Genomic DNA, 57,671 nt, shown 5'->3' with positions numbered 1-57,671 from the left:
GTCATATCTTTTTTTATTAATTATTTAGAACCAAAATAGTATGTTTTCTGTTCGTCGGTCATGTTTGCTGCTAATTTTAAAAATATATCGCACTTTAAAACTCCATTTTTATCATCATCTATCTGTTGTTGATGACCTGCATCAGTATTAAAGAAACAATCTTTTTGCTCTTTTATTCTTAAATTTAAAATATTCTGTAGAGCCTCTTTTCGTTTTATTACAGTTTCTGGTATAACATGTTTCCCATTACCTTTGAGTTTTTCTCCTTTCTGAATTGATGAAATTGCTTTAGTTACTTCCGAACCTTTAACAGGAGTTAATTTTAACGCTTGTTTTAATATTTCTTTTTCATTTTGTATTTGTTCTAAATACGCATTAGAACACTTCTGGTTCTCTCCGTACTTTTTAACTTCAGTTTCTTCGATGTTAACAGCAGTTTCATCCCCATCTTTATCAGGATTTACCTTCCCGTAAATATGAACCAAGTCATTACCTACTTCTTGGTGTTTATCAATAACTAGTTTTAATTCTACTAATTGATATTTGCTTTTTATTTGTTTTAGCTTTTCATCAACTTCATTTTTCTTATGACGTTTTTTACTTTTTAAATACCTTGTTCCTTCTTTAACACCTTCATCCAGATCTTTTTGCTTTTCTTCAATAGTACGTAAATCCTCTCCCTTATACCCCTTCTTATCTTTCCTGCTACCAATACCAATTTTCCCAAGCAACCCTTTAGCCTTACCTTTCACAAAGTTCCAGAACTTGACAATTGCATTTTCAATACGCTGACGTATTTTTCGGATAACACCCAATACTTTATCTGCTAATCCTCCAATTCCTAGTAATGAAGCTAAAAAGCCAATCAGTACAGGAACAGCTCTGCCTAATGCATTTTCTATTGATTTGGCCACTGCTCCTACATTTCCACTGGCAATTGCTTTTATACTATCGGTAAAGGCTTTTACCAGTTCCATAATTTGTGCTGCCCGCTGGATAAAGAATTTCACCACATCTATAATCGCCATGGCGGCTTTTATAAATGCTCCTACCGGAGTAAGCAATCCCATCACCCATTTAATACCAGCTTGAATCACCTGAGTCTGGATAATGTCCATAATAGCATCCATTACCGTAGTTTTAAGATCAGCAAACTGATCTTTCAGATATCCCCAAAGTCCAGCAGCACCTTCTTTACGGACGATCTGTACTATTTCAAGCCCTTTTTCAGAAGCGGTCTCCAGGACTTTCATTACAGGTTCACCGATCACTCTGGATCCAATCGCTCTGATTCCGCTCCATGTTAAACCAAGCACCTGCGTGGTAATGGAGAAAACGCCTTTCAATGAGAATACATCTTCCGGCATCGTCAAAGAAATCCCTTTCATTGCTCCGGTCAGCCATCCGAAGAAACCAGTTTTAAGGTGATTCCAGATGTTAGTTCCGAAGTTAGTAAATCCTTGCGAAACTCCGGCAATAAGATTTTTAAAGAATCCTATCGGATCCATGATGATAGCCTGAATGGCACTCATAACACCGGACAATAAATTGGTAAGGGTATTTTTAATTTCAATAATAATGGCAAACACACTGGTTCTAAGAGCATCAAGAGCCTGATTCACCCATCCGCTATTTTGTGTTTTTAAGTCTGCAATTCTGGCATCAATGCTTGTTATATTGTCTGCGTATTTTTTAGCCAACACATCAATTAATGCATCCTTTTTGCTATTTACGCTGTCTTCCAATGCATTGAATTTGCTTTGGATCTCTGCAATAGCATCTTTTCCTATTTTTCTTAAACTTGGCGATAAACTGTTGACATAAGTCTGTACCTCTTTTTTGCCTTTAGCAATTCTGGTTTTGGCTGCATTAAGCTGCGTGGTAACATGGGTTGCGATTTGGTCAATAAATTTATCCATGACTTTAATGTACAAGTCCTTACCACTGTCAAAAAATTTGTTGACCTCTTTAGGTAGACCTGTAGCTTTGTCCCATAACCATTTCCCTGCTGCCACCAAGGCTCCGTATTTTGCATAGGCATCCCCATAACGTTTCTTTTTATAAGCCTTCATTTCTTTATCGACATGAGCTTCAAATGCTTTTTTAGCTTCTTTGCTGCCATTATCAAATTTTTCGGCCACCGATTTGTCCAGGTTATTTAAAATACCATCCACATCGGTTTTGGAAGTAAGGTAAATACCATTAATATGATCGGCAATTTCTTTTCGTTTTTGACTGTCTTTGCCTGAGGTTTGCTTTTGTTCACCATGTACATTGCCTAGTCCGCCTTTTCTCGCACCATGCATGCCACTAATATGATGCTCCGCCTGGGCTTGGGCTTCGTTACGGGTTTTAGACAGCTCTTTATTTTCGTTGGTTCTGAACTGTTGAGTTGCTGCAACACTTTGGGTTTTGGCTTTGTTCTTTTGGGCCAAAGCATCTGTAAATGTAGGCTCATTAGATTTTGCCAACATCGTATCGGTGACTCCATTGGCTTTCATTTCACTGTCGATACTTGCTGTTTGCTCCTTAATAGGCTGTTCTACGCTTGCTGCATTTCTTTTCACCGGCATCGCTTTCGCTGCATTTGGCGTACCCGGAGCATTCCCTACATTTTGTGTTGGCATTTTTGCAACGGCACGAACAGGTTGTGCAGCTGTATTAGGTTGTGCAGCTGTTGCAGAAGCAATATCATTAGAGGCTACATTCTTCTCTTTTTTAACATCACCTACTGCCTTTTGATTGACTTCCTGTATATTATTATGTTTCTCAAACTCATCTGCCTGCTCTTCATTTTTCGGAAGCTTGATATTATGTATTTTTTCACTTAGCAAAGCTTTAAAATCTTCTTTCTTGAACAGCCCGGTTTTTTGTTCATCCATGGTGTTCACTTGGCTTGCTTGCGCCATACTCTGACGTTCGTTGGCAGGCGATGGTGCTGCAGCTTGTGCATCATTGGTCGCTTTGCCTGATGGTTCGTGTTGTTTCTGTAACTTAGCTGTGGTACTGATCCGTCCGCTCAATTCTATAAATCCGGGATTGTCTGTGGCATTTGCAGAGGTTTTAGTTTCCGCATCAGCCTCCACCGTTTTATCTTCAGTAACTGATTGTGGTTTTTCTACAGCAGCAATTTCCGGTTTCTTGGAAGCTGCTTTTCCTGCCGTCTTTGTATCCGGTTTTGCTTCCTGAATGCTCTTGCTTTCCTGATACACTACAGCTTGTTCTTGTACTGTTTTGGGAAGATAGGTTCCGGATTTGAGTTTATGATAATCTTGTATTTGATTATCATTCAAAGTAGACATATAACCTTTTTCCATTTTCCTGGTGTCGGGATGGTTGATATCTCCGGTTTTCGCCAGACTCTCCTGGAGTTTTCCATAATTTTTTTCTGATCCCTGGCCATAAATGTCTTGTGAATCATGAACACCCGCAATAGTACCATTGAGGTTGAGCAGGCTATCACTGGGACTTCCTGATCCCGCAGTAATACCCCTATTTCCGGATTTTTGTGTTTGTATACTGACCCTATCTACCTCAGCCATAGGCACAACTGCCGGATCTTTCGGCTTTTGCTTTTTGCTCTGGTTTTTATGGGCCTTATTGTCTTTTTCTACAGGTTTTGCTGCTTTCATTGACTTAGTTTTTTAATTTCATATTGTTTTAAAAGACCTATAGGCACAACTAAGATATTGTGCCTTATAGGGTGCCTGCCGGGTTGGAAAAATCATACCGGGTGAGGTAGATTCTTTAAGAATGTAAGTAAATAGAAATGGTATTTGACTTTGAGAAACAGGCAACACTGAACCATTTCCTTGTTTGTTCTCTTGCTTTTAAATTTTCAGGTTTTTTAAGTTTTAAATCCACTCTTTTCCGGGAGAATATCTCCTTTGGAGTGATTGATTCTGTCATTACAGTAAAGACTGTTTCAGAATCTTTTTATGATTTCATATCATCTTTTTTTTCTTCTTCCTCATCAGATGGTCTGTTTGTATTGACACCACATCTGTTTTCAATAAAAAGATTCACTGCTTTATCAATCCAGTTAGGCAGATTATTAGTGATCATTTTCAGGAATTTATCATAACCATATCCCAATACAAACAATACTCCTGTTGAATACCATTTGTCATGCAATTCGGCTCTGTTCATTAAATAACTCATCGTAAAGCCTACGATTACTACGATTACCAATGTGATAAAATGCTCCCATGGCTGTTTTTTCTCTTTATTTTGTATGGAGACCAGTACCCTCAGTAATCCTCCTGAAAATGCTATTGCAGTTCCGATTAACAGGGCTTTTATACTATCCAAATTCATTCTTTTTCTTCTCTATTATTTATTAAAAATTTTAATTTTCAAACCACTTTCAGATGTTTAATTATTCCTGAGACAGGATGTACATATCATCTAAAAACTTTCTGATTTTCCGGATATTTTCGCTCTCATCCGCATACGCTAACTCGTCAATAATATCACTGATATCTCTCCCTGGTTTCTTCAGTTTTTCCTTATCTTTTTTCTTTTTTTTCTTTTCTTTTTTTTTCATGGCTATTAGAATTTTATTAAATGAATAATTGATTTTTTAGTTTTTTTTAATTGATTTCTCTTCCAATACACTAAGGCCAAACGGTTTCTTTTTACCATTCATGTTTCATTAAAACAACAGAACGACCAAGCAAAAACCGTTTTTCACCTTAATATTTTACCTATAATTTAAATTTGAGAAAGATATCAGAGCCGCCTTTTAATCTCATGTTTGGGGCTGTTGAGGATTTAGCAATAACTTTGAATCCTTTTTTATCTTTTTAGAATGAATAATTTCAAGACATGAATTATGAATACACACTATCTACAAACACTATCTTACTGATATTCACATTACAACATTATATTAAATGGTAAGGATTGAGCTTTCTTCCGTGACCATATCTATGGCTGAAGAATGATGTTATAGATTGTTCTTTCAGACAAAAACAACATTTCCATCAGCTCGTTGACAATCACTTTCATCTGTTTATCCTGATTACGTTTTACATAATCAATGACAAAATCTTTTCTTTTTTCGACTAATTCTTTACTACGTTTCATATTCTATGGTTAAAAGTTTTTTTTGGTTAAATAGTTTTTTCCGAATCAGACAGGCTTCCTCTTCTTACCTGTTGACCGTTTGATAAAGTCATTAGAATCCCTAAAGACGAATATTCCGCCTTCTAAAAGATGTCTAATTCAATTAATTTTGTTTTTTAGAAGCCGGTACCGGGTATTTCCCAATAAAAATCTTACCCTGACTTCTTTATTTTACATTTCATTTGCCCTTTCAGGATGTATTATCAACTTTACTGACAACTATAATTAATCGATATTTTATATGTTGGACAGTAGTGTTATTCTACATTTTGGGTTTGTTTTTTATTTTCAGGAAAAACAAAGAGCAAAATGATTGCTTTATTCAGATATTTATCAAAAATAAACGCATTTTTATCATCAATAAAACAATACAAAAACGAACAAAATTCAAACAAATAAATATAAAAAACGCACTTTTTACATTTTACAAACGATTTAAAATTTTCCTAATTCCTACTTGCTCCGGACAAAACAAAAAAAGAAAACATCTGTATTTTAAATATATTATCTATAAAATAAATTTTCAACTCACTTATTTACATTTAATTACAAACAAAAAGTAACATTTTAAAATATTAAAAAAATATTAAATTTTAAATATAATTTTGTACATTTGTACTGTTCCATCTTAATGACGAAACAAATATACGAACATTGTTCGTTTTTCAAAATAAAAACGAACATTTTGTTCATTTTTTTTTACAAATAACTATAAACATATCAAAATGAACTATTTAGAATTCAAAGAAATTAGAAAGAAACTAAACATGAAGCAGGCTGATATAGCAAAATCTATAGGAGTAGGCACCAGAGCCGTGCAATATTGGGAAAAAGGCGAACGAAAAATACCGGAAACAACAGCTTACTTTGTCACCAATTTACTATTAAAACAACAGGAACTCAATGATGACAGTGCGTCTCCAGTGGTTTTTTCAGATTTAAAGATCATGCACGTTCCATTGGCGAATCAATATGCACAAGCGGGATATCTGAGTAATTTTGCTGATGAAGAATATATAGAAAGCTTACCCACTATTCCTTTTACGGACGATATAGAGCACAGAGGCGAATATATGTGTTTTGAAGTGAAAGGAGACAGTATGGATAACGGATCATACGAAAGCTATCTGGAAGGCGATATTATCTTATGCAGAAACATCAGACAGGATTACTGGATGAGTAAACTGCATTATGATAAGTGGGATTTTGTAATCGTTCACAAAGAGAAAGGAATTTTGGTAAAGCGAATTGTTAACCATGATGTTGAGAAAGGCATTATCACCCTTCATTCTCTGAATGAATATTATGAGGATTTCGAGATCCATCTGAAGGATGTTGCCAAACTTTTCAATATTATAAGTACAAGACGTAAAAACAACAGAAGATAATTGCCCAGGGAAATAAAATCCTCAGTTTCTTGAGGATTTTATTGGGGTATTTTAGTGATTTTTTTTAACAGGTAAGGCCTGAAATACCTTCTATCCTTGCTGTGTTGGAATTTACTTCATACACCACACTCATATCAAAATCCGGAAATCTTATCCACCTAATCCCATTCTTATTAAATCCAATAAAAGGATCCATATCAAACTCTTCCAGATTTCCCGGAACTGCCAAGGTTATACCATCCTTTAAATAAATTAAACTTCCTATTTTGGGTTCAGGGGTATTCAACATTACATACCTTTTCCAATCATCCTCTCTTTTACAAATAATTTCATTATCTCTACCATAGTTATCTGGTATACAAAAGGCTTGTACTGTTTTTTGAATAGTCCATTCTCCAGCTTCAAACACAGATACATCCGACCAATCTGAGACTCCGGTTTCAGACCCAGCTGAACAATATTTTCTTACTCTCATATAATAAATGCCTTTAAGAATCTTTGCCCTATTCATATCTATATATTCAGGAGAGTAGTAATTAACACCCCTTTGTGAATAAATAATATCTGTAAATTCAGCATCCGTTGCTATTTGATATTCTACTGCAACAAAATTTGAATAATTATCCAGTATATATGACATTACTAACTGACCATCATTCTCTGCGGCGACTTTATTAATAGAGGGTTTTTCACAAGAAGCACACATGCCTATTTTAAAAAAACTTTTATTTTCGGCACTGACATTCCCTGATAATAATTCTATTCTCAAGTCGTAAGTACCAGGAGCCTGAATGATGGGAAGTTTTACCAATTCACCACTCGCAGGCACTGGATTTAACTCTTGCTTTACATCTTGCTGCCCTGGTCCCTGCTTTTTATAGTACGCAAATGCATAATCTACAGATAAGGAAGATGTATAATCGATATTAAATGAAATTTTGCAATCTTCTGCTGCTTCCATTATTTTATGTTTTAATTGTTATTATTATGTTTTCATTTATATTTAAGAGGGTGGTTTGAGTCTAAAGAACCGCATGAACACCCTCTTATAGTATAGTGTAATACATAAAATCTATATCTTGAACTCTTCGTTTATGATCAGATACAGAAGTCTGATTATTACGCCAGATTTACATTCACGTCTTTGAAATCAAATGCATTACTGTTTGCATCAAAAACCATAAATCGGAATTTATAGTCCCCAGCGACTAAATTAGTAACCTTCAGGAATGGTTTTTCAATATCATAGGTAAGTATAGCTACGGATGGGCCACTTACCTGAAACCAGGAATAAAGAAGCATTGATAATTCACCAGCATTTGCGGCTCCTTCCAATATAAAAAATCTATCTTTCACAAGGGCTTTTGTATCGCGTGGTTCAACGATAACAATAGGCTTAATGCTTTCACAGCACTGTACATGTTCTCCTTTTGAGAAGTCGATATTGTTTATTACAACAGATGCAGGCTTGTACCAATTGGTTAACCTCATGGTCTGAGTACATTCTCCGTTACTCACCGTCACCATTATGGTCGGATTTCCTTCCGGATTCAGATTATACAATCTATGAATTGTAATTCCATTGATATCCGGTTTAGGAAGCGGGCTACCATCAGCACTGTAGGTATAGTCTCCAAAATTTGGTCCGGTAACTTCAAGGTATACTTTTGTCTCATTTGAACCACCCGTAGGATAATCAACAGATTTAACAGATATTGCAATATTCGGCTGCTTAATAACCTTGATACTGCAATTGGTTTGTTTTCCGTTCATCGTAAAAGTAATGGTCTGACCATGGAATGCAGGATCCACTAATTGCGGATTGAAGGAACCAGATACAACACCCCCAACAGAAACACTACCAACATACGCCTTTATAGATCCATTCTGAGGGATTACATCAACAAAATCTATAGGTTTGGCTTCAGAGCAAATAACATTTTGCAGCAAACGTAATGAGGTATACCAATCTCTTACAGATATACTTTGAAAACATCCGCCGCCAGTCACTTTCACCCCTATTACCGGAATATTATTTGGATTCAGATTGGTGTATTTGTAACTTATCTTACCATTTATAGGTTGTGGTTGAGTATACTGTCCATTCCCCAGGAAATCCCATTCGTACATATAGTCTGTAAAGTAAGGTCCGGAAACGTCAATGTTTATTATGGTTTCTGTTGAACCATTTGCTGGATAATCAACAGTATAATTAACGTTCACTTTAGGTGGTGGAATAACTTTAATACGGCAACTAGTTGCTTTATCATCCAAAGTAAAGGTAATATATTGCCCATACAAAGCTGAACCCACCTGACCTGGATCGAAGGAATACCCGTTACCCGAGGATACAATAACATACTTAACTTCCTCAGCACCCACATAAGCCCTAATAATACCATTCTCAGGGAACATTGTAAAAGGTATAGAATCGGCTCTAGAGCAAATAACAGTACTTGGCAGACTTAACGAAACCGGCCCATTATACCAATCTCCTATCGCTATGTTTTCAGTACAACCGTGACCGCTCACCTCCACTTTTATCAATGGAATATTTTTAGGATCCAGATTATAGAACTCATAGCGTACATTTCCGTTTTCATCCGGTTGCTTGTTAATGACATGTCCATTATTCAGGAAATCCCAATTATAAGTGTAGTCTGCAAAGTCTGGTCCTGAAACTTTAAAGTTTACCTCCGTTATGATAGACTCACCTTCCGGATAGAAGACATCGCCAACCGCTATACTTATTTCCGGCTGTGAAATAACTTTGATACTGCAGTTCGTAGGTTTCCCATTCACTGTAAAAGTAATTTCCTGACCGTGGAACTCTTCACCTACTGACTTCGGATCAAAGATATACTGTCCATTGCCGGATTGTTTTACTCCACCGCCAACACTCGCTTTTACAACTCCGTTCAAAGGGAATACTGTAAAAGGTATAGGACTGGCTTCAGCACAAATAACAGCAGTAGGCAAACTTAATTTAACAATTGCTTTTGGCGTACAACAGATGTATGGAAGTGAAAAATCTGCGATAACTTTTGGATTTTTTATGGAATCGTAAACCATTATAAAAGTCCCTCTTCTTTCAACGCCCCGTTTGTGTTCTAACCCTGAGTTCTTTTCTATATATTCATTGAAATAAGCTTTTGACAGATCTTTATTGCCTACCAATTCTTCTAAAGACAAAAGCATAATATCAAATCCCAGCTGCTGCTTATCCCTGATTTCTTTTATCTGTTCAAAAGCTATTCGGTGATCCATCCCCTGATGGCCTTCTATATTATAAAACGAATAGTTATCTATATTGAGATTTAAAGGGTTTTCTTTTTCAAACAGCCCTACTGGCACCCACTCCGTATCAAATGTCAAATTATTTCCAGATGAACGGTTGCTGGTCTTATCAAAATTCCATGTTTTTAAAAATTCTTCTGTAGCCTTGTAGTAAAAAGGAACCGCTTTATTGCTTAGAGGATTTAATTTTTGCGACGGGGTAATTTTAACCCGCACTTTATTTTTAATAATATTATCAGGATCAAAATTTCCCGCTTGTTGATTAAAACGATTGATTAAGGTTTTAACTTTTTGGGTCGCTTTTTCATCGTCTAAAGCAGGCGAATTATAAAACTGATGTCTTGAGGAATCCAGCTGGACATCTGTTATTAGTTTCCCAAGCATGATGTGTTTAGGAAAAGAGGCAAAATCGGGAAGACATTTGGTAAATGCTTTAGGAAGTAATTCTATGATTTCAGAATAGGTATCCATCAAATCCTTTATCACATCATAAGTATACTGAAAGCCTGTTTCCTGATTAATAACTCTGTCTAGTGATACTTTGAAAGATTCATAGCTGGCACCTGGAATTCTTAAAATTTTAGCGATTGCTGCGATTTTTTCAAAAATACTCTTCCCATAATCAGCTTTATCTACGGCTTTGATATACATCTTTTTTAAATCAGAGACTTCCATCTTGTTTGTTGAAACAAAACGTTCTAAAATAATACGGTTTTGTTTTACAGGCTCCATGATATCTTCTATAAACAAAGGATGAGGCTGAAGACGATCTTTTCTTTTGGGTGTAACGACACCTGTTATGGGATCGGGCAGAGAAAAACCTTCTTCTCCAAGAATATGAGTAATACCACTTGCTGTAGTAACTAATACCTTAAGGTTTCTGATTTGTTGTATTCCATGATTATCACAGTCAACACCTCTACAAGGTTTAACTTCTTTTTCATAATCCTCCAAATACAGCAGCAGGTATTTGTCTTCTAAATTTGTAAGGTTATTGATAGACTGAAAATCAGTTCTTGCTTCCTGAGCTGTTGCCAATTCCCATAATTCTATCTGCTCGCTTCCTTCATAAAAGGACGGATATTTTACTTTAAAATTATCATATACTTTAAAGTGGGTAAATTTTTTATTTTCCAGATCTACCGTTTTCAGGTCACTCATGTACAGATCTTCACTCGTCTTGCTGGTAGTATTCAGGGTGAGTAAATCTCCGTCGGTGGTAATTGCCGCTCCCTGTGAAAGCTGTATGCTGTTCAGCAGCCTGTTTTTATAAATAAGTGTTGGTTTGAGGCCGCATACAATACCTACTCCCTGCAGCAGCACTCTGGACAAACGGTCCTGATCTTCAAAAAAATCCAGAAACTCATTGAACTGATCCGGATCTTCTATATACTGTCCTTTACTGAATTTTCGATATTGAACTGATATATTACTTAATTGATTCTTCATTGTAATTCATTTTTTATGATTGTATTAAGCTGGTAAATAACTTCTCAGGCAGAAACCCGCCTAAGAAGTTATTGTTATTATTAAGGAATGTTATAACCCAGCTCTTGAAGCGCACCAACAACTTTACTCAAGTAGTTTTCAGGAGTATCTCCATCAGGAATATTATATTTGAATTTTACTTTTCCTGCTGCCACTTCGGATTGAAGGTTGAATTGTGAAGGATAAGAAGCATTAGAACCATTTTCTACTGCTTTCATAAGCTCCTGGAATCTGGCATCTCCATCTACCTGGAACACTATTCCTCGATAATAATTAGGATTATTTGTACCAAAATTGTTTGCAATTCTGGTTTTTAAAGCCTGAATATCATTTGAGAAACCATTTGTTCTAGGAGTAATAGACTGATAGCTGTGATAGATAGAGTCTGCTTCATCCTGGAAGACCATAACAATTACATTACCTACCGCTGCCTGTCCACCTTCCATATTCAGGAAGTCGAATGTTCTTTCTGAACTTCTGGATACCACCTGTACTTTCTCATCGTATGCTACAGAATCATTTCCATATAAAGGCAACAATCTGTTTTTAAGTAAGGTTGCTTTCATCGTTTCCAATGGTCTTAAAGTTGAGTTCATAGAACCTGAAGAATCGAAATAAATAAATATTCTGGTATTTTTGTTAATCACCAGTTTTAACGTAACCGGAGTAATGGTAAATGTTGTGCTACATCCATTCGGATTTTTGACCGTTAAGGTAGGCCTGAAAATATCTTCCTGATTGGCTACTCCTAATGAATAGGTATGAGTAACATTCCCATTGGTATCCGGCACCTGGCTTCCTGATGAATTATCACCAAAATTCCAGTTATAAGAATATCCTGCCTGATGACCGCTCACATTAAATGTAACGGTTGCTTTTGGATCATTAACATCTTCACCATAGACAACTTCTCCGACAGTAACGCTAATAACAGGTTCTGCGTACACCACCATCGTAGATTCTACAGGTTCATCATTAACGGTAAACGTGATTGTCTGCCCAAAATAAGTGGGGCTAACCAAACCTGGATCAAATAATTTCTGACCTCCGGACTGTGTAACGGCAGGAATCTGAGTACCATTTACAAATGCTTTTACCTGAGCGTCTAGCGGAACGAGTGTAAGCGCAACAGGATTATCTCTTTGACATAGCTTGTTCGCAGGCAATACCAAAAATACAGGCTCTTTTTTAGAGCAGCATAAGTAAGGTAATGAAAAATCCGCAAGAACCTGGTTATCAGATTCTGAGTTATAAATCAAAGCAAAGGTTCCACCCGGTTCTACACCCGCCATATGTTCAAGACCTGGTTTTCGCTCTACGAATTCGCTTAAAAGCTCGCTTACAACATCTTTTTTAGGATCTTGTTTTACAACGGTAATTCCTTCAGGTGATCCTTCTTTTGAGAATTCAGCCTGGTTCAGTAATCTTAACTGTTCATCAAGTTTAGAAATGTTCAGTAAAGTATTCTGTGAATTGCCGGTTCTGTTGCTGACATCAGTGGAAATGGATACCAACTGCTTTCTAAGTTCTTCTATAGATACTGTTTTCTCTCTGACTGGCGGCTCGCTGCCAGGTTTTTCACCTTTATCCAAGACCAATGCAATGACATCAAAGGCTAACCCGTATTGTGTTTTAAGATCATTGATGTTTTGTAATGCTGTCTTATAAGGCATTCCGATGTGACCTTCAATTCTGTAGAAGTCATTATTGTCAATGTTATAATTCAGCGGATTCTGAATAAAGTCTTCTCCTGCTAAATTGGCCGTATGATAACTTAGGTTATAAGCTGACCTATCGGTTTTTGTTTTTTCAAAGTTCCATTGAGTCAATAAAGATTTATCTACATTATAGTAATACGGGATTGCTTTATGACCCAATCTTACATTCAGATTGGAAGGTGTGATTTTAATACGTCCGATATAGGATTGAAATCCATTAACTTTCTGCACAAAACGATTGGCAAGCATGATGACTCTTTCATAATTCTCATCATCATGGGTAGTAACCGGTGAATTATAAAAACCGTGACGGAAAGGAGTATATTCTCCTAATTCCTGCTTTGCTCCCACATGTCCTAACAAAAGGTGTTTAGGGAATGAAGCAATATCCGGACAGCATTCAACATTCAGATGCAGGATCAAACCTTTTATTTCATTGTAGGTATCCATCAGATCCTTTAGTAAATCATATCGGTATTGATAATCTTCTAAACCTGGAGAAGTGCCTGACAGTAAAGGGTTCAGTTTGTCAAATAATGTCTGACCTCCCAGATTCATATTGATATTAAAAGTTCCCGCAATAGAAGTAAATCCTTCACTTAATTCTGCAACCGTACTTATGGCTCCTTTAAATTTTGTTTTCAGCTGCGGTGCTGTTTTAACAAGCGTATCCAGAATAACTCTTTTGGCTTCAATATTGGGTAAACTGTCAAAAAGCTTTTCATAAACATCATGCTGTTTATAGATGGTATCTTTTGCATCTCCCCTGGCAATAAGCTCTGAAACAGATGCTGAATCTGCCAGAAGCACTTTAAGATCAGACACTTGCTCTGCACCGTTATTGTCACAATCTGCATCCTTACATGGGGTTTCGTCATTAGAATAACTTTCCAGATACAGAATTACAATTTTATCACTTAATGAACTACGAATATCTACTACCTTTTTAAAATCTCCGGCATTAGCCCCTTCTCTCAATAACTGTTTATACTCTTGTGTTGTAAATAATTCTAAAAGAGGGATTTGCTGTCCTCCGATACGAAAATGCTCATATCCTACGACATCAACATAATTTCTATAGTATCTGTAATTTTTAGCCTGAAAATCTATGACAGCTTCTGATTTTTTGTCTTCTACCTGACGCAGTGTTATTAAGTCTCCATCCGTAGTTACCCCGGCTCCTTGTGTAATGGCAATGGTATCAAAAGGAATCTCAAGATCTCTATCTACGGATCCGGCTGTTTTTTCTGCTAAAGTAGGTAAGATTTCAAGCTCTATGTATTCCGATTGAAAACCACACACTACTCCCACACCACTCAGACGGGTTCTTGATAGCCTGTCCTGATCTTCAAAATAGTCTATAAATTCGTTTAATTGCCCTTCTGTTAACGCCTGATTGTCGTTGAACTTTCTATATTGGGTTGTTACATTGTCTAATTTAGTGTTCATTATTTTTCATTTTTTTTGATAAGTTCGATTGTCCTAATATGATTTTTCCGTCCAGACTGTCGTTATCATTGGCATCGCAGTCTAAAAGCCTTCCTGGTCGATAAATATTGTTTAAATGGCTGAGAGCAGTCAATAAATCTGTAATGCTGTTTCCAAGATTCATAATATTATTCCTCGATTTATCTGAGAGGTATTTTTTAAATGCTACTTCAAATTCAGCCAAATCATTCTGAGCGGTTTGTTTTTCACTCAAACGATCTCCCACCCAGCAAATTTTTGCTAAAATATGAGCAGGAATTTCCTGCCTGATCACGGTTTCCGCATAACGTCTGAAATCCGGATCCTGGAAACGATAAGCAAAGCCGGGAAGAACAACACTCACCCTATAAGAATAAGGGTCAAAAACATCCGCTTCGCAACCTTCTTCACACGAAGACATAAAGGCTTCCGAATATTCTATCGGATCTGTTGTAGGGTTTTCTTCCTGCAGGTCATACATTATTTTGAAAGTACCTCCGATAGACATACAGCCAATACCTCCCATAAGCTTATAATCTTTAGTGGTTGGCTTTAATAATAAATGCTCAACAAGGAAAATTCCCTCTTCTGTAAATTCATATTTGAAATACTTCACCGTATCTTCAATTCCTTTTTTCAATTCTATCAAATCTGAATAAGGATTGGTTTTTTTGTGAACAGCAATGACATTTTTCTGGTCATCCAGAATTTCAAAATAATAATTACCTCCTAATGAAACACGGATTTTTATATTTCCAATTATACAGTAATCCTTTTCACAATTTTTCAGTTTTTCTAATGTAACTTCAGGGTGTTTCTCATCTAATTTGGCTAATGCATTTTCAAGATCTTCCTGATCAATCTGAATGGTTTGATAAATGGCTTCATTCAGATTTTTGATTGCAATATGCTCAGTCGTATAGCTGTTCACAGAGGATAAGATAATATTGCCGCCGGCATCTTTTATTTTCCAGGTATACGTATTTTTACCGGCATTATCTGTTGTTTCAATAATGGATACCGGTGACTGAGATAAGTTTCTCTGGGTATAATCTTTAATCCCCAGCAAACGGGCAATTCTTTTCTGAACACCGGAAATATTGCTGGTATTCCAAAGATCTGAATCTCCGATTAAGGTATAATTATATCCCAACCCTCTGTCTTTACTTAGTGATGAATATTCTTTTAAGAAATTTTCTTTGTTGTATAAGACAATTTCATCGGTAGATTTCCCATACAATGATTTCATTAAGAAGGTATAGTCACTAAATGTTTCCGCAAAACGGGAGATCAGATGGTCCAATACTTCGTTTCGGCGTTCCACACTGTTATCCAGCTCTTCATATAACGAATCTGTAAGTTGATCATCACTTTCGGTATCATAGTCAGAAACCAATTCATCAAAGCCTTTAATATTCTTAAGAGTCTGTGTAAAAAAGGTTCTTTTTAACTTACCATTAATGCTTAATACTTCTTTTACTTTTTCAAGGTGTTTGAAATAACCGGCAAGGATTTGATCAAAAAATAACAAATACCCTTTCATTTGTTTGGCTAGCGCTTCTCTCTCCGGGGATGAATTCCCAATAATTCCAGATTCTCCTACTCCATAGGTATCCGGAAATTCATTCAGAATCGTAGCATAGTCTGCAATATCATATGGAGTTCCCTGAGGCAATACCAACTCTTTATTCTGTCTTGCATCGTCTCTAAGTACTTCTTCTTCCCTTTTAAGAGTTTCTAGGTAATCCTTAACTTTTTTGTTATTGATATTTAACGGAAGAGATCCTTTACTGTAACTGAATGAACTCAGTTCACACAGTTCCGGTTTTCTGCCTTTTTCAATGCAGATCAGCCAATCATTATTTTGTTTGATCACACTATCACAACCTGCAATAGACACGTCATGAATTTCTTTAACACCATCAACTTTCATGATTTCACTGATGATATCAGAAAGACGAACTTCTCTTCTTAACTGGCTGTTTTTAAGCTCTTCCGTATCGATAAAGCCATTATCCAGAAGCGGACCTTCAAAAATCTGATCTGTAGTCAGACCTTTATCCAGCATTTGTTTCAGTGAATAAAAATGAACCTCCGGAGACAGATAATTATTGATTGTTCTGATGACTTTAGCATGCACCAGTTCTTCGTCTGCTTTACTGACAAGTCCGATACGGGCACACACTGCAACTTTCTGAATTTCAACTTCTTTAATTTCTGCCAGATCTTCGCAAAGTCCTCTGTTGGCATGGTAACTGTCTAATATTTTGATATTGACATTAGATCTTTCACATCCGATACCATCCCCATCAATATCTTCGGCATAATCTACATAAAGGTCGTACAATCCTTTTACGTTAAAATGTTCTGTCTTTTCTCCGATCGGTTTAAAGTCTATATCTCCGGTTTTACAATCGACATATAATGTTTCATTTTTAGGAACTAACCAACAGTTACGGATCGGTCTTTTAAGGCTTCCAGTCGTGTTGATGTCTATAAACAACTTTCTGTAATCCAGTTCATTTAAAGGTCTTGAAGGTAAAATTTCTGCAGCCTTTAAAAACTGGGTATGAATGTCTTTATTTACCTCATCAGATGCTAAGATATCTTCCATATTCAGGTTCATCCTCATCCCAAGATCCGTGATGGCATAGCTTAACACTTCCAGCGTGGTGATCCCAGGATCATGAGAGTTATAATCGGTCCAGAGTTTTCCTCCTAACTTTTCTATGTATTCAATCCCTGTTTTGCGTAGAAAATGAAAATCTGTCTGATCTCCGGTTTCTATATTTTTTGATATACTAATATGTTTATTTTCTGACATGATTATGTTTCTTCTTGTTTATTATTAAATACATACCTGTTCTGTAATAGTGACATTGTGCTGCTTGGCAGATACCAGAATTGATTTTGGATCTACTTCAATTAAAGACTGCCTTTGCGGGATATTGTTCACCAGTATTTTAATATCATCAATGTAGTCTACATAATACAGCTGCTCCAGATAGTTAACCAACTGATTCACATTCAGCTCTACATTAAAATCAATATTTTCAGAGTCTGTAAAAGCCCATGGCGATATGTACTTTTTAATATCTTCGTCCAGCTGTTTGGTATAAAATGTTTCATCATACTGCTCAAAGAACTTTACTTTTGTTTCTACTTTTGCTTCTTTATAATTAGGATTGATTACCTGAGCTTTCACGTGCATTGTATTTAATTCATTTACATAATTCTGAATTTTATTCAAAGAGGCTCTGCTTACTCTCGGCTGATAGACATCAAAAGCATTTTTATTTTTAATATTCGGAACTACCATCAGGGTAACGTGTCCAGGATCCATATAGGATTTTTCGGAAGTATGATTTAAACATTTTACTTTAAAAACTTCCGGGAATTCCTGTAATACCAAATGTTCGTAATCCCATTGTGTGATGGCTCTGTGCTTATGTCTTAATCGTTCACTTACACGTCTGTAAAACTCGGTATCTGTTTCTTTGTATTTGCCATCAAACGAGTTATAAGGCTGGCTGACAGATTTTACCTGAGGAACTCTGGAGATCAGTTTAGCAATGGTTTTTGCTTCCAGTCCGTTATTGAGATGAGACAGGTCATTATCCTGATTCTGGAATGTTGCTAAAACCGCCTGAGTATAGATTCCCTGGATTTTACATACGGCATCATAGCTTCTTTGTGATTTGGCTCTGATCCAGACTAATCCGTCGGTAAATCTTGTGTGGCTTTTGTCGACATCTTTAGGCACTTTAAACTTGACAATCCCTGATTCCAGGAACTTTCTGGTCTCGTTCTGCAGCATATAATCCGACAAACTCATCCATGAATTGTTTGAAAGGATATGCCATTCTATAAATTCTTTTTCCAGGAAAGGATCTGCTAAAGGATTTTCACTTCCTTCCAGCATTTGAATTAATAGTGATACTGTAGTCTGAGGCATTGCTTCCAGGCCAATGTACAATTCACCTCCATTTTGGTGTACCGGTACAATGCTGTTGGTTTCTACTTCTTTTTCGTATTGACCGAATACGTCTTCATGATACAGCTGTACTTCTTTATTTTTTGAAACTTCTCCGGCAGATTCTCTTTCCAGGTACGAATACACATTTTCTTTCGCACTGTAATTCAGCTCTATATCTTCAGCAAAAGGAATATACGGCTCGTTGGGAATAAGCTTTTTAAAGGTCGGATTACTTGATAATGCCAATGTATACAGTTTAGGATACACATCCTGTAATGACGACTGATTCAGTGTTACCCTGATGGTCTCGCTTGTTCCAGCCTTATTACTTGCATTATTTACAGAAAACTGAATGTTATAAGCGTCCTTTCCTTTCGTGAATACATCAATATCATTGGCCTTTTCGTACCAGATTTCCTTATCCAGCAAGGCAACATCCGCTTTGAAGTAAGCATCAGAACCTACGATTGAAGAATTTTTTAAGCCCTCAAAATCGGTTAAACTTATATTTTGATTAGGCTGAATAACATATCCGCTGTATAAATCTTTTATAGAATCCGGAGCATTCTTCCAGTTGATCGTAATGTCTGCATTCTGCCATTTTTTGGAAAACATTTCAGGACATTTGATATAGAAATTAGATCCTTTAACAGGTTGTGCGGTGAAAGGATAATAAGGCTTTTCTGAATTTAAGGCCCCATTGTCATTTTCTATCTGAATTGATTTTACTCCTTTTACATCAACCGCTATTTCGATGTTCTTGATTGATTTTTCTGAAAGAGCTTCATATAGATCATAGTATTTTTCTCCTTCGATCATCAATCTTACCACAGGGAAACTGGTTTGAAATGTTTCTGCCAGCACTTCTTTATTGTATTTTACAACAGCCGGGAACTCTTTTTGTAATGTAATAGAAAGTTCTAATCTTTCTTCTTCGTTTTTAATACATGTTAAAACAGCACCTGACAACCATTCTTTCTCTCCGCTGCAAAGCACTTTGATATTATTTTTAATATCTGTTTTTGAAAGATTTTGTAATTTTTGGGTTGAATTTTTATTAAAATCAATCTTAAGGGTGATGGTACGGTCTCCTTCTTTTAAATCAAAAAGTGAGGAGGCAATTGAAAAGCCAAGTTTAGCTTTTGGAAGTTCTTTATAAATGGATTTATTTGAATTGGTCTCATCGGAATTATATCCAAACGGCCACCAATAGTTACCGTCTGCCGGCAATTTATCACCCAAACCGTCTGCGGAGTTGGCTACCGGAGCCATTTTCAGTTCTCTTTTTTCAACATCGTTTAAAAAGCTTTTGATCTCCACTACTTTGGCCTGATTGGCAACAAGTTCATCACCTGTTTTGTAGATTCGTTTTTTGCCATTAGCGTCTTTATTCCCATCCAGCAATGTACCCACTGGAATTCTTTCCTGAATCGCTTTTTTGGCGAGTTCAAAAATCACATAGACTTTGTCTGATTTGGCATCATTTTTCTCAATTTGAAGAATTTCGTTATAATAGAAGTCCAGGTGCCTTTTCGTCAGATTATTAAATGCTTTTTTTGAGAAATCCAATAATTTTAAAAAGCAAACAAATAATGTCAGGTGAGGCGTCAGGCTGCTATCCTGTTCAAACTGGGACATAAGATCTGTAACCTGTTTTTTCATACTTTTATACTCAACGCTTTCTCTACGAGGGATAGCGTCGGCATCATCACCCAGGAAGAAGTTTCCCCACTTTCCTTTTGGTTTTGTATTATCATCTTTGTCAAAATAGTTTACATGTTGAGCAAAATTGTTTGCGAATAATAGCCAGTCAAACAAATCGAAATCGTGTAACTCAAGATTCCCAGGATCTAGTTCTGCTAAAAAGCGCTGCATTTGTGATTTTCCTTCACGATAATGTGAAAATGTATCTGTTTTTTTCATTTGTTTATATTTATCTTTCTATGGTCAGATGCAATACTTATTGTAGTGTTTGGTAGTATTCAAAATGGCTACAGACATCCCGTAATTCATTATATTTCGGTAGCTTCTCCTTTGTAAAAAGGGAAAACCATATTGCTTCTTGTATTAGTATTTCTTACTTCGTAGTCAACTTGTATTAAAACTTCACCCTGAAGTTCTTCCTGAGTATCAATTTCAATACTTAGAATATTGATTCTGGGCTCATGATATAAAATAGCACGCTCAACGATTCCTTTCATTTGAGTAATCAGCGTTAAGTCCAGAGGTTTAAAGAGCATTTCCTGCAAGTCACACCCATAGTTTGGGAACATGACCCGTTCACCAGGGCGTGTTGACAATAAAATCTTAAGGCTGTTATTGATGTCTTCTACATCTGTGGTCATGGCCAGTTTTCCTTCAGTCTCGTTAAACTCAGGCGGAAAACTCCAGCCTGTTCCTAAAAAATCTGTATTTATTTTCATACGTTATTTGTTATATTGAATGTTCACATCCTTCATCTGTAGCATAGAGTTTTTGGTTATTCTAACCGTTTTTATTATTGATGTTTTACATTTTTATTTTTAGTCAGATTCTATGTATACGGGAGCTTATGATGGTCTTAAAAGCTGCCTTCCCTATTATCCGCCTATTAAAACAGTAGCATCACCTGCGGTTATTACCCCTCCATGAGCGGTAGAATCTCCCATTCTTGCGGCAGGTTTTCCGCCTATCAAAACACTTGAGGATCCTGACGCAATGGTGTCCGGTGGCCCTGTACATACTGCTTTATCTCCTTGTCTTGCTGCAGGCATTCCGCCGATAAGTACCGTGGGTTCTCCTGCCGGAATGATAGGACCTCCTACATGGGGAACTGTTCCCGTCACCATAGGGCAGGTATGCATATCTGTAATTCTTGCTGCCGGTTTCATGATTATTAATTAATTTTAACTTGAGATCCTTTTACTACGGTTACTGCTCCTGATTTAAGCTCAGAACCTGAACTTCCTTCTGCTTTGAGCTGAGCGCTCGCTTTTACATTAATGTTCTTTCCCTCCATGTTGATATCACCCTTTGCTTTGATCTTGATGTCTTTCCCGCTTTCCATACTAATACCATCTTTGTTAAGAGTAAGAATATTAGAGTGTTCGTCTTCGATTTTAATAACATCTGCATCTTCATCTACGATTACTTTTTTGCCTTTTGGAGTTTCAAGCGTATATGAGATTTTATCATCATTAAAGATCATTTTCATTTCGCTCCGGGTCACAAATCCTTTTTCATGGTTATCGTCAGAAGCTACAATAGGAGCTGGCTTTGCACTGCTGTTCAGCATTCCAAGTACCACGGCATCATTGGGATCATCATTAATAAATCCGATGATGACTTCATCTCCGATTTCGGGTCTGAAGAATGATCCTCTGTTTCCTCCGGCATCAAGGGTAGCTATTCTTGCCCAAATCCCTTCTTCCTCGTTATTGATGATAGGGATCTGCACTAAAATTCTATCTTCTCCGTCCGGATCTGATTCCAATTGAGATACGACTCCTACATGTAATCCGCTTATAGCAGGAATAATTCCTGAACCCGGCATTTCACTTATATCATAGGTTTCTGAGAACCATGTTGGAGAAAGTCCGAACTGAGCGTCTACCAGCCAATTTCCTTCGGCAATTTCATGGCGGACACCGGTTACGTATATTTTCCCATTGAATCGGTTTCCAACTCCTTGAAGCGTCAATGAAACTCCCGGCTTTACCGATGGAATTCCCTGGAATTTTACTCTTCCTCTTGTTTTGGCTAATTGCTGAAAAGTGGCTTTGGCATCTCCCCATTCCTGCAGTTCCCCCTGAGTAAGATTTCCCCCATGCTTAAGCTGCAGGTCTTCAATTCCGAAAACATCTGCTAAATCCCCTGATGAAAGATTTCCATTGAGGGTAATGGCAGGATCCTGAGCTTCCACTTCAGTGAGTTCCTGATCGGTATAGCTCCATGTTTTGGCTGTAATTTTGTTGAATTGGTCTCTGGCGTCAATTTCTCCGTCAAATTCATGTACAGATGATCCGTAAACTACTGTTTCTATGGCTTCACCACTAAAATCAGGTTTAGCAATTTTGATGGTTCCGTCTTCAACGGAGCAAAGTTTACCGTTGGCCTGTGCTCTGGTGAGCATAAAATCCCAATCAGAAGCCTGGTATTGAACCAATTCTTTATGTGAATTGGAAGTCGTTTCAACATCGGCAGTAAGTCCGTTGTTACCCACCAGTTCTTCAATAACATCACTATCTGTACTTTCGTAGAAATATTTGCTTTTTCTTCCTAAGGTCATTTTTACAGCCTTATCTCTGCATTCTACAATGAGATAAGAAGAACCGTTTCTGATTTTGATATTGTGCTTTACGACAACTCCTTTAAAAATGGTTTCTTCTTCAGAATGGTATCCAGCGGTAATCTCAATTTCTTTTCCGGGAATTAACAGATCTTCATTACTGAGCTTGAAATCCTGGTCCGGTACACTTCCGTCTAAAATAACAATGCGGGCATAAGGAATTCTGTTGAATTCTTTTTCCACAATAATGTTTTTCACTCCGTACTTCCCCGGCAGTTCTGTGCCTCCAGACATGACCTTATAGGTAACTAAATCTGGATTTTTTGCTGTTTGTATGTATCCGCTATTATTCATATTATGAAACTTTTTCTAACGGTGGAAAGAATAATTCCTGCCCTGGTTTTAGCTGTCTGAAATTGACAAGATTATTTACTTTAGCTACTTCCAGATAGTATTTGGAATCTCCGTAAATTCTTTCGGTCATTAAGGGCAATGTATCCCCAGCCTGTACTATTCTTTTATGGGTAAGATCCGGAGAAGAAGTTTTTACAGTTCTTGCTGCAAGTTCCTTACTCACTGCTCCTGCAAATGTTGCTTTTCCTACAGCTCTCAGAGGAGTTCCATCATTATTAAATAATTTGTAATCTATTGTAAATTCAGTCAAAACCCCTTTAAATTCAAATTCTCCCCAAATAATTATAACATTATACGGTTTATGAATCGAGCCATTATAATTTCCGGTAGCTACATAAAATTCAGCTAATTGATCTTCTACTGCTTTTTTACTGAAAGGATTTCTTTTTCCCAAGCCTTCCTTTATTTTATTGATAAGCTTATTACCGGAATTGGCTTCTGTTACGCCTGTACCGTCAAATAAAAATTCCAGTTGTAAGGATTGAGGAGCTGCATTGATGTATTTTGGGTCTGTAGCACTGGCTCCAGGTTCCTGTGTCGTATTATATTCATTTTTACGTGTAAAAGAGAAACCTGTCGGATTAATAAGAGCCACAAAAGCAGTACTACTAATCATTCTCCCATATGTAGAATCTTCGTACGTTCCTATCTTTATTTTTTTTATTTCGCCTCTCATTATCTTTCTTTTTTACGGTGTTCTATCTTTGCTGCCTGTTCTACACTTTCGCTGATGGCGCGCATGAGCTGTGCTTCATCTACCGATGTGGCAGTTGTAACTACTGCTGCTTTTTCGTCCACATTTATTTTAATGTGAAGCTCTTTTATTTCTATTGGCATTTCGTTTGTTTTTTAATGATCATTAATATTCAAAACACTAATAACCAATGATTTAACATGTTTATTTAAAAAAATCCAAGCACATGAAGGGTGTGTTCAGTCTCTGTTATAGACCAATCTGTTGTTTTTTATGAAAAAAGATTTAGGTAAAATTTATCTTTAAACTAACACACGTTCAGGTGCTTAGATTTGATTTAGAAATTACAAGCCTAAGCTTGCTAACGATGAGGGTATTGTGAAATATCTATATTTCAGTTCTATGGTTTCAATAGCAAGTTTGCTTTCTTCTGCGTTGAATTCGGATACTTCCCATCTTACGGGGTATGCTCCTACTACATTCCAAACCATTAGGGGTGCTGTAGACTGAATCCCGCCTGAAAGAGAAATGATCAGGTCTCTGGGTTCAAACTGGAAGTTTTCCATCGCATTTCTACACCAGCTTATCAATCCGGAACTTACGATTAACCCACGTTTAAGAACTAAATTAGGATATTTGGGTCTCAAAGGAAGTTGGTGTGTAAATCTGTTTTCGCCTCCTTCGGCATATTCTTCAGTTCCAATTTCTGTTGATAAACCAGATATAGATTGAAATCTGGAGTCAATACCCTCTGTTGTTGAAATCCCATTAACAATAAAAGAGAAACTGGTTGGAGGATATAAAACTGCCATGATTAGTTATTTTCAATAGTTAATCCTTCGTGTGCAATTTCCAGGGTTTCAATAGCCACCTCGTTACCTTCAGCTTTCAAATCTGTTGATTGTAATTTAAGTGGGAATGCATTTTTCACTTTCCATGTTACTGCAGGAGCTCCTGTTTCATCTAAAAGGGAGATCGTGATAGATCTGCGTTCTACTGTACTTAGCTGAATGCTTTGGAACCAGTCGAAATATTCGTTATCAGTTTTAAAAGTTCCTCTTTTTAAGGTGATGTTACTGAAACTTTTCATTCCAGGCATTTTAATCTTACTAAAGTCAGGACTTGCGCCATGTCTGTATTCAATTAGAGCTGCTTCAACATTTAAACCGCTGACTTCCTGAAATCCTACTTTTGTTCCGCCCCAATCTACTTCAAAGGCAAACTTTACTAATGGATATGTACTCATAATATTTTTATATTTAATTGTTATTTAATTGTATTTTATGCTTCCTGTAATTTATGTGAAAAACGTAACACGATAAATTCAGCCGGGCGTACTGCAGCCATACCGATCTCGATGTTCATTCTTCCTTCTAAAATATCCTGAGCTGACATTGTTTTGTGCAGACCAACGCTTACGTAATACGCTTCTTCCGGCTTGCTTCCTGCCAATGCTCCATCTCTCCATTGCTGGTCAAGGAAATTCTCAATCATAGCCTGTACACGAACCCATGTATTGGCAGTATTCGGTTCAAAAACGAAACGCTCTGTAGCTTTCTTCACAGATTCTTCCACCATGTTGAAAAATCTACGTACAGGTACATATTTCCATTCGTTACTGTTTCCGTCTAATGTTCTTGCTCCCCAAACCAGCGTTCCTTTTCCTGTAAAAGTTCTGATTGCGTTGATTGATTTTCCTGCTACTGCGTCTACGTTAAGACCGTCTTGCGTTTCATTAGAAATTTTTACAACAGGTGCCAGTACATTGCTGATTGCCACGTTGGCTGGTGCTTTCCATACTCCGGAAGTACTGTCTATTTTAGCATAAATTCCGGCAATTGATGAAGATGGAGCCAGTACTACTCTTTTAGATTCAATTTCTTTTTTAGCCTGGTTATATAGCGCTGAACTTCTTGATTTCAACCATGCTAACGTATTTCCATTTTGAGGCATTACAACATCCACAAGAACTCCAGCATCGTTTACTTCTTTGTAGCTCTCGATTTTAACATCTTTATCATCAAAGCCATAGCTTAAAACAGTCTCCAGTTTTGGATAATAGGCAGCTCCATATTTTAAACCTGCAGCATCTACTCCGGCTCTGAAAGCAGCAGCATCTGCAAAAACATCCATAATAACGAACCTGTCTTTCAAATCTTCTGCCTGATCCAGAGCTTTATTGTATAGCTTGTAAGCATCTGCTCCCAAAACTTCAGCATCCGGGAAAACAATAAGTGTAGGTTCGTCTTCTTTTTCTAATGATTTTAATCCGAACCATAGACCGCCGGCAACTGTTTCTGTTCCTAATGCAGGAGTTTTTTCATAGTCCGCTACTGAAACAATATAGCATGGTCCGCCACCGTTAGCAAAATACATTTGCATAGCATAATGCATTTTATAAGGACTTAGCTTGGCGTTGTCTATTTTTGCCGTTACAACAGTATCTTCAATCGTAACCGAGAACGCTGTTTTTTCATCTTTTGCTCCTCCGAAAATTGTTTCGTATTCCAACATAGAAGAGATTCTTGTCGGCTCATTTCTTGGTCCTTTATCTGTATGTCCGATAAAAGCAGGGATCGCCGTTTCTACTTGTGCTACAGATGGTGGGAATTTCGCAATTTCTTCTACGTAAACTCCAGGTGTTTTGTAATTCATTTGTTAAAAATTTAAAGTTAATATTAGTTATTTTCAATAGTTAATCCTTCGTGTGCAATTTCCAGGGTTTCAATAGCCACCTCGTTACCTTCAGCTTTCAGATCTGTTGATTGTAATTTAAGAGGGAATGCATTTTTCACTTTCCACGTTACTGCAGGAGCTCCTGTTTCATCTAAAAGGGAGATCGTGATAGATCTGCGTTCTACTGTACTTAGCTGAATGCTTTGGAACCAGTCGAAATATTCGTTATCAGTTTTAAAAGTTCCTCTTTTTAAGGTGATGTTACTGAAACTTTTCATTCCAGGCATTTTAATCTTACTGAAATCAGGACTTGCGCCATGTCTGTATTCAATTAAAGCTGCTTCAACATTTAAACCGCTGACTTCCTGAAATCCTACTTTTGTTCCTCCCCAATCTACTTCAAAGGCAAACTTTACTAATGGATATGTACTCATAATTTATTTTTAATTTTAATTGTTATTTAATTGATTTTATGCTTCCTGTAATTTGTGTGAAAAATTGAGTACGATAAATTCAGCAGGACGAACTGCAGCCATACCGATCTCGATGTTCAATCTTCCTTCTAAAATATCCTGAGCCGACATTGTTTTGTGCAGACCAACGCTTACGTAATATGCTTCTTCCGGCTTGCTTCCTGCTAATGCTCCATCTCTCCATTGCTGATCAAGGAAATTCTCGATCATAGTCTGTACACGAGTCCATGTATTAGCAGTATTCGGTTCAAATACGAAACGTTCTGTAGCTTTCTTCACAGATTCTTCTACCATATTGAAGAATCTACGTACAGGTACATATTTCCATTCGTTATTGTTTCCGTCCAATGTTCTGGCTCCCCAGACTAATGTTCCTTTTCCAGCAAAAGTTCTGATCGCGTTGATTGATTTTCCTGATGCAGCATCTACATTAAGCAGATCCTGCTCTTTGGTAGAAATTTTTACGGCAGGAACATCTACTAAACTAAGCCCTACATTAGCAGGCGCTTTCCATACTCCGGAAGTACTGTCTACTTTGGCATAAACTCCGGCAATTGCAGAGGATGGTGCCAGCACTACTGATGCAGACTCGATTGCTTGTTTAGCCTGATTATACATTTCAGAATTAGCACTCTTCAATGCGGCTAAAGTTGTAATCCCAGATGCACCGGTAACTAAAACATCGGCATCTTTGAAATCATAGCTTAAAACAGTCTTCAATCTTGGATAATAAGCCGCACCATATTTCAAACCTTTAGAAGTTACTTTATCTCTAAAAGCAGCAACGTCTTGAAGAATATCCATAATGACGAACCTGTCTTTTAATAATTCTGCCTGATCTAAAGCTTTATTGTACAAAGCATAGATTTTCCCAATAGCAACAGGATCACCTGCTCTGGAAGTAACAAGACTGCTGGCAGCAAGAGCATCAGTCTCCATCGTAGAAGCCGTAGTAAAATCTGTTTCAAGAGCAGTAACAACAGCCTGAGCAGCAGCCTTAACAGTAGCCACAGTAGCATTAGCAACCGCAGCAGCAGCCTTAACCGCAACTACAACAGCCTGACCACCCTTAGCACCAGCAATCTGTAAATCGTTAGGATTAGCAACATTAAACTCAGCTGCCTTAGCAACGGCAGCAGCAACAGCAGCATCTACATTAGCCCCTGCAACAGCGTCTGCAACAACGCCTGCAATACTTTTAGCGGCAGAAGCAACATTCTTAGCATATACTGCAGACGTAACAACAGCAGAAGCAGCAGCAATATCAGCAGCAGAAGGAGCTAAACTTTGAAGATCCGGAAAAACGATTAGAGTAGGTTCGTCTTCTTTTTTTAATAATTCAAGACCGGATAAAAAAGCTTCCGCCGGTGTAGGAGCACCTACAGCCTCCTGGCTTTTATAATCTCCTGCAGAAACAATATAACAAGGGCCACCACCATTGGCAAAATACATCTGCATGGCATAATACATTTTAAAGTCGCTTACCTTGGTTGGAATTGCTGTCGCAACACCATCTTTGAAAGCCACAGCGAAGATTTCCGGATTTGCTTTTCCAAAAATTTCTTCATACTCCAACATCGAAGCAATTCTCGTTGGTTTATTTTTCGGTCCATCCGCTGTATACCCAATAAAAGCAGGGATAGCCGTTTCAACTTGCGCTACGGAAGGGGGAAATTTTCCTTGTTCCTCCACGTAAACTCCAGGGGTTTTGTAATTCATTTTAAAAAATTTTACGTTAATATTAATTATTCTTCGAAGTAAAACTTCGGATATTTATTCGTGATTGATTTTCTCTTTTTAGAACTGTTGCAATTTGTGCGAAAAATTGAGTACAATAAACTCTGCCGGGCGCACTAATGCTATTTTAAGGTCTACATTCATTATAGTAGTTCCTTCTACTCCTTTAACGGTTACTTCATAAGCCTCTTTCGGAGTACTTCCCGCTAATGCACCCTCCATCCATTGCTGGTGAAGAAAATTTTCCAACATTGTTTTTGCCCGTAACCATGTGTGAGGGATATTAGGCTCATTCATAAACTTGTTGAGTGCATCATTGATCGATTGTCTGATCATATTATAATAACGGCGTACATGTACATACTTCCATTCGTTATCTTTCCCCTCATTATTTTTATCTTTCCCTTCAAGGGTTCTGGCTCCCCAGATTAAGGTACCTTTTCCTGTAAAAGTTCTGATTGCATTGATTGATTTCCCTAAAACATCCATATGTAATGCAGCCTGTTCATGATCGGAAATTTTTTCTGTCGGAGTAATGACATGGTTAATATTGATATTGGCCGGAGCTTTCCATACTCCTCTTGTGCTGTCTATTCTGCCATATGCTCCTGCTATTGCTGATGATGGCGGTAAAACAACTTTTAATGACTGCATTTCTTTTTTCACCTGATTATACAGTGCCGAATTGGATGATTCCAGATTTTTAAGTGTAATCCCGTTAGCATCTCCTTTTTCGTCTTTTACTTCAAGAATTGCAGTTTTTAATGCATCAAACTCTTCACTGAAAGCCGGTGCATTTTCGTCTAAACCATCGGGAATCATAAAATCATCTATTATTCCGTCATATATCGCTTCCAACACAACTTTTGCCTCATCAATTACTTCTGTTAAAGTACTTTTTTGATCGCCTGCATCAGCTATTTCATTCACTTCTTCTGCTATTGCAATAGCCTGATCTAATAAGTCGGCAAGAACGTAAGCATCCGCAGAACCGGTTGAGATTTCGGCATTCGCTAAACTTTTTAATTCATCTAAAGCAGCGATCTCACCCGCATAAAAAAGAGCACTTCCTTGTCCTGCTTTTTGTAAACCGGTATGTACTATGGGTGTCTTAGTCTCATCAAAAGTATAATTCAAAATAGTTTTTAAGTGAGGAAAGTAGGCTGCCGCATGATTAGCCGGGTTTACTTTATTTCTAAAAGATTCAATCGTGGTAAGATTGTTTGATTGGATAACAGAATTTCCGTAATAGGTATCCAGTATAACAAATCTGTTTTTCTTCTCATCTTTAGCTTTATCAATAGCCTGATTATAAATGCTATAAAATTCGGATTCATTGGTGAGTGAAATAGCATCAGGGAAAATAATAAGAATCGGTTCTTTAATGTTTTTATGATCGATTTTAGCCAGTCCTGCTTCCAATGAGGATAATTGTACTTCTGCTGATGTATAATCCCCTACAGAAATGATATAACAAGGTCCGCCGCCATTGGCAAAATACATTTGCAGCGAATAATGCATTAAAAATTGTACCTGAGGGGCTACAATAGTTACTCCTTTGCCTTCTACATCCTGTAGCTGAATATTTTCTTCTTTTGCTTTTCCAAAATATTGCTCATATTCTAAAAGAGAACTGATAATGAAAGGCTCATTATACCCAACAGGGAGTAGTTCGGTATACCCAATAAATACTGGCATAGCTGTTTCTATGTAGGCAACCGAGTATGGAAGTCTTGTAATTTCTTCAACAGAAACACCTGGTGTTGCTGGATTTAACATGTTTAAAAGTTTAAAGGGTTATTAGTTTTTAGTTTAGTTTTTAGTTTTTAGTTTTTAGTTTTTATGATTAATCAACTTTAATACTTTGTATATGAATGTCATTAATTAATTTAACAGGAACTACCTCCTTCGCTGAAATCTTGATCACACTGATTTTATATAAAGCAGAAGGCATTATTTTTCCGCCTAATAAACCCCAGACGTAACTTAGCTGTTCAAAGGGAATGGAATGCAGTTCTATTCTGAAACTGAAATTGTTTTGAGGCTCAAGGTCAACATACTCCAATACATTCTTGGCCTGAAATACTTCGATAACTTTTGAAATACTTAGTAAAGATTTGCTGTATGTACTTCTGTTGGCAGCGATCATTACATATAGATTTAAGTAAGCAGGAGTACTTTCTTTATCATATCGTACCGGATTGTTTTCTACCACAACCGGTTGATACCTTGATCTGTTTTTCAATGTTGATTCTTCCTCAATATTGAGCAGACTAATTACTACTTTGTTACTAAGGCCTTCCGTGTTGTCATCATGTTTGGCGATGTCATCAACAACAGCAATTTCAATTTCGTTAGGAACGTTAGGATCCCATAAACCATCCGGAGCATTTAGCTGATTTTTTAAAACTGTTAATACTTTATTAATCATAATTTCTGTTCTTAATTATTATGGTGCAAACATACAATCACGCCCCCTCAAAAGACAAATATTTTGGGCGCTCAATACAGTCTTTGCAGTAAATCTGATTTTAATTCTCATAGAAGAAAACTAAAAACAGCACCATTAATATACTGAGGATAAATACGTTAAAAACGATAGTGAAAAATCAAATTTTAATCCGAAGATTTTCTTGCTCTCATGAGGGTCAAATTTCAGTCTGTTAACTGAGTCTTATTCTGCTTAAAAAAAACATTGTATTTCAACAGATGATCATCCCTAAATCAAATAGCTGTTTTTATGAGTTCAGCATTTTTTGGATGGTAAATAATCGAATAGGTTGATTGAGTGTCTCAAAGTATAAGTTCTCCAAAAAAACATATGCTTTCCTGATGAGAAAGATCAGCTTTTTTGCATCCGGCTGTTTACAGAAAATATGAATCTGCATCATTAGGAAATGATTTTGTCTTTTACTGCAAAGACAGAATAGAGCGGCCTTATCATTCGAAAAATAGGAGCTCTTCTTTCTAATTTTGACCCAATAATTTTAAAAACATTAATCATATGAACATTAAAAATCTTTTCAGTAAGCGCAATGAAATCATTGGCGGCCATTTTAATGAGCTACGGTCAAAATTGGGTGTGGCAGACCAAAATGAAGAAGCTATTTTCTCTTTAAGGGAAGAAATTTGTAATGCATGTCCTTTAAAAAACGGCAACAATTGTAACGCAATGAAATGGCTCAATCCAGAGACCCTGGAAGTGATAGATGGTCCAAAAGACGGATTTGTCAGAGGCTGTGGATGCAGACTGAGTGCCAAGCAGAGATCTAAACTCAGCCTTTGTCCTGCAAGTTTCTGGGGTGGAGAGTTCGACAAAAAGTAACGGTCTGACGATTCCCAATATTGTATCATTTAAACCTCTTTAATGTGAAGCAAAATCATATCATTCAGAAAGTTTTTCTTGAAATTACCGTCAACAACAAAGAAAAGGCATTGCGTATAAAAGATGATATCAACAGCTTTTTATCTATTGATGTTTTTCCGGAAATAGAAAAGCATATCAGGGCTTTAGAATATAAGTTGGCTGGTCATACGTTGCAGATTCCCCGTTTAGAATTAAATGTGGATGTAAAAAGCAGCGCATTAAATATGGAGTTAAAAGATCAGATAGCTGAACTCTTTAAAGATGAACTGTCAGAAATTACTAAACCTATTGAAACTTCTCATCAGGAAACAGAAAGTGATACTAAAGCCTACCTGGTAGACAATCAGGAAAAGATGCTCAAAGCATTGATCTATTTTTTAGAAAAAGGAGCTATGCCCTGGTGGAATTCTGAGAGCAATACTATGGCTATATTGGAACCAAAGGTTTTTAACCTTCTAATTTCGGCCAATAATTTTCAAAAGAACATAGTATCTGTTTTGTCAAAAGAAAATGTCCGAAACCGGCTTATCAATCAGCTTTCCAATGAACAAATTGCTCAATTATGCCTGGCAATTTTGAAAAATAAGGAGTTGATGGTCAATCTGGAAACAGATACAATACACCATCTATCGAAACTGAATCATACGGATAGAATTGCCATCTGGCGTTTGATCTTCAATGTAATATCAGAGTATTTGACTACATCCAATCCTCATCTCCGGGAGTATCTTTTACGGGAAATTTCAACAATAGAACAGATGGGCTTATCACAAACAAAAAGCAATCATCAGAACAGGAAAACAGTAGTTAAGATATTCCCTTTTATTACAGAAAATGAAATTTCTGAAAGCCTCAAAACGAATGCTGCAGATCAACCTGAAAATGTAACAACTTCAATAGAAACCATTCAGGAAAAAAATGCTACAATTCAGGAAGAGGTAAATCAGAACGAGGGACAATACATTCAAAATGCAGGGCTTATTTTGATCCATCCATTCATCAAAACCTTGTTTGAACACTGTGAGCTCCTTGATCCAAAAACCCAGCAGCTTACTGATCCGGAATTGTGCGCTCATCTCTTACATTATATCGCCACCGGAAAAATAAATGCTCCTGAATACGACATGATTTTTGAAAAATTCCTGTGTAATATCCCAATGCATCAAACAATTAACAGGCATATTAAACTTTCACGTAAGCATAAAAAACAGGCTAAAAATGTAATAGAGAGTGTACAGCACAACTGGGCTCCCATGAAAAAATCATCTGCTGCCTTATTGCAAAACGAGTTTTTCCAGCGACCAGGGAAATTAGTCATCACCGACTCTGATTACACCCTTACCGTAGAACGAAAAACACAGGATATTCTCCTTGAAAAACTTTCGTGGGGAATTGGTCTCGTAAAACTCCCCTGGCAGAAAAAATTCATATTCGTAAACTGGTAATAACAGGTTACATTTTCTAAATACTCTGAAGCTTTCCCAATCTCTGAAGTTGCTGATTTTACATCAGCAATACCCTCACTGCAACCCTATTAATTCAAAATAAGATTATGAAATCTCCTATTAACCATGAACACTCATCATTAATAAAAACACCTATTAATGAAAAAACAGAAATAATCAATCCCTTACTCCATTCCAATACTGTAAATCATAACTCTTTAAATGAAGAAATGAAATGGCTGCAATCACTTATTGAAAAGCGATGCAAAGAGTTGTTTCTGGAAGAGGATATAGAATTGAATGGGTATTATGAAATACCTGAACCTCCAAAATCAGATGACCAATCTCCTTATTCCATTACCATAAACACCCACCAGCTTACTGTTCTGGACAGAATCATTTTAGCTCTGGGCATTGCTTCGGCGCATTATCCGTCTATCCTCAAAACCTTTGTCCAGATAGAAGAAAGCAGCAATGCATTTGCTATTGAAGCAGGTGGTGAATATGATAAAATCAGCCGCAGCTTTAAACCGACTTTTCAAACTGCACTTTTTTTGCTGGCAGGTAAAGATTTATCACTGTGGTCAAAGTATGGTGCCCAGCTCATCAATGGCAGTGTATTGTTGAAAAATGATCTTATTTACAACCGTTCTTCAACAGAATTTATTCATGGAAAAATTGAACTGGATACCGCTTATCTCAATTATTTTTTATCAGGGCAGAAACCACAGCTGGATCATGGTTCTTACTTTCCGGGCAGGCTTTACAAATCTGATCTCACCATGGAAGATATTATTCTGGAAGATAATGTGCGAGATCAGATAAAACCTATTGGACATTATATAAAAGCATTGGAAAACGGCTTTTTCAAAACCGATGAGCATAGCTTTAAACCAGGCTTCATTGCTTTATTCTACGGTGCACCGGGAACAGGGAAAACGATGCTTGCCGGAATTCTTGCTAATTCGTATGGTATTGATATGTACCATGTAGATCTTTCACAGGTAGTGAGCAAATACATTGGTGAAACTGAGAAAAATCTTGAAGTGTTATTCAACAGGCTGCAGGGAAAAAACTGTATGCTGTTTTTTGATGAAGCTGACGCTTTGTTTGGGAAACGTTCTGATGTAAAAGATGCCCATGACCGCTACGCCAACCAGGAGGTCTCCTATTTATTGCAGCGAATAGAAAAATTTGACGGATTAACAATTCTGGCTTCCAATTTTGAAAATAATATGGATGATGCTTTCAAGCGCCGTATTGATGTATCTGTCAATGTAATACGCCCTACAGAAACAACCAGAAAAGCTCTTTGGGAGCATTATTTGCCTAAAAACATAGCTTTTGAAAGTAATGATCTTTTACAACATTTAACCAAAGAGTATACCTATACCGGTGCTAATATCAGAAACATTATGAAAAATGTAGCAATGGCATTACATGACCGTAATGAAACCCGTATTACCTATTCATTAATAAGCACTTATTTAATGATAGAAAACGAAAAGGCTTTCGGAAAAAACCAATCCCGCCTCAGCCCATTTGTACAAAAAACAGAATAACACCCTTAGCACGGCATAATAAAAACTCATCTAATAACCAATACCATGAGCAGACACAAAAAAACATTTGCCCCCAGGGCCGGCAGGTCCGATAAGCAAAATACCCATAGTAAAGAGGATAAAGATAAGCATGAGCAAATCACCGATCAGGACAGCAAAATATCCCTTGCAAAAACAGAATCTACCCAAATAACACACGACCCTTTTAAAAACAGAGCATTTAGAAAAGTAGAAAAAAATATATCTGTTATTCAATTATTTGACAAAGGGCAGCATGTTTCAACACTTCATAACGCCCTTAATACATTAGGACATAAAACCTCTGAAAATAAGAATCTTTTCTGGAATGAAACAAAGACCGGGATCATCAATTTTCAACGTAAGAATAATATTAATACTTCCGGCACTCTTAATAGGGAAACCTTGCTGAAAATGAATGAAGCATTGAATTTCTTAAACAGTCGGAAAGAAGTTGGGCTTCCTGTTTCTGAACGTGCGAAAATGCTGTACGAAGCTTTTGAACACAGAACACTAGGGATTTTTGGAGGAACTGATGAAGATAAAGTCTTCAGGGCTTTAGAAAAACTTTCCTATGAAGAAAGATACGAGCTTATTCAATATTATGATGCAACATACAGACCTAAAAGAAAAGTAGGGTTAGTACAGGACTTATATGAAGAATTAGGCAACAAAGACTTATTTAAAGCGATACGGCTATTATATGCAAACTATGAAGAGCCACAACCAGCACTGAAGCCAGAGCCACCACACCCCGAAGGTGAGCTGTTGCAGGAAGTTGTTGTCACAGGTAAAGGATCATGGATTAAGCCAAAGACAAAGTATGCCATAGAAGGACAACCTATAGAGTTTGATTGTATCTATCAATATGAAACACCTGTTATTAGCGCCAAAGGAAGCAACCCTAAAATGCCGGAAGTTGTCCGGAAAGTATTGATCCAGAATGACGGCAGAGTATACAACTTTTTTGAATACCCTTTTAGAAAGGATACTAAAACATTCGGACAGGATGGAACTGCAATCAGTCAATTTTCTATTAACACCCATAAATCAGGGAACTATACATTTATATTCATCATAGAAAATACCATAACAAAGGAATTCAGGGCTTTAACCAAAGAATATCAGGTTAAGACCCTTGAAGAGGCGGCAGCTGGTGATTTAAAAAAGAATAAAATCCAAAATTATTCAGATTTCAGACAGCAGGTAGCCTTTATTGAGTTCAATCTTTCAAAAGGAGCAGCTGAAGAGCAAAAAAGCAATCCAAATTTCTTTATTAAATCCGAATCTAAAAACCCTGAAGAAGTTGGAAATGTTTATCCTAACCATATTCCACATTTGTATTACTCAATTAAAGGGCAACCTATTCCTAAAGATCATCATTATTTCTGGTTTGCAGAAATCAATACTCCAAAAGAAATGGGACTAGAATATGCTAAAAATGCCAATGTCTTCGGTTATAAAAGAGGAGAATACTTTGGGCGGGATGGCTGGAATATGAATTCGGCGCAGGCAACAGCTACTTTTGTGGGCTCACTTACAGGAGTCTTTATAATCCATTGTCTGGTATTAGACAAAAATAATAATCCAACAGGCCAGGAAGCATCTTACCGACAGGTTATCTTACCAAAAGATGATTATCAGGCTCTAAAAAACGTACAGGAATATAAGAAAAATATTGATAAAAGCTTTAATACGATTGCTCCCAAAACAGCATTAGCCATTAATGCCGTAGCCATCAACGAGGAAACAACAGAAACCTTGTCACTCAATGTATTTATAGGAAAAAGCAAAAAAAATCCAGCCAATTATGTACTCACAGATCTTACTCCGGGCGTACAACATCAGCGCACTTATGAAGGAAATAATTTAAAAGATTTATTTGAAGAATTTGACAGTAAAAACACCTATCCGGATGGTATTCTGGCTTATGAAATTCCGTCTAATACATTCGGTTATCCTACCCTAAAAGGTAATTTCAGTACTAATGGAGCATCGCTTTGGGAATCACTTTCCACCGGAGCCGGGTGGGCTTCTTTAGGTTTCGCAGTTGCAGGACTGGTAGCCACATTTACACCGGCAGCACCTATTGCTCCTTACTTATTTATAGCTGCAGGGGCCACAGGTGTCACTTCCGGAGCCTCCAGCATTATTGATAAAGTACAGAAAGGAACATTGACCAACGAAACCCTTACTTTGGATGTCATTATGATAGCTTCCAGCTTTTTAGGGATGGCAGGCTCATTATCCAGCATCGCTAAGGCATCCTCTATTATAAAAATATCATCAACAGGGATGCAGTATATCATTTTAACTGATTTTGCCCTTAATGGTACTGCTGCTGTGATGATTACAGCTGATGGTTTAGAAAGTATACAGGATATCCATGATAATAAAAACTTAACAACAGCAGAAAAAATAGATGCTATCGTTAAAATTTTAGGACAATTGACATTAACTGCAGGATTGGTGGTGCTAAGCAGTAAAAACTTAAAAGGAGCAGAATTAGAGAAACTGCCAAAGGTAAAAAGACAAACATCGAAGCAAACCTCAAAAAAACCTTACAACCCGGAGCAGCATAGCGAATTTATTGATACGCCAGAAAATTTAATGGGCGGAAAACTACCTAAAAACACGGTCAGCAATAAACCAGCAGTACACGCTCTGGAGAATACTTATAAACAACCCGATTTTAATAAGTTCCTAAAATCCGTTGAAACTGGTTTTCCATCTGATGAAATAGCAAAACAGGCTTATGATTTATTTAAAAATAAAAACTGGAAACAATTAGAACAATTGTTTACGGATAAAAATCTCAATGGAAACTGGCCTCCAAACCGTGGAGCAACAAGCACCCTGGAGGTTACCTTAAAAGAAGGAAGCATTTTTGACAGATATGGCGGATGGATCGATGAAAACGGAGTTTTCCAGGACAGAGGAACCTTTGCAGGAAAAGATGGCACTCCTTATACAGACAGAGCTTTACCTAAAGGAACAGATAGTAAAACTTATACAAGGTATAAAGTATTGAAAGATATCACTCAAGTCAGTGAAGGAGAAATCATCCCTTGGTTTGGAGAAAAAGGTGGAGGTATTCAGTATGAACTGCCGGCATCTATCAATGATTTAATAAAAGAAGGATATATAAAACCTATCGGTAAAACATCAAAAAATACTAATTTAGCTAAAGCAAGATCCATTAAAGGGAAAAAAATTCGAAATAATAAAAATGAGGAAGAAAATTTAGTAAAAGACGATAAAACTACCATTGTAAGCAAAGCTGCAGCAGATGAAATAGATGCCATTATTGACTTAAGAAAGAAACAAGCTATTGAGTTTTATCTTAAACATAATCCTGATATGAAAATGAGAGATATTGAATCTCATATTGCAGGGATTGATTTTAGCAGCCCAATCGAAATCGTTAAACTGTCAAAAGGAACAGAATTAATACAATACACAAAGGTAAATACGGAAGGAACGGTATTAAGAGGAGACTATTATACTGATAATCCGCTCAATACACCGAATGAGCTTGGAGTTTCAGATAAATATAATGTCAGAGATCCTAATAATGGCTGGAAACAAACGCAAGAGCTAAGAAATGTTAATAAAGAAATAACTAAATTACCAAAAGATGCAGAAGGCTTAAGGAGTACTTCAGCTAAAATTGATGACACATGGTCAAGAATTGACTCAGAAGGTAACCCTATCTCAGTTCATACAGAAGGTGGTGGAAGCCAGCTATATATACCAAAAACTCAATTTAATTAAACAAAATAGATAAATGTATACAGATTTAGAAGACAAGTTAACGAAAAATTATTATCGTGAAATAGTTGGAAAAGCCTTATTGCAGGCAAAAGAAGAATACGAAAGATCTCCTGATAATCCCATGAATGTTTCTTTTTATAATCAATTACTGGATATAAAAAAAACTGTCATTGACAATAATGAAGTTTATACAAAAGACGAAGCTTATCAAAAATATCCAATGGCAGTAATGATAGCAAGAAATTTTGTTGCAGAAGAAGCCAGTACAGATTATGCCAATATGCTGAAGGATATCGTCTGGGGAATATCACTATATCCGACTATGATTGAAGGGTAAAAAATTGATATAAAAAACTCAAAACATGTTAGATAAGCTTTTTAAAAACAAAGTTTATCATTAAGAATGTATTAAACTTATAACTAATCGGATATGATTAAAAAAAACGAAATAACCAGGCAAAAATTATTTGATGGCGATGAACAGGAATGTCTAAAACAAATTTTTGAAATTGAAAATCAGAAAATCAAACTGATTGATTTTTACAACAGTCCCTTAAGAGACTTAAAAAAAGAAATAGATAATGAAAGTTTTGAAACCATCGTCAGAGAAAGTGAATTGAATATAAAAAATACTTTCATTGAAAAATATGTATCTGAAGAGGGATTAGAAGTTCATTATCTGAAAAAGAATGATGTGATCTATCTGTTTTCCTATGGAGAATTTCAGCCCGGAAGGTATATGCTATTTTTAGAAGGCATTTATCATTAAACAAAAAAATACAATCAGAGCAGATTATTTCTGCTCTGATTTTTTATCTGAAAACCCCATCAATATTACAATAAAATTAGTTTTATCAATCCGCACCAAAGCTTGCTATTTGCACTTTCCTTTGTCTTATTGAATTTATGTTTTTGAAATTGAAGGTGCATTTACGTCCTATGCTGCGTTTTCTGGATTATATTGAGTAGATATTTTTACTGCCCGTTTTCATCTTCCTTTTCTCTTCAAGACTACAAACTCATACAGTCGCCACAATTTTAATTTCGACAAGCTGTTCAGGTAATGCAAGCCCGCTTACTCCAACCATTGTGCTGGCAACAGCTTTAGGGTTATCATAAAATTCTGTTTTGAAATTTTTTCTCGCCTCAAAGGCCGTCGTCATATCCATTGCATAGATAACTTCTTCCACCACATTTTCCATCGTCATATCATATCTTGACAATAGTTCTTTGATATTTACATACGTTTGTTTCATTTGTGCTTCCATTCCTTCTGCCAATTCACCTTTCTTGTTGTGACCCAATTGACCGGAAATCCAAACCGTATTTCCTTTTTTTACCGCCTGTGCATATCCGTAGATATCTTCCCAAGGCATTCCAAAGCCTTCTGCTGTTTTGTTTTCCTGTAACATTGAATATTGTTTAAATTAATAAAGCAAATATAGAACTGATAAAAACCTTAGAAATTAAGCTAGTTTAATAAATGACTTTTTCTTTCATTCTAAATAAAAAGGTGATTGACACATTCTGTATAAACCACCCTGAGAACTCTCCGAATTTTCGCTTTCACTTCAAGAAAGGGAAATTTTCTGCTTATTATTTTTGTTTTTCTTTAATAGCTAAACGTTTTCTGATTGTACTCACAAACTCTTTAGAAACTCCAAGATATGATGCAATATAATACTGCGCCACACGCTGCGGGATGGTAGGATAAACCCTGATAAATTCCAGATAACGGTCTGTCGCAGGTTGAGAAATTGTATTAATAAGACGGTTTTGAAGGGTTACCACATACCGCTGCATCATCAGCCGGAATGCTCTTTCAAACTTGGGAACCTTTTGCAGTAATTCTTCCTTGGTTTCCGGATTCAAAATATAAATTTCGGTATCTTCCAGGGCTTCTATAAAAATTTTTGAAGGGGTTTTATTATTAAAAGAATCAATATCCGTAATCCACCAATCTTCAACAGCAAACAGAAGGGTCACTTCAAAGCCGTTTTCATCAAGATAATAAGTTCGTGTACAACCCTGCTTTATAAAACCTTCAAACTGACAAATTTCTCCTTCGCGCAGAAGGTGTGTTTTCTTCGGGTACTTCTGAAGTGTTAACAAATCTTCATAAATTTTTTCCTCTTCCTGTGTTAAAGTAACAAATCTTGAGATGTTTTTGATAATATTTTGAAACATAAATTTATTTTACCGCTGCAAATTAGAAAAAAGTGTGTAAACTTCAATCTCCGGAAGCCCGCTTCCACAGCTGTAATGAACAATTACCTTCAAATTCTGATTTAGATTTTTACCATTTTTTTAATCTCATTTTCAAATTTTTCATCTAATATTGAACCCAATAAAATAATATCTGCTTCATTTTCTTTTACATAATCGAGGAATACTCTTTCATCATCCTGGATTTCCACTTTCCAACCTCCATTATTTTCGATGATTTTTTTATAATTTCATGTTTTTTTATAAATCATAAAAAATTAGGCGGATGGGTGAGTTTGGAAGAGAAAGTAAGATTGAAATAGCTATCAGAATAAAAAAATTTAGCAAAATGTACGAAATTAAACTAGATTAATTTCTACCTGCTTTATCCACCATACATTTGCTGAAGAAATAAGAAAACAAAAACTTATCAAATAAATTAACCAAACATTAAAAATTCAAAACAATGAGCACATTACAATTAAAAGACGGAACAGAAATTTTTTATAAAGATCAGGGAGAAGGACCTGTATTAATGTTTCACCACGGATGGCCATTATCATCGGACGATTGGGATGCACAGGTAATTTTCTTCCTTCAGAGAGGTTACAGAGTGATTTCTCACGACAGAAGAGGCCATGGGCGTTCCAGCCAGAATATTTACAATCACACCATCGAGCAATATGCTTCTGACGCTGCAGAATTGGTTGAATTCCTTGACTTGAAAGATGTTGTTCACATTGGTCACTCTACAGGTGGTGGTGAAGTGATCCGTTACGTTAACAAATATTCTAAAGGAAGAGCAAAAAAAGCAGTTTTAATCAGCGCCGTTCCACCGGTAATGGTAAAAAGTGAAAACAATCCTGACGGTGTTCCTATGGAAGTTTTTGATGGAATCAGAGAACAGACTTTGAATAACAGAAACCAGTTTTATTTTGATTTGACTTTCCCTTTCTACGGATACAACCGAGAAGGCGCCAATGTAAAAGACGGAGTACAAAGAAACTGGTGGAGACAAGGAATGATGGGTGGAATTGTGGCACATTATGACGGGATCAAAGCATTTTCCGAGACTGACTTTACTGAAGATTTAAAAGCTGTGGATATTCCTGTTTTGGTTCTTCACGGAGAAGATGACCAAATTGTTCCCATTGAAAACTCCGCCATTAAATCTGCAAAACTATTGAAAAACGGAAAACTGATTACGTACCCAGGTTTCCCTCACGGAATGCCTACTACGGAGCACGAAACCATTAATAAAGATCTTTTGGAGTTTATTGAAGCTTAATAAAAGAATAATATAAAAAAAGGGAATCGAAAATGATTCCCTTTTTTTATACAAGACAAAATGATTTATTTAATCTCTACAGGAACTGAGATTTTGTCCCAATCCATTGTGAATCCATTATTGTTTACTTTATACACTAAAGCTTCCTGTGTTGCTGGTAAAGCTTTTGTTTTTACATCCACACGTAAAGCATCTTTAGCTTGTTCGTATTTATAAGCGCCCCATTGTTTTGGCTCTTTGTTAAAAATTGCAGTCCAGGTTCCGCTTTGTTTAGGGATTAAGAAAAAGCTGTATTTACCTGCAGGCAGTTTTTTACCCTGAACGGTAATGTCTTTATCCGTTTCGAAAGTAGTAGCTTCATTGGCACCCGCACGCCAAACTTTATCATAAGCTTCTAATCCGCCCCAGATGGTACGCCCTTTTACAGAAGGACTGCTATAGGCAATTGTAATGTTTGCATCTTTAATTTTTCCCGTAGCAGTAGCCGGAGGACTGGCAGGTTTTTTAGTTTCCTGTGCAAAAGCGTTTACTGAAAGCGTCACTGCTGCAAAAAGTACTGTAGCAGATTTAATCATTGTTTTCATAATATTTTATTTGTTTGTTTTTATTATTATTTGCTTACGAATTTACTGTTTTCTGCTTATAAAACAGCAATCCGATTGCTGAAAATATAATCACCGCTGCTGCCCCGATTACATTAAGCCAAAGGAAAGAAACAATATCAAACTGATAAATGGCGATGACCGTAATTTCTGATAAAATGGCAGCAATAAATACATTCGGCCCGTCAATTTTTTTATAGTAAAATGCGACCAGAAAAATCCCCAATATCGGTCCGTAAAAAAGGGAACCCAATACATTAACCGCTTCAATAAGAGAACCCATTTGCGTGGCAAACATGGCTACACCGATAGAAAAAACACCCCAGGCTAAAGTATGCAGTCGGCTGTACTTCAATTCGGTGGCATCATCAGGAATATCTTTTCTAAATATCAGATGAACATCTTTTAATGAGCAGGCAGCAAGGGAATTCAGTGCAGCTGAAATGGAACCCCAGCTGGCCAGAAAAATGACAGCAAACAGTAAACCGATCATTCCTACAGGCAAGGTATTTTTCACGAAATACAGGAAAATGTAATTCGTATCCGTTTTCTCCGCATTATAGTTTGAATGATTGATCGCTTCCTCTACCCTGCCGTGAAGTTCTTTTACCTGGGTTTGAGTATTTTTAAAATCCTGAATCGTTTTTTTGAGTTGGGGAGATTGAGTTTCTTTCAGCTTTAGAATTTCTTTCGATTCTGCATTAAATTTTATTTGTAAATCCTGATGTTCTTTTTCAAAAACGGCAGCCTGTTCAGGTTTTGTTTCCTTTAAATATTGGTAAGAGCGTTCGTTAAAATAAATTGGAGCCGGTTTTAGAGAAAAGAACGCGAAAAGCAAAGCACCAATCAGAAGAATAGCAAATTGCATAGGGATTTTAACCAATCCGTTCAACAGCAAGCCCATTTTTGCGTTGGTATTGTCTTTCGCAGTGATATACCTTCCAACCTGACTCTGGTCTGTACCAAAATAAGAAAGTGCCAGAAAAAAACCACCAATAAGCCCGCTCCAGATATTGTATTTATCTTTCCAATCGAATTCTGTAGTGATGACATTGAGCTTTCCGGATTTCCCTGCCAGATAAAGCGCATCTTTAAAACCAATTCCATTCGGCATATTTTGAATAAGCAAATAACCTGCAAAGGCCATTGTTCCCAAAATAATAAGAAACTGTAATTTTTGGGTGTGAGCAATTGCTTTTGCTCCGCCAACATAGGTATAAATCAACAGAATACCACCTGTCAGAACATTGGTTAAATAAATATTCCAGTCTAAAACGCTTGATAAGATGATACTTGGAGCATAAATGCTGATTCCTGTGGATAAGCCTCTGGAAAAGAGAAAAAGCAGGGAGGTGAGTACCCTTGTTTTTTTATCAAAACGGTTTTCTAAATATTCGTAGGCGGTGTAAACATTTAAGCGTTGAAAAATCGGGATGAAAGTAATGCAGATCACAATCATCGCCAAAGGCAAACCAAAGTAATACTGCACGAAACGCATACCGTCTGTATACGCCTGGCCCGGTGCTGAAAGAAATGTAATGGCACTTGCCTGCGTGGCCATAATCCCTAAAAGGACAATGTACCAGGGCATTTTATTATCTGCTTTCAGGTAGGATGCGTTGCTTTTTTGCCCACGACCGATAAATACGCCGTAAACTACCACTGCAACAAGGGTAAAAATAAGAACTGTCCAATCTATATTACTCATGCCCAGAATTTAGTAAACCCATAATAAAATACGATCTGTACTACTAATGCAACTGCTAATAGTATGTACCAGATATTCCAGTTTTTAAGTTGTTTGTTCATCAGTTTTTCTGTGCAGATAAAAAGTTTAAAAATAAACGTGCCGCTCCAACATTTCCCGCAGGCAGCTGTCTGAAAAATGCCAATGGGGTATAAATAAAATTACCCTTTCCGTATTTGGCATATAAAGTTGATCCCTGCAGAGGCTCTTCATCTGTATCGTGCATTTCAAAAAGCGGTTCATAAGCAGCATCCCATTGAGCAGGGAAATAAGCGCCACGCTCCTGTACCCAGCCTTTAAAATCATCCACCGTAATTTTGTTCGGAAAGTTCAGTAATTTATGATTGGGATTTAACAACGTAACCTTGGCATTTTCTTCAGTAACCCGTTTATTGGCAATACTGAAATTATACATTCCCAATTTGTCAACGGTGGTATCCTGGTTAGTATTATACTGCATCATCAAATTGCCCCCAGCTTTTACATAAGACCATAAAAAAGGCATCCATCGCCCCAGCTTTTTCTCAGTGTTATTGGCACGAATACCCAGTACGATGGCATCATATTGAGACAGCTTGCTTTGACTACCGTTTTTGCCGGATTCATCTATGTTTCCATAAAAATCTTCATCCTTCAATACATCTACCTGAATCCCTGCAATGCGTAGGAACTCCGGAATGAAATCGCCCGCACCTTCTATGTAACCCACTTTTTTAACATTCGCCTGAATATCACTTTTCATTACAGTTACAGTGGCAGGCGCAAAATATTGTAAGGAAGGTAAATGCGGGTACTGAATTAATACCTGTTTTTTATTATATGTTACTCCATCTGCAACAAAATTGGCATCCAATGGCAAACGAGCCGAATGTATTGCGGCAAGCTTAGCTTTTGGAATAACATAATCGATGGTAGTATCTTTTCCATTGAGCGAACTTACCTCAGCACTGCCTAACCGCTCTCCGTTATACATCAGGTTGAGAATACCGTTACTATACTGTTTGTTAGAATTAATTTTAACATTTAAACTCAAGGGTAAATCTTCATTTTCTTTAACCCAATAAAGGGGTTGCGTAAATTTCAGTTCCAATGCGGGAACAATGCGCAAGGCTTCAACCACATCACCACGCACAGGATCTAATTTCTTGAACGATAAAGGAAGCTTAACCTGAAACTTTTCTGAACCGATTTTTACATCAAGCAAAACATTCAGTGGTGATTCTGCCTCTGGCAAACCGACTAAAGTATCATTGGGAACAGAGAACGTTGCCGCATTCACCGCTGGCTTTGCCAACCAGTAAGGTTCTGTGAGCGCTGCATCTGCAGGAATCTGAATATCATGCTGAATGGTAATCAAAGAATCTTTTGATAGTTTTCTGTTGAAGCTTTCTGATTGAGTTAACCATTTAATATTTTCTAAAACAACAGGGTTTGTAGCTCTTGAGATCAAATTTAACCTGAAGTTGTAATGATCTCCGGCAACTGCTTCAGCCTGGTTGGTAACCACCTCACCCATAAATCCGGCACAGCTTAAAATAATATTGTCGAGAGATTTCATTTTATCCTTTTTCAGGTCTCCATCTTTTAATGCCATCACCTTTTTTCGCAAAGCAAGCAAAGCAGGTAAGCTGAGGTCTGGACTATTGAAATTGAAAGCGGAAATAATTGCATCTAATGATTGGTCAATATCAGCATTTCCTTGTGAAGTCCAGGTTTTAACAACTCCATCGAAAAGTGTTGTTTTTGCCCGTTCACCGATAACATGGGAAAAATATTCTGTTCTGATTCCGGCTACAGACTGTGTTCCGGCCCCCTGGCTTTTATGTAAACTTCTGCTTAATCCGGCCAATTCACCATAGCCCATTCCCAGTTGTGCATCATATTGCCCAACGGTAACTTTCAGTTGATTGTCTGCGGTTGTATTCACCCCGCCAAAGCGGAAAGTATTCCACAATACACGTTTTGGCTGCCATGCATTAACATATTTCAGTTGATCCGGGAAAGCGGTTTTATCACCAGCCAACTTAAAAGCTTTTTCCGCAACCACAGCCGAAGCCGCGTGTTGTCCGTGTCCTGCCGCAGCAGTAGGAGGAAAACGACAGATGATAACATCAGGACGGAATTTACGGATTACCCAGACTACATCTGCTGTAATACTGTCGGCATCCCATTGTTTAAAAGTATCGGTCGTATTTTTAGAGAACCCGAAATCAATCGCACGGGTAAAAAACTGTTGGGCACCGTCTAACTTTCTTGCCTCTAAAAGCTCATGTGTTCTGATTAAACCCAATGCAGCACCTTGTTCCGTTCCTAATAAATTCTGGCCACCATCTCCTCTGGTTAAAGATAAATAACCCGTTTCTACATTCTGGTCGTTTATTAACCAGGAAAGTAATCCTGTATTTTCATCATCGGGATGAGCCGCCAGGTATAAAACTTTAGGAAGATGTTTCAGCGTTTTGATTTCACGGTAAATTTCAGATGATTTTGAAGGCCGGACCTGTTGAGCCGAACAAAAAACCGTATAAAAACCAAGGATACATACAGTGATTACTTTTTTGAACATGTGAATTTGCTTTGCGAGGCAAATATAAGTAAATCATCTTTCTTTCAACATTAAAAGAAAAAGCACATGTAAATCCCAAACATTCTATTATATTTTTCGTAAGATATTTACATAAAGTTGAAAAAATTAAAAACCAACGATATCACTTTAATTGTCTTTAATGCTTAAAATTAAATTGCAATATGCTTGACCTACAAGGTAATGATCTGATAAAAATTAAGCTTTGTAAAATAGATTATGTTCAAAATTATTTTTGATTAAAAAGATAAACGCAAAGTTCATTAATAATTCTGCTTTATTTTAAGTGAACAAAATGATGCAACTTTATCGCTGATGAAGCAGCACGCTTATACCTACACTTCGGAAAATCAACGAAGTAGATTCAATCCTTTGCTTTCCTAAAATCAACAATTTCAAAAATGAAAGTTTTGCACCAGAAACTCATCATCAACATATTATTTTTTCGATTAAACCCCAATTAAATAATATGATTTGTATAAAAATAGAATTTGATATTAATAATTTTAACCCAGCATAAAATACCAAAATCAAACAAAATATTACCAATTAGTTAATTTTCATTAATTATAAAGCCAATGTTTTTTATTATCCATAAAAAAAGTTATATTTGACATACAACATAAATCACCTTAATATGAAAACAAAATTTACACAATGCTGTGCTATCCTTATTTCAGGATTCTCATTTGCCCAAGTAGGGTTTAATACAACCTCACCCAAAACAACAGTGGATGTATCTGCTAAAAGAGATACTTCAGGACTGATTACGGATAACACACAAACATTCGGATTACAGGCTCCGAGGCTTACAAGAGCTGAGCTTACAGCCAATACGGCTACCTATGGCAGCAATCAGAGTGGAGCATTAATTTATATTACAGATGTTACTGGCGGAGATGCTACAGGACAACGTGTGAACGTTACTGCGATGGGCTATTATTATTTTGATGGATCTGTATGGCAAAGACTTACACAAGCTACCAATGCTGTCGCTCCGGCAATTTCTGCATTACAATGTACTACAGCTTATTTAAATCCTTCTACTTATACTCCCGGTACTCCTTTCAGCGGGAATCTGAGAGTTACCTACAGCCAAGGAAACGGAGGTTCGTATAATTCAGGAGCTCCTTTTACCGTAAACGGATTAACCTTCCAGCTAAGACCCGGCACTCTGGAGTTTGGGGATGGCGAATTGGTATTCTCAGTGAGTGGAACTCCTACCACTGCTAATGATATGACTCTTTCCCTAAACAGTACAGCTGTTCCTTTCTTAACAGCAGCGCAAAACTGTACCGCTACCGTAGGAAATACCAGCCGTGCAGACATTGCACCTGTTGCTGCAATGGGATATCCTACCCTAACAAGCGATCCCAACGGGAAACAAGCGTATACCTTCCCTCTTGCTACCCCGGATGGTAAGTATTCCATCAGGGTAATATTTGATACCACCAGTGGTACAACCGCCGCAATTCCTAACGTACAATTATATAACAATACAGGCGCTACCGTAAATCTATATTGGAATTATAATACCGAATATGGCGGCTATATTGGTTCAGCGGTAACCACCAACAATATTACTTCAGGAGTATGGGGCGGTATGGCAGATTCATCAGCGACCTGGTTTCCTCAGGGCACCGGAGCAATAGGAAACGCTTACTGGGGGAACGTAGGGATTATAGATGGAGCCAGCGGCGGACCTGAGCATAGAAGATATACCTGGATAGACAGTAATTCTTCTTCAAAAACCGCTTATACCGCAACCATTATGGCTGGAGCCCCTACTTCAGGCAGTGCCCAACCCAACCTTACTAAAATTTACATAAAGATAGAGCAGGTAAAAGCTCAATAATATAATGCCCCTGAATAAAGGGGCATTTCTTATTAAGGTACGAAGTTTACGGTATATATCGATGTAAAATGATAGTGATATTCGTACCACCTACTCTCCGAAGCCTCCTACCTTTGGAGCAATTTTAAAGGAAATAATCTTATACCCTTACTAGCTCAGGGGAATTATATTTGAAGTTATTTCTGAATTAAAAAGATGAACACAAAGATCATTAATAATTCCGTTTTATTTTAAGTGGGGCAAAGTGATGCGACTTTGTCGCTGATGAAGCGGCATGCTTATCCATATGCTTCAGCAAATCAACGAAGTTGATTCTTTCCTTTGCTCTCTTACAATCAACAGTTTAAAAAATGAAAGCTTTGCATCAGAAAAATTGGTCAGCAGCGCATTAATCAACTGTATCAAAAATTCCCAACCTTTTATTTACCAACCAACTTCTTATTCTTAACTGGTTTCAGTGATCTTCTTTTCTCTTTTTCTCTGAAGAATAAGGTGTGCGGCATCCAGCATTTTAACGGTATGGATGTACGGCATCACGATATTTCTTTGCGGTAGATTTTCATAGACACCCATTTACTTTTGATTGTGTTGTTTTTGGAGCACTGCAGGTATTTTAATTAAGATTTGTTTTCAAAATTTTAAGTTTTTTTTAAATACCACATCTTTGAAGATATCGTCTTTAAGGCACGCCGCTTGCAAAGTTTATAATACCATTTTAAAAATATAAAAATATGAACAACGAGAAAACAGTTTCAGTATTGAATGATTTACTGAACATTACCAACGACAGAATTCAGGGATTTTCAAAGGTTGAAGACAAAGTATGGGATCAGTACCCACAGCTGAGAACAGATTACGATATCATGGTATCTCAATCTCACACCATGAAAAACGAGTTGAGCAATCTGATTACAGAAAGAGGAGGCACACCGGATCAGTCAGGATCAGCTGCAGGAGCCATTCACAGAGCATGGATTGATGTTAAAAATTCTTTTGCCACAGATACTGCCGGCTCTACATTAGGAAATGTAGTGTATGGTGAAAATGCTGCTATTGATGCTTATCAGGATGCTTTAGACAGTGGTGATCTCTGCCCGGAAAGTTCCAGGGTTGTACAGGATCAGCTTCATCAGATCAAAGCTTCTCATGATAAATTTGAAGTTCTTGAAGACTTAAAGAAGTAAGCATCCTTTCTCTACTGAGGTAGAGTTTATTTAATCATCAGACAGTAATCAAACAGGGTCATTGGAGGTCATCACCTCCGATACTTAATACAAAAACAGTACTATGTCAAAGAAAATCGCAATACTGGCCACACATGGCTTTGAAGAAAGTGAATTAAGTTCACCTAAAGAATATCTGGAACAACAGGGATGGACCGCACATATTGTAAGTCCTGAATCCGGAAGTATTAAAGCGTGGGCAGAAAAAGACTGGGGTAAGGAATATCCGGTAGATCAAACGTTGGAAAATGTAGCTGCTTCAGATTATGATGCTTTGGTATTGCCGGGAGGCGTTATTAATCCGGATCAGCTGAGAACCCATGAGAAAGCACTCACCTTTGTAAAAGATTTCTTTGCTCAGCATAAACCTGTAGGTGCTATTTGCCATGGACCACAGGTACTGATAAACGCTGGTGTTGTAGAAGGCAGAAATCTGACTTCCGTGAACTCCATCAGCCAGGATTTAAAAAATGCTGGTGCACGCTGGGAAGACAGCGAAGTGGTAGTAGATGCCGGACTCGTTACGAGCAGAACTCCAAAAGATCTTCCTGCCTTTAATGCAAAACTTGTAGAAGAGATCAGGGAAGGAAAACATACAGAACAAACACTGTAAAAACAAAAAAGTCTGGTCCTGCCAGACTTTTTTCTTCTCATCAAAGGAATAAGAGGTACTCATCTGCTTAAAAAGTACCACATTTCTATCCTATGGCAAAAAAATTGTAATGATTAACATCAAATCACCATCGTATGAACAATATAGTAAAAATTACATTGGCTCTTGCAGCAGGAAGTTCTTTGCTTTATCTGGGCCTGCGAAAAAAAAGCAAGAAAAACAACATTTATCTTGCTCCTGATGGAAACACTTATAAAGAGAATCAGATTTACCGTACTTACGATAATAAACTTTATAAGAATGGCAAGGCGTTTCATTATTCCCTGCCACAGTTAGAGAATGATCAGTATTCCAATAAAAATTACAGTACTCACACTGATAATGCTTATTCAAACTATAAAACCGATCATAAAAGCACACAATATCATCATAAAGGTTTGAGGCATCAATAAAGCGAAGCCTCCGGATATACATTACACCACAACACTAACCACAAAAAATAATATTATGAGAAATTTATTATGGCTTGTTGCTGTAATCTGCATCGCCGTCTGGCTTCTGGGAATGCTTGGTATAATTCCCGGTATGGACACTAGTAGTTTAATCCACACACTTTTGGTTGTTGCCATTATTGTCGTTCTGATTAATATTTTTACGGGCAGAAAACCGCTTAATTAAAACAAAAAATCAGAGTAGAAAATGATCTACCCTGCTCTCCTAAGTCTCCCGACTTCGGGGCAAGTTCAAAGAAAAAAAACCTTATTTCATCAGCTTAAAATCAGGAGGCTTTTCGTTGCAGAATTTAAAACAAAAAAATCCCAACTTTTCGTTGGGATTTTTAAACAAAACAAACTGAAAGTCTCAATTTTTAAAGGATCTACCTTATTTTTTCACCATCTTCACTCTACGGTTTTGTACCTTGCTCAACCGGGGCTTTCTGTAGAATCTGTATGGCTCCGGTAGCTGTATTTCCATAGAGCTGAATATAAATATCATCGCCATTTGACCTCCTGATGACATATACTTTTACGGGTTCATTCCAATAATCTATAGAACCTTCTTCGCCAAAGTATTTGGCATCTTCTTTTATCCTGTCAAGCTCTGGCTGAGAAACTTTACCATCAAATATTTTTACACCACCTGCTTTTGTAATAGCATCATCATAGCTTTTCAAAAAGTAGGGCAATGACCATTCTTCCTTATTACTTTTCCCGTTGATTACATATGTTTTCCATACTTTTCCTTCTATGGGTGTCATTACGCCATTAAGTGGAAAATACAGCATGTCAAAGTTTCTTTGTACTGGTTTGTTTTGGAATTCCAGTCCTTTGGGAAAACTGAAAAAGGGAAAATCACCCACTTCAGTGGTAGAAACCGGTACTGAGTTGATGTCAAATTGAGTAGCTTCTCCCGGAGATTTTTCTGCGGCTGTAGTATTTCCTATGGCGACAGTGTCCTTAGCTGCATTTGTTTTCTGTTCAGTCTTTTTGTTGCAGGCAGCAAGCAAAGCGCCCATTGATAGAATAATCAGTGTCTTCTTCATTTTAATAAATTTAGTTTTTGGGTGTATAATTTTTTTAAAACAGTGAAGAATAAAACAATACGAAGCCTTCTTCATCAGAATCGTTCTATATATTTTTATCCTGTACTATTTTTTGCGGCACTAACTTACAAATATAAATTAGGATAGGAAATCCCTAATTTTAAGGAGTTTAATGAATAAAAAGATAATATACTGATGATATTTTGACGCAAAGATTTTTATTTCTAAAACTGATGATTTTTAAGAAAGCAAAGTATAGAATCAACTTTGTTGATTCACTGAAGCGTATGGATAAGCTTATCGCTTATCAGCGACGAAGTCGAAGCCCTTAGCTCACTTACAATACCACGAAATTATCAATAAACTTTGCGTTAAAAAGAATTTCAGTGATGATCTGATGAAGATCTAAAAAACTTACGCATTCCTAATTACATTCCTCGTAAGATAAATATAATTAAACATGCAAAACGTTGCTATCGCCCCGAAAGTATGCCATAAAAAATGCGTTCCAAAACTCAACCATTCCCATTTATCAACGATACGGAAGGTCAATGCAAAAACAAATGATAGTACAGCAAAACCTACCCATTTACCAGCTTTCCAATGGGTATATATCAAATACCTTATGACCGAGAAAACGACCAATGAGGCCATGATTGCATAATTGACGTTGATAAAGAGAGAAGGGTTATCTACCAAAATCCAGTTTCTCAAAGTAAACATAAGTGCTACGTATCCCAGAACCATTACCACAGCATAATACCATCGGGTACTCTGGGCTACAAAATAAAATCCGGCTGACAGGCATAATACCATAATGGGCAGCCAATCCATCATGATAAATACCGGCCATTGCCTGAATGAATGATAAACAGTTCCCCCAATAGCACCAATATATAATAAAACCAGACAATAGGTTAAAAAAGGATATTCTTTAAAATGATCCTTTATTTTAAGGGTCCAGAAAATGGCTATAGCTAAAAATAATAGGGCAGTTATTGCATTTAATGGCTCAGGGAAGAACTGAGTCATATCTGTTTCTTTATATAACATGCCTCCATCCGGAGGTATTAGGTTTATCGGCATTGTCTTTAATATACTTCCTCTAAATATAGAAAAAATATGACATCATATAGCTGACTGGATCCGATTCTATTTTATAAAAATGTTAATTCTACTTCTTATACCCATAAACCAGAGATTATTGTAAAACACAGATTAATTATATTCCTGACTTATCAAGACCATTTTTACTATTTACTATTTACTATTTACTCCTTCTTACCACTTCTTTCACTCCACCTTTTGTCAGAATTATAGAATTGTAAAGCCCTGTGTTGTCCTGAATAAATTCAATGGTTCTGTCATTATTATCTGCTCTGAAAAATTTGGTTTTAGATTCCGGGATGAGTTCCATATCAGCATTGTTAAAATAAAGTTTACCATCAATTTTCAATATGTCTATTTTATCATACTTACCAATATATTGATCGTATAAATTGGGATCTATTTCAACCCGGTGATGTTTGTAAGGAAGCTCAACTTCTTTTCCCAATGCAATGGCGGAAAGTCCATAACTTATAATATAGGAAAATGATTCATTATTAGAAAGTACGGTCACAAAAAGTTTGTCGTCTGTAAAGCGGTTAAAGGAAGTCATTGTCCCGAAAAAGCCACCATCATGAGCTATTAATTGATGCCCGTGATTGTAAAACGGATTGATGATAAAGCCATAGCCCCAGTTTTCATCACCATAGGGCGTAAACATAAGTTTTTTCATCTGAGCAGAAAGAATCTCAGTTCCATATAAAGCCTTATCCCACAAGGCCAGATCTTCAACAGTAGAATAAACACCATCATGACCTACATTAATTTCCCAGTTGATATACGGATTATGAATAAGCCTGCTTTCTGTACGATAATAAGCCTTTGCTTTTTTTTCAACGATCGATTCGTTATTACTAACGCCCGTATTCTTCATTCCTGCCTTTTCAAATATATTCTTCCTTAAGAAAACAGCATACTTCTCCCCTGACACTTTTTCAATGATCTTAGCCAACAAATAATAGCCTATATTGCTGTATCCGCTTTTAGTTCCTGGAGAGAACTCATAAGGTATTTTCTTTATTTCAGCATAGGCAGCATCCTTGTCCATCGAGCTTAAGGCTATTTCTTTAAAACCCATAGCCAGCCCTGAAGTATGTGATAACAACATATGGATCGTAACACTATCGGCTTTGGGATAATCCGGTAAAAATGTACTCAGTTTATCATCAAGGGACAGTTTTCCTCTTTCTATCAATAGAAGTATAGCGGTGGCGGTAAATTGTTTTGTTACTGAGGCCAACTGAAATTTAGTATCTATCGTGTTTTTAATATTCCATTCGTAATCAGCCAAACCATAGGCTTTTTTTAGCAAAATACGACCATCTTTCGACACAAGAACAGTTCCGCTAAAATTATTTATTTCAACCTGAGCCTGCATATATTTTGCAAGGTTTTCTGACACATTTTTCTGTCCGAAAATAAGAATTGGGAATAAAAGTAATACTAGGATTGGCTTCATAAACTATTGAATGACATGATTAAGCTGCAATGTTACTACATAATCCATCATCATCATTGTATTTTTGTAAACCCTGCTAAATAAACATCCATTTTATAAGATCTTTTTCAAGTGTTGTTATTTTTGAAAAAAAAACTTTTGGCGTAAAACCTGTTAATTTTTTAAAATCCCTGATCATGTGTGACTGATCAAAATAATCTACACTATAAGACAACCCTGCTCTATTTTTGTCGTCAAGCTGGCTTTGAATAGCTGCCCTGAATCTGATGATTTTTTTGAACTGCGAAGGTGTTTTACAAATATGCTGATCGAAATGCTTGTTGATCGTAGTTCGTGACCGACCCGTTGTATAAGACAATTTCGTCATAGATTGATTGATGTTACTGGCATCGAACATTTCAGTCAGTACCTCAGCCAGCAAAACATTTTCAAACGGACGAAATTTTGAAAACCAATACAATTCTATCGCCTTGATTTTTTCAGTGTGATCTTTTAAGGAAAGAATATTTGCCATGGTTTCTTTATAATCCTCGTACGGACTAAAATCCGGAAAACTTCCCTCTGAATAATCTCTCAAATTATTCGGTATAAAAGCATTGATCCCCAATGGCTTGAAATAGGTCGTAATTTCATTGATTACGCCTTCATAGCTAACCAATACCGGTTCATTAAAATCACTTACCAGATTGGTTTCAATTGGGTTGGACTGGCAGTATCTGGTTGTTATTTTGTTTTTGGTGACCAGAGTTTCCGTGTTCTCACTAGCCGTGACAATGGTATAGATGCTCGGAAAGGTAAAATAAGTAGCTGAGGGTTCTTCAGAGGCTTGCTCAAGGATATAAAAGCATTCAATATATTTTTTGAGTACAGGGTTTTCAGGTCTATAGATTTTTATGGTCATCCTTTTTGGCTTTTAAATTTATGGGAATCCAGCTCAATTAGCCAATATCTTTTTTCCTGGATTATAAAAGGAAAGATACAAACTAAAATGCTCAACAGAATTCAAAACAAAACAGATATTGATAAAATATTAATTATGAAACACATATAATTAAAAATAGATTCAAAATCTCTTAACAATTAGTTCGATACACCAACCAGCAAGTTCACAAAAAGTCAAACAATTCATACGAAAGAGCTATATTTAAACAATAATTACCATGATATGCTAAAGCAAATCTTGAAAACACCTTTTATAAAAAATTGATTTATACAACACTTTTAAACATTGCAGTTTTCCAGGGATTCATCTTAGGCTTAGTTATTTTAAAGTCTTCCCTGTTCAATAGCAATTCCAATAAATATTTAGCCTATTTACTATTTACGCTTTCAATTATTTTACTGAATTATGTTTTTGAGCTTCATCATGTATTTGCCTCCTATCCTCTTCTACATTTTACAGACAATATCAATTGGGTATTTCTAATGCCTGCTTTCTTATTCCTGTTTATCATAAACCGGATTGATCATACCAGAAAATACAAACAAAAAAAATATTTGTGTTTTATCCCATTTGCCTTTTCCGCTGTCCTTAATATTATCAACGATCTTGATCATGTTGCAGGAGTTTATACCTTGTCTGAGTCAGGCATGGTTATCATCCAAATATTGAGTCTGATTCAAATTTTTTTAGCCATTACATTCATTCCATTCCTTCCCATTTACTCTTATTTTATGATAAAACATTTAAAAGATTCACAGGAAAAAAAATGGATACTTACCTTTTTGACAATTGTTTCTTCTGTGCTGTTTGTTTGGCTTATTACCGCTCTATCCGGCTTATTTTTTGATTATGATATTTCTTCCACAATGCGTGTCATAGCTTTATTTGCTACATTCATCATTCATTGGACAGCGTATATAGGTATTTACAAATATAAACTTGCCAAAAATAAAGATGCCATCTATAATTTACTCAATAATGATACCGCTGTTTTGTATACCCATCTGCCAGTGGTAGATAATAGCATCCCGCAAGAGTATAAGGAATCTATTACAGCAGATAATCTGTATTTTCAAAAACTGGAACTTCTTTGCAAAGAAGAGCACATTTATACCGACAGTACATTAAACAGAGAAAAAGTTGCCGAAAAACTAGGGATAAGCGCAGGGTATCTTTCACAAATTGTAAACACCATAACAGGAGATAACTTTGCCCATTATATCAACCAATATCGGGTGGAAGCGGTCAAGGAAATGATATCAGACCCGGAGTATGAAAACTATACTTTGCTGACAATGGGATTAGAAGCCGGGTTCACTTCAAAAACAACTTTCTATAATTCCTTTAAAAAGGTAACCGGTCAAACTCCCAATGAATATAAAAACACCATCAAATAAGTACCATTTTATCCAGTCTTAAGCTTTTGAAACCTGCTTTAATTTTGATTATATGAGTTTTGCACTCAAATAATTCAAATACCTTTTTTATGAAAAAAAAATTTTCACTACTCTTCATTTTGTTTGCTTTTTATACTGTCCAAGCTCAAAGTGAACGTGAAACCACTCCAAATTCTTATCAGAAAAAAAATGAAATTAAACTGAATCTTATCTCTCC

Annotated in this window: 48 protein-coding genes (2 of these 48 cut by a window edge); 15 read left to right on the top strand and 33 right to left on the bottom strand. The window is 36.7% G+C overall.

Annotated elements, in window-relative coordinates; genetic code table 11:
* From JOE44_RS00495 to JOE44_RS00475, 5 genes are all read right to left on the bottom strand, one after another.
* On the bottom strand, positions 1 to 5 hold the beginning of the coding sequence (locus tag JOE44_RS00495) for an ankyrin repeat domain-containing protein (protein WP_209783861.1). The gene continues 613 nt to the left of window position 1, outside the view; 5 of the gene's 618 nt are visible here — the first part of the coding sequence; it begins with the start codon at positions 3 to 5; its stop codon lies off the left edge, out of view.
* Between the two features lie 15 nt (positions 6 to 20).
* Complete coding sequence (locus tag JOE44_RS00490; protein ID WP_209783860.1) at positions 21 to 3,632, bottom strand: hypothetical protein; 3,612 nt, start codon at positions 3,630 to 3,632, stop codon at positions 21 to 23.
* Positions 3,633 to 3,936: 304 nt separating this feature from the next.
* Complete coding sequence (locus JOE44_RS00485) at positions 3,937 to 4,317, bottom strand: hypothetical protein (RefSeq protein WP_209783859.1); 381 nt, start codon at positions 4,315 to 4,317, stop codon at positions 3,937 to 3,939.
* A 61-nt stretch (positions 4,318 to 4,378) separates the two neighbouring features.
* The gene (locus JOE44_RS00480) at positions 4,379 to 4,546 is read right to left on the bottom strand and encodes a hypothetical protein (protein WP_156118455.1); all 168 of its coding nucleotides are present in this window, start codon (positions 4,544 to 4,546) and stop codon (positions 4,379 to 4,381) included.
* Positions 4,547 to 4,929: 383 nt separating this feature from the next.
* Complete coding sequence (locus JOE44_RS00475; RefSeq protein WP_156106583.1) at positions 4,930 to 5,088, bottom strand: hypothetical protein; 159 nt, start codon at positions 5,086 to 5,088, stop codon at positions 4,930 to 4,932.
* Between the two features lie 764 nt (positions 5,089 to 5,852).
* Between JOE44_RS00475 and JOE44_RS00470 the strand changes: the two genes are divergently transcribed.
* Entirely contained in the window at positions 5,853 to 6,515 is a 663-nt protein-coding gene (locus JOE44_RS00470; protein ID WP_105680736.1) for a S24 family peptidase, read from the top strand.
* Positions 6,516 to 6,579: 64 nt separating this feature from the next.
* On the opposite strand, the gene JOE44_RS00465 is transcribed toward JOE44_RS00470, so the two are convergent.
* From JOE44_RS00465 to JOE44_RS00385, 17 genes are all read right to left on the bottom strand, one after another.
* Positions 6,580 to 7,476 carry a hypothetical protein gene (locus JOE44_RS00465; RefSeq protein ID WP_209783858.1) on the bottom strand — a complete coding sequence of 299 codons (897 nt, stop codon included), beginning with the start codon at positions 7,474 to 7,476 and terminating at the stop codon, positions 6,580 to 6,582.
* 158 nt (positions 7,477 to 7,634) lie between these two features.
* On the bottom strand, positions 7,635 to 11,261 hold the full coding sequence (locus tag JOE44_RS00460; RefSeq protein ID WP_209783857.1) for a hypothetical protein: 3,627 nt from the start codon (positions 11,259 to 11,261) through the stop codon (positions 7,635 to 7,637).
* Between the two features lie 80 nt (positions 11,262 to 11,341).
* Complete coding sequence (locus JOE44_RS00455) at positions 11,342 to 14,467, bottom strand: PKD domain-containing protein (protein ID WP_209783856.1); 3,126 nt, start codon at positions 14,465 to 14,467, stop codon at positions 11,342 to 11,344.
* Positions 14,457 to 17,309 carry a hypothetical protein gene (locus JOE44_RS00450; protein WP_209783855.1) on the bottom strand — a complete coding sequence of 951 codons (2,853 nt, stop codon included), beginning with the start codon at positions 17,307 to 17,309 and terminating at the stop codon, positions 14,457 to 14,459. Before JOE44_RS00450 ends, JOE44_RS00455 begins: the two co-directional genes overlap by 11 nt.
* 24 nt (positions 17,310 to 17,333) lie before the next feature.
* Positions 17,334 to 20,384, bottom strand: a complete 3,051-nt coding sequence (locus JOE44_RS00445) for a baseplate J/gp47 family protein (protein WP_209783854.1) — start codon at positions 20,382 to 20,384, stop codon at positions 17,334 to 17,336.
* 89 nt (positions 20,385 to 20,473) lie between these two features.
* Entirely contained in the window at positions 20,474 to 20,884 is a 411-nt protein-coding gene (locus JOE44_RS00440) for a GPW/gp25 family protein (RefSeq protein WP_047378134.1), read from the bottom strand.
* A gap of 156 nt (positions 20,885 to 21,040) precedes the next feature.
* Entirely contained in the window at positions 21,041 to 21,331 is a 291-nt protein-coding gene (locus JOE44_RS00435; RefSeq protein WP_034699500.1) for a PAAR domain-containing protein, read from the bottom strand.
* A 5-nt stretch (positions 21,332 to 21,336) separates the two neighbouring features.
* On the bottom strand, positions 21,337 to 23,082 hold the full coding sequence (gene vgrG, locus JOE44_RS00430; protein WP_209783853.1) for a type VI secretion system tip protein VgrG: 1,746 nt from the start codon (positions 23,080 to 23,082) through the stop codon (positions 21,337 to 21,339).
* 1 nt (position 23,083) lies between these two features.
* On the bottom strand, positions 23,084 to 23,818 hold the full coding sequence (locus JOE44_RS00425) for a LysM peptidoglycan-binding domain-containing protein (protein ID WP_245169665.1): 735 nt from the start codon (positions 23,816 to 23,818) through the stop codon (positions 23,084 to 23,086).
* The gene (locus JOE44_RS00420) at positions 23,818 to 23,979 is read right to left on the bottom strand and encodes a DUF5908 family protein (RefSeq protein WP_209783852.1); all 162 of its coding nucleotides are present in this window, start codon (positions 23,977 to 23,979) and stop codon (positions 23,818 to 23,820) included. The genes JOE44_RS00425 and JOE44_RS00420 overlap by 1 nt, the downstream gene beginning before the upstream one ends.
* Before the next feature lie 201 nt (positions 23,980 to 24,180).
* Entirely contained in the window at positions 24,181 to 24,648 is a 468-nt protein-coding gene (locus tag JOE44_RS00415) for a phage tail protein (RefSeq protein ID WP_047378137.1), read from the bottom strand.
* A gap of 2 nt (positions 24,649 to 24,650) precedes the next feature.
* Complete coding sequence (locus JOE44_RS00410) at positions 24,651 to 25,082, bottom strand: phage tail protein (protein WP_047378138.1); 432 nt, start codon at positions 25,080 to 25,082, stop codon at positions 24,651 to 24,653.
* 35 nt (positions 25,083 to 25,117) lie between these two features.
* Positions 25,118 to 26,491 carry a phage tail sheath C-terminal domain-containing protein gene (locus JOE44_RS00405; RefSeq protein ID WP_209783851.1) on the bottom strand — a complete coding sequence of 458 codons (1,374 nt, stop codon included), beginning with the start codon at positions 26,489 to 26,491 and terminating at the stop codon, positions 25,118 to 25,120.
* A gap of 23 nt (positions 26,492 to 26,514) precedes the next feature.
* The gene (locus JOE44_RS00400) at positions 26,515 to 26,946 is read right to left on the bottom strand and encodes a phage tail protein (protein WP_047378138.1); all 432 of its coding nucleotides are present in this window, start codon (positions 26,944 to 26,946) and stop codon (positions 26,515 to 26,517) included.
* A gap of 36 nt (positions 26,947 to 26,982) precedes the next feature.
* Positions 26,983 to 28,704: a phage tail sheath C-terminal domain-containing protein gene (locus tag JOE44_RS25060; protein ID WP_245169664.1), complete on the bottom strand. Its 1,722-nt coding sequence runs from the start codon at positions 28,702 to 28,704 to the stop codon at positions 26,983 to 26,985.
* Positions 28,705 to 28,782: 78 nt separating this feature from the next.
* Entirely contained in the window at positions 28,783 to 30,501 is a 1,719-nt protein-coding gene (locus JOE44_RS00390) for a phage tail sheath C-terminal domain-containing protein (protein ID WP_209783850.1), read from the bottom strand.
* Positions 30,502 to 30,568: 67 nt separating this feature from the next.
* Positions 30,569 to 31,153, bottom strand: a complete 585-nt coding sequence (locus JOE44_RS00385; RefSeq protein WP_209783849.1) for a DUF4255 domain-containing protein — start codon at positions 31,151 to 31,153, stop codon at positions 30,569 to 30,571.
* A 573-nt stretch (positions 31,154 to 31,726) separates the two neighbouring features.
* On the opposite strand from JOE44_RS00385, the gene JOE44_RS00380 reads away from it, so the two are divergent.
* From JOE44_RS00380 to JOE44_RS00355, 6 genes are all read left to right on the top strand, one after another.
* Positions 31,727 to 32,047 (top strand): hypothetical protein, encoded by a 321-nt coding sequence (locus tag JOE44_RS00380; protein WP_209783848.1) that lies wholly within the window; start codon positions 31,727 to 31,729, stop codon positions 32,045 to 32,047.
* 44 nt (positions 32,048 to 32,091) lie between these two features.
* A complete protein-coding gene (locus JOE44_RS00375; protein WP_209783847.1) occupies positions 32,092 to 33,534 on the top strand; it encodes a contractile injection system tape measure protein in 1,443 nt (480 codons plus the stop codon).
* 107 nt (positions 33,535 to 33,641) lie between these two features.
* Positions 33,642 to 35,096, top strand: coding sequence for an ATP-binding protein (locus JOE44_RS00370; RefSeq protein ID WP_209783846.1), 1,455 nt, complete (start codon positions 33,642 to 33,644; stop codon positions 35,094 to 35,096).
* Positions 35,097 to 35,141: 45 nt separating this feature from the next.
* Positions 35,142 to 38,888 carry a glycohydrolase toxin TNT-related protein gene (locus JOE44_RS00365; protein ID WP_209783845.1) on the top strand — a complete coding sequence of 1,249 codons (3,747 nt, stop codon included), beginning with the start codon at positions 35,142 to 35,144 and terminating at the stop codon, positions 38,886 to 38,888.
* Positions 38,889 to 38,901: 13 nt separating this feature from the next.
* Positions 38,902 to 39,225: a hypothetical protein gene (locus JOE44_RS00360; protein WP_209783844.1), complete on the top strand. Its 324-nt coding sequence runs from the start codon at positions 38,902 to 38,904 to the stop codon at positions 39,223 to 39,225.
* Between the two features lie 93 nt (positions 39,226 to 39,318).
* Positions 39,319 to 39,657: a hypothetical protein gene (locus JOE44_RS00355; protein ID WP_209783843.1), complete on the top strand. Its 339-nt coding sequence runs from the start codon at positions 39,319 to 39,321 to the stop codon at positions 39,655 to 39,657.
* Between the two features lie 250 nt (positions 39,658 to 39,907).
* On the opposite strand, the gene JOE44_RS00350 is transcribed toward JOE44_RS00355, so the two are convergent.
* From JOE44_RS00350 to JOE44_RS25225, 3 genes are all read right to left on the bottom strand, one after another.
* Positions 39,908 to 40,300 carry a Rid family hydrolase gene (locus tag JOE44_RS00350; RefSeq protein WP_209783842.1) on the bottom strand — a complete coding sequence of 131 codons (393 nt, stop codon included), beginning with the start codon at positions 40,298 to 40,300 and terminating at the stop codon, positions 39,908 to 39,910.
* Between the two features lie 184 nt (positions 40,301 to 40,484).
* A complete protein-coding gene (locus tag JOE44_RS00345) occupies positions 40,485 to 41,075 on the bottom strand; it encodes a Crp/Fnr family transcriptional regulator (protein WP_209783841.1) in 591 nt (196 codons plus the stop codon).
* A 101-nt stretch (positions 41,076 to 41,176) separates the two neighbouring features.
* Positions 41,177 to 41,305: a hypothetical protein gene (locus JOE44_RS25225; protein ID WP_280893119.1), complete on the bottom strand. Its 129-nt coding sequence runs from the start codon at positions 41,303 to 41,305 to the stop codon at positions 41,177 to 41,179.
* A 254-nt stretch (positions 41,306 to 41,559) separates the two neighbouring features.
* On the opposite strand from JOE44_RS25225, the gene JOE44_RS00340 reads away from it, so the two are divergent.
* The gene (locus tag JOE44_RS00340) at positions 41,560 to 42,381 is read left to right on the top strand and encodes an alpha/beta hydrolase (RefSeq protein WP_209783840.1); all 822 of its coding nucleotides are present in this window, start codon (positions 41,560 to 41,562) and stop codon (positions 42,379 to 42,381) included.
* 65 nt (positions 42,382 to 42,446) lie between these two features.
* Here the strand turns inward: JOE44_RS00340 and JOE44_RS00335 are convergent, their stop codons facing one another.
* The 3 genes from JOE44_RS00335 to JOE44_RS00325 all read right to left on the bottom strand — a co-directional run bounded on the left by JOE44_RS00335 (position 42,447) and on the right by JOE44_RS00325 (position 47,296).
* The gene (locus JOE44_RS00335) at positions 42,447 to 42,965 is read right to left on the bottom strand and encodes a DUF2911 domain-containing protein (protein WP_034697549.1); all 519 of its coding nucleotides are present in this window, start codon (positions 42,963 to 42,965) and stop codon (positions 42,447 to 42,449) included.
* Between the two features lie 34 nt (positions 42,966 to 42,999).
* Positions 43,000 to 44,691, bottom strand: a complete 1,692-nt coding sequence (locus tag JOE44_RS00330) for a sodium:solute symporter (RefSeq protein WP_209783839.1) — start codon at positions 44,689 to 44,691, stop codon at positions 43,000 to 43,002.
* 100 nt (positions 44,692 to 44,791) lie between these two features.
* Complete coding sequence (locus JOE44_RS00325) at positions 44,792 to 47,296, bottom strand: PIG-L family deacetylase (protein ID WP_209783838.1); 2,505 nt, start codon at positions 47,294 to 47,296, stop codon at positions 44,792 to 44,794.
* A gap of 655 nt (positions 47,297 to 47,951) precedes the next feature.
* On the opposite strand from JOE44_RS00325, the gene JOE44_RS00320 reads away from it, so the two are divergent.
* Entirely contained in the window at positions 47,952 to 49,169 is a 1,218-nt protein-coding gene (locus tag JOE44_RS00320; RefSeq protein WP_209783837.1) for a hypothetical protein, read from the top strand.
* A 444-nt stretch (positions 49,170 to 49,613) separates the two neighbouring features.
* On the opposite strand, the gene JOE44_RS25220 is transcribed toward JOE44_RS00320, so the two are convergent.
* A complete protein-coding gene (locus JOE44_RS25220) occupies positions 49,614 to 49,742 on the bottom strand; it encodes a hypothetical protein (protein WP_280893113.1) in 129 nt (42 codons plus the stop codon).
* Positions 49,743 to 49,900: 158 nt separating this feature from the next.
* Between JOE44_RS25220 and JOE44_RS00315 the strand changes: the two genes are divergently transcribed.
* The 4 genes from JOE44_RS00315 to JOE44_RS00300 all read left to right on the top strand — a co-directional run bounded on the left by JOE44_RS00315 (position 49,901) and on the right by JOE44_RS00300 (position 51,683).
* Positions 49,901 to 50,353 (top strand): PA2169 family four-helix-bundle protein, encoded by a 453-nt coding sequence (locus JOE44_RS00315; protein ID WP_209783836.1) that lies wholly within the window; start codon positions 49,901 to 49,903, stop codon positions 50,351 to 50,353.
* Positions 50,354 to 50,456: 103 nt separating this feature from the next.
* Positions 50,457 to 51,005: a type 1 glutamine amidotransferase domain-containing protein gene (locus JOE44_RS00310; RefSeq protein ID WP_209783835.1), complete on the top strand. Its 549-nt coding sequence runs from the start codon at positions 50,457 to 50,459 to the stop codon at positions 51,003 to 51,005.
* Between the two features lie 134 nt (positions 51,006 to 51,139).
* The gene (locus tag JOE44_RS00305; RefSeq protein WP_209783834.1) at positions 51,140 to 51,457 is read left to right on the top strand and encodes a hypothetical protein; all 318 of its coding nucleotides are present in this window, start codon (positions 51,140 to 51,142) and stop codon (positions 51,455 to 51,457) included.
* 55 nt (positions 51,458 to 51,512) lie between these two features.
* Entirely contained in the window at positions 51,513 to 51,683 is a 171-nt protein-coding gene (locus JOE44_RS00300; RefSeq protein ID WP_209783833.1) for a lmo0937 family membrane protein, read from the top strand.
* Positions 51,684 to 51,909: 226 nt separating this feature from the next.
* Here JOE44_RS00300 and JOE44_RS00295 read toward each other — a convergent pair whose 3' ends face one another.
* The 4 genes from JOE44_RS00295 to JOE44_RS00280 all read right to left on the bottom strand — a co-directional run bounded on the left by JOE44_RS00295 (position 51,910) and on the right by JOE44_RS00280 (position 56,015).
* Positions 51,910 to 52,548, bottom strand: a complete 639-nt coding sequence (locus tag JOE44_RS00295) for a hypothetical protein (RefSeq protein WP_209783832.1) — start codon at positions 52,546 to 52,548, stop codon at positions 51,910 to 51,912.
* Between the two features lie 414 nt (positions 52,549 to 52,962).
* Positions 52,963 to 53,634 carry a hypothetical protein gene (locus tag JOE44_RS00290; RefSeq protein ID WP_209783831.1) on the bottom strand — a complete coding sequence of 224 codons (672 nt, stop codon included), beginning with the start codon at positions 53,632 to 53,634 and terminating at the stop codon, positions 52,963 to 52,965.
* Between the two features lie 181 nt (positions 53,635 to 53,815).
* Positions 53,816 to 55,114, bottom strand: coding sequence for a serine hydrolase domain-containing protein (locus JOE44_RS00285; RefSeq protein WP_209783830.1), 1,299 nt, complete (start codon positions 55,112 to 55,114; stop codon positions 53,816 to 53,818).
* A gap of 76 nt (positions 55,115 to 55,190) precedes the next feature.
* Positions 55,191 to 56,015 carry a helix-turn-helix domain-containing protein gene (locus JOE44_RS00280; RefSeq protein WP_209783829.1) on the bottom strand — a complete coding sequence of 275 codons (825 nt, stop codon included), beginning with the start codon at positions 56,013 to 56,015 and terminating at the stop codon, positions 55,191 to 55,193.
* Between the two features lie 302 nt (positions 56,016 to 56,317).
* Here JOE44_RS00280 and JOE44_RS00275 point away from each other — a divergent pair, with 302 nt between their 5' ends.
* A complete protein-coding gene (locus JOE44_RS00275) occupies positions 56,318 to 57,454 on the top strand; it encodes a helix-turn-helix domain-containing protein (RefSeq protein WP_209783828.1) in 1,137 nt (378 codons plus the stop codon).
* Positions 57,455 to 57,543: 89 nt separating this feature from the next.
* On the top strand, positions 57,544 to 57,671 hold the 5' end (the start) of the coding sequence (locus tag JOE44_RS00270; protein WP_209783827.1) for a DUF3575 domain-containing protein. Its footprint extends 418 nt past the window's final position; only the first 128 of its 546 coding nucleotides appear in the window; it begins with the start codon at positions 57,544 to 57,546; its stop codon lies beyond the right edge, outside the window.

This window comes from Chryseobacterium sp. PvR013 (assembly GCF_017833095.1).
In the GTDB taxonomy this organism is placed as follows: Bacteria; Bacteroidota; Bacteroidia; order Flavobacteriales; family Weeksellaceae; genus Chryseobacterium; species Chryseobacterium culicis_A.
Note: the sequence above shows the minus strand (reverse complement) of the source record. Positions and strands in the feature narration are given on the sequence as shown.

Excerpts from the sequence above, each read along its gene's own strand:
- JOE44_RS00420 (WP_209783852.1), bottom strand. The coding sequence starts at position 23,979 with ATGCCAATAGAAATAAAAGAGCTTCACATTAAAATAAATGTGGACGAA.
- JOE44_RS00475 (WP_156106583.1), bottom strand. The coding sequence starts at position 5,088 with ATGAAACGTAGTAAAGAATTAGTCGAAAAAAGAAAAGATTTTGTCATT.
- JOE44_RS00400 (WP_047378138.1), bottom strand. The coding sequence starts at position 26,946 with ATGAGTACATATCCATTAGTAAAGTTTGCCTTTGAAGTAGATTGGGGA.
- JOE44_RS00435 (WP_034699500.1), bottom strand. The coding sequence starts at position 21,331 with ATGAAACCGGCAGCAAGAATTACAGATATGCATACCTGCCCTATGGTG.
- JOE44_RS00345 (WP_209783841.1), bottom strand. The coding sequence starts at position 41,075 with ATGTTTCAAAATATTATCAAAAACATCTCAAGATTTGTTACTTTAACA.
- JOE44_RS00385 (WP_209783849.1), bottom strand. The coding sequence starts at position 31,153 with ATGATTAATAAAGTATTAACAGTTTTAAAAAATCAGCTAAATGCTCCG.
- JOE44_RS00440 (WP_047378134.1), bottom strand. The coding sequence starts at position 20,884 with ATGAAAATAAATACAGATTTTTTAGGAACAGGCTGGAGTTTTCCGCCT.
- JOE44_RS00365 (WP_209783845.1), top strand. The coding sequence starts at position 35,142 with ATGAGCAGACACAAAAAAACATTTGCCCCCAGGGCCGGCAGGTCCGAT.
- JOE44_RS25220 (WP_280893113.1), bottom strand. The coding sequence starts at position 49,742 with ATGGGTGTCTATGAAAATCTACCGCAAAGAAATATCGTGATGCCGTAC.
- JOE44_RS00315 (WP_209783836.1), top strand. The coding sequence starts at position 49,901 with ATGAACAACGAGAAAACAGTTTCAGTATTGAATGATTTACTGAACATT.
- JOE44_RS00325 (WP_209783838.1), bottom strand. The coding sequence starts at position 47,296 with ATGTTCAAAAAAGTAATCACTGTATGTATCCTTGGTTTTTATACGGTT.
- JOE44_RS00305 (WP_209783834.1), top strand. The coding sequence starts at position 51,140 with ATGAACAATATAGTAAAAATTACATTGGCTCTTGCAGCAGGAAGTTCT.
- JOE44_RS00425 (WP_245169665.1), bottom strand. The coding sequence starts at position 23,818 with ATGAGAGGCGAAATAAAAAAAATAAAGATAGGAACGTACGAAGATTCT.
- JOE44_RS00410 (WP_047378138.1), bottom strand. The coding sequence starts at position 25,082 with ATGAGTACATATCCATTAGTAAAGTTTGCCTTTGAAGTAGATTGGGGC.
- JOE44_RS00445 (WP_209783854.1), bottom strand. The coding sequence starts at position 20,384 with ATGAAAAAAACAGATACATTTTCACATTATCGTGAAGGAAAATCACAA.
- JOE44_RS00335 (WP_034697549.1), bottom strand. The coding sequence starts at position 42,965 with ATGAAAACAATGATTAAATCTGCTACAGTACTTTTTGCAGCAGTGACG.
- JOE44_RS00300 (WP_209783833.1), top strand. The coding sequence starts at position 51,513 with ATGAGAAATTTATTATGGCTTGTTGCTGTAATCTGCATCGCCGTCTGG.
- JOE44_RS00450 (WP_209783855.1), bottom strand. The coding sequence starts at position 17,309 with ATGTCAGAAAATAAACATATTAGTATATCAAAAAATATAGAAACCGGA.
- JOE44_RS00480 (WP_156118455.1), bottom strand. The coding sequence starts at position 4,546 with ATGAAAAAAAAAGAAAAGAAAAAAAAGAAAAAAGATAAGGAAAAACTG.
- JOE44_RS00350 (WP_209783842.1), bottom strand. The coding sequence starts at position 40,300 with ATGTTACAGGAAAACAAAACAGCAGAAGGCTTTGGAATGCCTTGGGAA.
- JOE44_RS00340 (WP_209783840.1), top strand. The coding sequence starts at position 41,560 with ATGAGCACATTACAATTAAAAGACGGAACAGAAATTTTTTATAAAGAT.
- JOE44_RS00355 (WP_209783843.1), top strand. The coding sequence starts at position 39,319 with ATGATTAAAAAAAACGAAATAACCAGGCAAAAATTATTTGATGGCGAT.
- JOE44_RS00280 (WP_209783829.1), bottom strand. The coding sequence starts at position 56,015 with ATGACCATAAAAATCTATAGACCTGAAAACCCTGTACTCAAAAAATAT.
- JOE44_RS00465 (WP_209783858.1), bottom strand. The coding sequence starts at position 7,476 with ATGGAAGCAGCAGAAGATTGCAAAATTTCATTTAATATCGATTATACA.
- JOE44_RS00415 (WP_047378137.1), bottom strand. The coding sequence starts at position 24,648 with ATGGCAGTTTTATATCCTCCAACCAGTTTCTCTTTTATTGTTAATGGG.
- JOE44_RS00380 (WP_209783848.1), top strand. The coding sequence starts at position 31,727 with ATGAACATTAAAAATCTTTTCAGTAAGCGCAATGAAATCATTGGCGGC.
- JOE44_RS00390 (WP_209783850.1), bottom strand. The coding sequence starts at position 30,501 with ATGTTAAATCCAGCAACACCAGGTGTTTCTGTTGAAGAAATTACAAGA.
- JOE44_RS00485 (WP_209783859.1), bottom strand. The coding sequence starts at position 4,317 with ATGAATTTGGATAGTATAAAAGCCCTGTTAATCGGAACTGCAATAGCA.
- JOE44_RS00330 (WP_209783839.1), bottom strand. The coding sequence starts at position 44,691 with ATGAGTAATATAGATTGGACAGTTCTTATTTTTACCCTTGTTGCAGTG.
- JOE44_RS00370 (WP_209783846.1), top strand. The coding sequence starts at position 33,642 with ATGAAATCTCCTATTAACCATGAACACTCATCATTAATAAAAACACCT.
- JOE44_RS00295 (WP_209783832.1), bottom strand. The coding sequence starts at position 52,548 with ATGAAGAAGACACTGATTATTCTATCAATGGGCGCTTTGCTTGCTGCC.
- JOE44_RS00310 (WP_209783835.1), top strand. The coding sequence starts at position 50,457 with ATGTCAAAGAAAATCGCAATACTGGCCACACATGGCTTTGAAGAAAGT.
- JOE44_RS00285 (WP_209783830.1), bottom strand. The coding sequence starts at position 55,114 with ATGAAGCCAATCCTAGTATTACTTTTATTCCCAATTCTTATTTTCGGA.
- vgrG (WP_209783853.1), bottom strand. The coding sequence starts at position 23,082 with ATGAATAATAGCGGATACATACAAACAGCAAAAAATCCAGATTTAGTT.
- JOE44_RS00405 (WP_209783851.1), bottom strand. The coding sequence starts at position 26,491 with ATGAATTACAAAACACCTGGAGTTTACGTAGAAGAAATTGCGAAATTC.
- JOE44_RS00455 (WP_209783856.1), bottom strand. The coding sequence starts at position 14,467 with ATGAACACTAAATTAGACAATGTAACAACCCAATATAGAAAGTTCAAC.
- JOE44_RS00360 (WP_209783844.1), top strand. The coding sequence starts at position 38,902 with ATGTATACAGATTTAGAAGACAAGTTAACGAAAAATTATTATCGTGAA.
- JOE44_RS00460 (WP_209783857.1), bottom strand. The coding sequence starts at position 11,261 with ATGAAGAATCAATTAAGTAATATATCAGTTCAATATCGAAAATTCAGT.
- JOE44_RS00290 (WP_209783831.1), bottom strand. The coding sequence starts at position 53,634 with ATGCCGATAAACCTAATACCTCCGGATGGAGGCATGTTATATAAAGAA.
- JOE44_RS00320 (WP_209783837.1), top strand. The coding sequence starts at position 47,952 with ATGAAAACAAAATTTACACAATGCTGTGCTATCCTTATTTCAGGATTC.
- JOE44_RS25060 (WP_245169664.1), bottom strand. The coding sequence starts at position 28,704 with ATGAATTACAAAACCCCTGGAGTTTACGTGGAGGAACAAGGAAAATTT.
- JOE44_RS00490 (WP_209783860.1), bottom strand. The coding sequence starts at position 3,632 with ATGAAAGCAGCAAAACCTGTAGAAAAAGACAATAAGGCCCATAAAAAC.
- JOE44_RS00470 (WP_105680736.1), top strand. The coding sequence starts at position 5,853 with ATGAACTATTTAGAATTCAAAGAAATTAGAAAGAAACTAAACATGAAG.